This is a genomic window from Pseudoalteromonas amylolytica (genome assembly GCF_001854605.1).
Taxonomy (GTDB): domain Bacteria; phylum Pseudomonadota; class Gammaproteobacteria; order Enterobacterales; family Alteromonadaceae; genus Pseudoalteromonas; species Pseudoalteromonas amylolytica.
This window is the reverse complement of the sequence record NZ_MKJU01000006.1, coordinates 1-57,671: the sequence shown is the minus strand read 5'-3', so window position 1 is coordinate 57,671 and position 57,671 is coordinate 1. Positions and strand designations below refer to the sequence as shown.

Sequence of the window (57,671 nt, the reverse complement as noted above, 5' to 3'; positions counted from 1 at the left end):
TCTGGCTTATGGTACAACTGTAACCACTGCTCAATGATCATGTTCATGCTCCACGCATCAACAATCAACACATCAATATTGATACATAGGCGGAATGACTGTTCACTGTATTGAACGGCTTTGATATCAAATAGCGGCCACGTGGCACACGGTAACACCTGATGCGACATTTTTTCACGTAGCGCCATGGCCTGCGCCTCAGCAGACGACTCGTCACAGTTAGATACATCAATGATGTCAAACTTATACTCAGGCACAGCCGGTAGAATTTGCTGCTCACCACTGTCTAAGAAAATGGCTCTGAGCATTTCGTGCTGCTCAATCAATCGGTTCCATGAACGTTCAAACTTGGCTATTTCGCCCGCTTTGATTTCGACTTCTAGATAAATCGTGGTGGACACATCACCCAACTCAACTGCGCTGCTACGCCCAACCCAATATGCTTGCTGGATATCAGTTAGTGGGAACGGTTGGTAACGATTTTCAAAATCAGGCTCAACGACTGAGATCTTCAGGTTACTTGCTTTACTTGCTTCGTCCTCACCTGCATGCCCTTGTACAATCGCGATGAAATCCGCTAAGTCGGTTGATTCAAATAGTTCACTGAGGGTCACTTGCACATCTAGCTCTTGGCGCACACGAGACAACAACTGAGTTGCCAACAACGAATCGCCGCCAAGTTGGAAGAAGTTCTCGCTTAAATCCACCTTATCGATACCAAACGCGTCTTGCCAGATGCGGGCAACGATGGCATCAATACCTGCATCCAAACTTGGTTGTTGCTCAGTCCCAGCAGCGCTTGACTCAGTCACGGCAACTTCTTGTGTTGTTTGCGCGTCGTTACCAACCCAGTAGCTTTGCTTATCAAATTGATAGGTTGGTGCTGCAATACGGCGACGGAAAGAGCCTTGGTGTAATAAGCTCCAATCTACAGCGACGCCCGCTTGCCATAGTGCACCAAACGCGCGTAACCATGTGTCTACATCACAGCGCTGATCTTTTGCGTGACGTGCACTGGCGATACTGTTTTTAACTTGGAAGCTGCGTTTTGCCAGAGTTGATAGCACCTGACCTGGGCCCACTTCTAGCAGTACCGCTTTGCTATCTTGTAGAATCGTATTCAAACCATTAGCAAACTGCACGGTGCCACGTAAATGATTAACCCAATAGTTAGCTGATGTCGCCTGAGACACTTCAATCCAATCCCCCGTCACATTTGAAATAAACGGCTGAACTGGCGCGTTAAATGCAATGCCATCAAGCACTTGTTTAAACTCACCAAGAATTGGGTCAAGCATATGTGAGTGGAATGCATGTGAGGTGTGTAGAATACGACAATCCACATTTTGTCCTTGTAGCTGCGCCTGTAACGCGCTGATTGCGTCACTCTGGCCTGAAACCACCGAGATGGCTTCGCCATTGACGGCTGCAAGGCAAATTTGTTCGTTCAAGTAATCACGAACCTGCGCTTCACCTTGTTGGATCATTAACATTGAACCCGGTGCCACTTTATTCATCAGTGATGCACGCGCCGCAACGAGCTTAATGGCATCTTCAAGGCTAAATACCCCAGCTAAACAAGCTGCAACGTATTCGCCCAAGCTATGACCAATCATTGCTGTCGCCTCAATACCATTGGCTTGCCATAATTTAGCCATCGCATACTCGATGGTGAATAGTGCCGTTTGTGATAATAAGGTTGAAGTCAGATCTGCATCGTTATCCTGTGCAAATAGGTAGCTACGAATATCAAAGCCTAAGTGCTGTTCAAACAAAGTCGCACACTCATCCACGACTGATTTAAACTGCACTTCTTGTTGGTACAGTGACTTGGCCATGCCGACGTGTTGTGCGCCTTGACCTGGGAACATGAAGTAAACATTGGCATCTTCATTGTCATTGTGCGACGTGATGACTTGACTTGCGCCTTGCGAAATCGCCTCTGCAACTTGCTCTGCACTGCTGCCTACAACCACTGCGCGATGTTCGTATTCATTACGACCCACTTGCATGGTGTAAGCAAAGTCAGCCAGATTCACATCGACTGTATCAGTTAAGTACTGGGCAATCTTGTTGAGCTGCATATCCAGTGATTGAGGGGTTTTCGCAGAGGCAACAATCAACTGTTGTGGACGATTAGCCTCATCACTGACCAACTGAGGAGCCTCGCCTAAGATAAGGTGTGCGTTAGAGCCACCAATACCAAATGAACTGACCGCAGCAACAATCTCGGTGTCGCTTTGTAGTGATAGGTTGTCGGTGTTGACAAAGAACGGACTATTATCAAAGTCAATATTAGGGTTCGGTGCCGTAAAGTTGATATTCTTTGGCAAGGTTTTAGTGTGAATCGCCATTGATGACTTAATCACGCCAGCTACACCTGCCGCAATGTCTAGGTGCCCAACATTGGCTTTTACCGAGCCAATGGCACAGAATTGCTTGTTGTCTGTATAGTTGCTGTAAACTTCGCTCAGTGCCTTCACTTCGATTGGGTCACCTAAAATGGTGCCCGTACCGTGTGCTTCCACGAAACGCATACTGCTTGGGTCAATGTCGGCACGCGCTAAGGCTTCGCTTATTACATCCACCTGGCCTTCAACGCTTGATGCGGTATACCCCACCTTGAATGCGCCGTCATTATTTACCGCGGAACCTTTTACGACCGCATAAATGGTATCACCATCTTCGAGTGCATCTTCTAATCGTTTCAGTACCAGCAGCCCCGCACCATTGCCTTTCACTGTGCCCTTGGCATCTTCATCGAATGGCTTACAGCTGCCATCAGGAGAGATAATACTGCCTTCGGTGTAGTGCATACCGATTTTCTGCGGTGTATCCAAACACACGCCGCCGGCCAGTGCCATATCACATTCGTATGACAACAAGCTCTGACACGCTTGGTGAATCGCCACCAGCGAAGTAGAGCAAGCGGTATCAACGTTGATACTTGGGCCTCTGAGATTAAGCTTGTATGACACCATAGTCGCTGCAAAGCTTTTCTCATTACCAATAGACATTCGTAGCGTGCCTACCGAGTCCAGCAAGGTTCTATTTGGGAGTAAATTACGGATGTAGTAAGCCATCGGGCCTACGCCCGCATAGACGCCAACTAAACCATCGTATTTCTCATTACTGTAACCTGCATGTTCAAGCGCTTCGTAACTGCATTCAAGTAGCATACGTTGTTGCGGATCGGTTATCTGTGCATCTCGGGCCGTAAAGCCGAAGAAGTTCGCGTCAAACTTATCTACCGCATCGACGATATAAGACTTCTTCACAAAATTTGGATCCGCGATTAGCTCCTCTGGCACGCCCGAGTTACGTAACTCCTCGTCCGTTAACTCTGTTGATGACTGCTTACCAGCGACTAGGTTCTGCCAATATTCATCTACGCTCGTTGCAGAAGGGAATCGACCTGCCATGCCAACGATCGCGATTTGGTTCGGTGCTATATTGTTGTTATTTTCCACGTTGATTTCTCTGTCTCATGTTATTTCTGAAATGATTAATAGATGAACGGTTTACCTTGCGACCGCTCCGCTTCGTGTGTTGTTGGCTTGAGCCTTTTTCAGCTGAAATTCGCTCTGCCAACGCTGAAATGCTTGGGTACTTAAACAAATCAACAAGTTCTATCGTGACATCAAAGACGGCTTTGATTTGTTGCTGCATTTTGCCCAGCAACAGTGAGTGGCCGCCCAATTCAAAGAAGCTTTCTTTGGTGCTTACCTGCTCAAGGTTAAGTAGCGCTTTCCAGATCTCAGCCATCTTGAATTCGGTGTCATTTGCAACCGGCACCAGCTTCGCTGGCGACGCCTGTATTTGTGTTGGTAAGGCTTTAATATCTACCTTGCCATTTGGGGTATAAGGAAGTTGCTCAAGGACAAACAAGGCCGAAGGCATCATGTAATCAGGTAGACTGGCACCAAGTGCTGTCATTAACGCTTCACGACTAATCGTTTGACCCAGTTGCGGTAGTACATAAGCCAAGATTTTTGCTTCTTGACCTTCGGCGCGATGAACACGTACAAATGCCTGTGCAACATCAGCCTGATCGTTCAGTCGCTTAGTTATCTCATCCAATTCGATGCGATAGCCTCGTACTTTGACCTGATTATCCGCTCGACCAACAAAAGTCAGTGTGCCATTAGGGTTGCGGCGCACCACATCGCCCGTGCGATACAAGTCATGTTTGCCTGAGTCTGAGAATGGATTAAGAATAAACTGCTCTTTGGTAAGCTCTGGACGACACCAGTAGCCCTTAGTTACGCCATCACCGGCAATGTATAAGTCGCCAGCCACGCCAAATGGCACCGGCTTAAGCGCTTTATCCAACACATACATTTGGGTATTTGCGATAGGTAAGCCGATACTGACATCCTTACCCTGTACTTCACTGACCGCCGACCAGACCGTGGTTTCCGTTGGTCCATACATATTGAACAGCTTACCAGGGATGACTTGCTGGATTTGCTGAGCAAGATCGGCCGTCAACGCCTCCCCACCAACCAAGAAACCCTGAATGTTGGATAAACTGGCACGCGTCGACTCGGATTCAAGTAACAACTGCGCATACGAAGGCGTACACTGGATATGTGTCGCTTCGTCATTTGATAGCGCCACCGAATTATCACTGCTGTTACGAAGCATGCTCATCAAGCGTTTGATGTGTGTAAAGCTATCAATAACCTCATCTTCCTTTACACCAAAGTCGATAAGACAACCGATTTCGTCGACCCCGATATTACCCAGTTCGTTGAGCATCTCGATATTGGACTCTGGTGAACCAAATAAAGCGCTGTGTTTGGCATAACGCTGGAATCCTGCCTCTACCACGGCTTCTAAGTCTTCTTTGGTATCCAGTCCAGTTTTTTCCGCCACAGGAAGTAGCAGGTTCAGTGACGTTCTTAGATAGTTCTTAAACGGTGTTTCGATGGATTTCATAGCCGCATCATGATCGTCAGACAAGAAGGTATGTAACATCAGCGTCACCTTACCGGCTTTAGGGTCAAAACCATGCTCCTCACGTGCTTGACGATAAATGGCGATTTTTTCTGCTAACTCTTCGCGACTTTGCCCCAAAAAGTGGGTCAGCACGTTAGCACCGATTTCTCCGGCATAACGGAAAGTCTCTGGGTTTGCTGCCGCGGTGATCCACATAGGTAATGCCTTACGGATCGGCTTTGGATGAATTTTTATTTGAGATTCAGTGCCTTTACCATTAATTCGGGTGATCTCACCGCCTTGCCAAAGGTGCCTAACCGTTTCAATACCCTCTTTTAGTTTTTGATGGCGCTCGGCAAAATTATCTGGCTGGAGCACAAAATCATTGAAGTGCCAACCCGATGCCACCGCCATTGCAGCACGGCCATTAGAGAGGTTGTCAACCATAGACCATTCTTCTGCAACACGAATTGGATCGTGTAGAGGTAGCACACAGCTACCAGAGCGGATCTCAATATTGTTGGTGATCATACTGACTGCGGCCGCTGCAACCGAGGGGTTTGCAAACTGCCCACCAAACTCATGGAAGTGACGCTCTGGGATCCAGACCGCGCTCATACCACTGTTGTCAGCGAACTTGGCTCCTTCTGTTAACAGACGATACTTGCCTTGCTCTGTGGTTTGATCTGACGCGAAGTAGAACATGCTGAAATCAAGTGCTTTTGCCGCCTGATTGATTTGCGTCGTCTTACGCTTGGCCGTACTTTGCTGAGCTAACGAGGTAAAGTGGTCTTGCTCTATGATAACCTTGAAACCATTGGCTAATGTCCAAAACAGTTCCAGCACCGAAATATCAAACGAAATACTGGTCAAGGCACGAAAAACAGGTTGCCCTTCCACCTTATCAAAAGTCTTAGCAAGTGACTGATCTAAACCACAGAATAGATTAATAGCATTGGCATGGCTCACCATAACGCCTTTTGGTTTACCCGTTGAGCCCGAGGTATAAATCATGTAGGCCAAATCTTCACCGTCGACCTCTGGTCGCATCGCTTCAATGTTGCTCGGCAGTGCCTGCCAATCCACATCGCTCAATGCCAAGGTAGGACAAGACCAATAAACCTCAACTTCATCCTTTTGCGCGGTGATCACACAAGCCGGTTGAGCATCGTCGCAAATTTGCTGTTTACGAGTGGCTGGGAAGTTCACATCAATAGGGATATAAGCCGCGCCACAACGCATTACGGCAAGCATCGCAACCACCATAGAAACACTTCTATCAAGTGCGATACCGACAAACTGTCCTTTTTTAACGCCGTGAGACAACAAGCTTTGAGTCATCACAGATACGCGCTGCATCAGTTCGTTGTAACTTAAACTCTGCTGGTGGTCTTGTAGCGCCTGCGCGTCACCCATTTCTAGCGCTTTAGCGGTGATCACCTGCTCTATCGTGGTGTGGCGGTCAAACTCTAGATCTGGGCCATTAAAATCTGACAGTATGTGTTGCTGGACGTCCTCGCTTAATGGGCTTAAATCGGCATAACGCTGAGCATCGTTGTCTAGCAACTGTGACAATACTTGGCTGTATAGCTGTGCCAAGCGTTCAACCGTATCGTGCTTGAACAATGCCGTAGCATACTCAATACCACCGTATAACTTGTCGCCCTGACGCTTAACCGTTACTGTGAGGTCAAACTTAGAAACCTCTTGTGTTAACGCCTCAGCGTTGATGGCCAAGTCCGCTTCAGACGTGTTATCGCCCGCTTCCTCTTGCTCATAGTTAAACATCACTTGAAACAGCGGGTTGGTGCTCAGGCTTCTTTCTGGATGTAGCTTCTCTACAATTTTCTCAAATGGAAAGTCCTGGTGTTCAAACGCGTTAAGCACGCTATCGCGCACAGCTAGGGTAAGCTGTGCCAAGCTTTGCTCATTTTCAAGCTGACCTCTAAGCACAATTACGTTTGAGAAAAAGCCGATGACTGACTCCCAATCGGTCTTTTTACGGTTCGCAACAGAGGTGCCAATACAGATGTCTGTTTGCCCAGTATATTTACCAAGCAGCAAAAACAGCGATGAAAGGAGCGTAATAAACGCCGATGAACCATGGCGCTGATTAAAACGAGCCAACTTATCAGCAGTGTCAGCACTGAGTTCAAACGGCACCACTTTACCGCAATAATCCGGTGTTGCAGGGCGTGCAAAATCCAGTGGTAAGTCCAGCGATGTATTCGCGTCTTGTAGATACTGCAACCAAAATTGCTGCTGTTGCTCAAACTGAGGGCTTTGTAACCAATCCATTTGCCAAGCCACAAAGTCAGCGTAACTTGCTGCAACGGGGCTCTCAGCCAAACTATCGTCACCATGGTATAGCCGCCAGAAATCGCGCCAAAGCACACCATTCGACCAGCCATCGGTCACAATATGATGCATGTTAAGTAGCAAGATATGACTGGCAGGCCCTGTTTGTATCAAGGTCATAACAGCCAAAGGACCATTTGATAAATCAAACACATGATTTGTCGCCATCTGTTTAACTTGCTCAACTCTTGCTGCATCTTGGGTGCAATCTTCGACGATAAAGTGTACTTGTACGGCATCTTGAACCTGTGCTTTGTACTCACCTTCTTGTTTAACAAAAGCGGTACGTAGGGCTTCATGACGCTGCGTTAATTGCTGCCAAGCTTGCTTGAGTCGCGCAACATCAACTTGTCCTTCAAGGCGATAGGCACTTGGTAAGTTATAAGACGCTGAAGCACCTAGCATGTCATTCATGAACAACAATCGCTGCTGCGTGAACGAGAGTGCACTTTTATCAATAACTAACTCGTTGTTGCTCTTTGATGCTGCCGATTGTGCTTGTCTTGATAACAAGTTCATTAGCTCAGGTTTGAACGCGACCAGTTTCTCTTTAAGTGCATCATCAAGACCATCCGAAGGGCCCTTGAATCGCAGCTTGTCACCTTCAACCCACAGCTTGATACCGCGCTGCGTGAGCTCGTTTAATAGCTGATTAATACTCATATACTACCTTCCTGTTGTTCCACCTCGTCGTCTAAACATGCTTGTGAATGAACATCCATAGAGGCTTTGAGGAGTGCGATAAGATCGATTTGTGCTTGTAATGTTGGATGCTGAAAAACATCTTTTATGGTTAGTTGTACGGCAAATAGCTCTTCCACTCGGCTGACCAACTGCGCAGCAAGTAAAGAGTGACCGCCAAGTTCGAAAAAGTGGTCTGATAGATAGACATCATCGCTGCCTATCAACTCGGCCCACAGTGCCGCTAGCTGCACTCCAGACTCCGTGCTTGGACGTTCACCTGAGCTGTTGTTAACAATATCTATTGGTTGCTGGGCAAGCTGTCCGCGAGCAATCTTGCCATTGGGCAACATTGGCAATTCGCTTAAGGTTGCGATATGTGCAGGCTGCATGTAATCCGGTAAGCAAGCTGCCGTGTGCACTGCTATACGTTTACTAACCTGTGTTGCATCGGACACATCATCGTGCAGTGTTACAAAGGCAACCAACTGAGGTTGTTGTGCCTGTTGCTGATTCACCACCACCACACACTGTTTCACTGCATCGATACCGTGGATAACATGCTCGATTTCCGCCAGTTCAATCCTAAAACCGCGCAGTTTCACTTGGTGATCGATACGGCCTAAATAATCAAGTTCATAGCTATCTAGTAGGCGAACTTTGTCGCCCGTTTTGTACATCCGTGTCCCCGCTATCTCTAGATACGCAGCTTGTGTTTGTGCAGGGTTATTAAGATACCCTTGCGTTACCCCGTCACCTGCCAGATAAAGCTCGCCCGTTACCCCGATGGGTAAGCGATTGTGCTCACTATCCATCACATAAGCCTGTGTGCCTTTGATTGGGCGACCAATCGTTGGCTTAGCCTTTTGGTTTTTAGGTACTAATACATAGGTGCTGTAAGTAGTGTCTTCTGATGGCCCGTAGAGGTTGTATACACATTCCACATGCGCACGTTCATAAAGCGCATCTACCAGTTCTCGGGCCAAAGGTTCACCCGCCAAGTTAATGGTGCTCACCGATGTAGGTAGCTTGTTTAAGCTCAATAACGCGGTCATGGCCGAAGGCACGGTATTGATAAGCGTCAGGCCGCTGTAGTCTTGGCCATTAGCTAAAGCCAACGCATCGTCTACGATGTTCACGCAACCACCAACACACAGTGGAACAAACATCTCAAACACTGATAAGTCGAAACAAATTGAGGTCGCCGCAAGCACCTGGCTAAGCTGCTGTGCACTGAATTCTTGAGTCGCCCAGTCAATTAGCGCCGCCACATTGTGATGACTAATGGCTATCCCTTTTGGCTTACCCGTTGAACCTGAGGTGTAGATTGCGTATGCCGTGTCCGTCGGCGCTGGTAGTAAAGTACAAGGCGTAAAGTCAGCCACATACATCGCTTCGTCTATGTAGAGCATCTTCGCATCTACATCAGCTAAGCGCTGCGCTAAACCTTGTTGTGTCACTATCAAGGCAGGCTGTGCATCGGCCAAAATATCAGCCACACGCTGCGGCGGATAATTTGGATCCAGCGGCACATAGAAAGCCCCTGCTTGCTGGATGGCAAGTAACGTGATCAACAGGTCAATGCTTCTAGTTAAGTACACCGCGACCGGGCGATTACCTTCAACCCCAGTGGCTAGGATACGGTTAGCAACCACATTGACCTGCTGCGCTAAGTCCTCATAGGTCAAGTGCTCATCACCACTTTGTACAGCCACCTTATTTGGCGTTTTCTGGCATTGCTGTGCAAATAGCTCTGCGAGTATTGCAGGTGTCGCTGCTTGCTCGCTGACAACGCCATTAAGCTGTGCATATTGACTATCCAATTGTTGTGGATAATCCAATACGATGCTGCCTACGGTACTTTGCTGCGCACACGCCGATTCTAGCTGCTCTAGAATGCACACATAGTGACGCCACATTCTGGCAATAGTGCTGGCGCGATACAGGTCCGTGCTATATTCAATGTAGCCGCTGATAGCACCATTGTTGTGTGACAACATGAACGACAAGTCAAACTTTGACACCTGATGTGCGTACTGCTGCTTATCCGCTCGAAGTCCTGCAAACTCTAGTGCGCTTTGGTCATCGTGCGCCAAACTAAACATCACTTGGAACAATGGGCTGTAGCTTAAGCTTCTTTGTGGCTGTAACTTCTCTACCAAGTATTCAAATGGTAAATCTTGGTGAGCATAGGCTGATAACGTCGTTTTTCGTGTTGCTTCAAGTAACTGAGGCAACGTGTGTGTTGTATTGACTTGATTGCGCAGCACCAAAGTGTTTGCAAAGAAGCCAACCATTGATTCCAGCTCAGCCAGTGGGCGGTTCGCAATGGGGGTGCCTACAGCGATATCCTGCTCACCCGCATATTTAGCCAATAACAACTGGTATGCAGCCAACATCACCATATACATACTGCACCCGTGGCTGTGCGCTACACGCTCTAATGAGGCACTCACCTGCTCAGGTAGTGATACTTCTAAACAGGCACCTTGATAAGATTGCTCAGCTGGACGTGCATAGTCCGCTGGCAACTCGAGCCGTGGTGGCAAGTCAGCGAGTTGCGCTTGCCAATAAGCCAGTTGCTGTTGTGCCTTACCTTGCTCTAAGGTCGCTTGTTGCCATTGACTGTAGTCTAGGTATTGATAGGCCAGCTCGGCTTTATCTTGTTGATATAGCTCTGCTAACTCCTGACCAATCAACGCCATCGAGCTGCCGTCGGTGGCAATGTGATGAATACACAGCGCCAGATAAAGTGTGTCTTCAGACTCTTGTACAATTGCCGCTCTAATCGGCAAGCCATTGCTTAAATCGAACAGCGCACCATTAAACGTATGCATGAATTGCTCAATGCTGTGCTCAAGCTCTTGCGCCTGATATAGCGGGATATCTAGCTGCGCCAAAGCCGCTTCGACGGTCATTACTTCCTGTTTAGGTACCCCTTGCTGGGCGCGGTACGCAGTACGCAGCACCTCATGGCGGGCAACCAATTTATGTACCGCTTGACGTAAACGCGAGACATCCACCTTGTGCGTGTCGGTACTGAGTTTAATCGTCAGCGGTACATTGTATGCACCCGCCGCATTGTCGATGGAAGAGAGGAACCACAAGCGAGATTGCGCATAAGATAAACCGTGCGATTGCTTTCTATCGGCTTTAGTTAGTGGCGTTACACTGTCCAGTGGTTGTAACTTGCCAGCCATGCTTGAAAGTGTCGGATTATCAAAAATCTCGCGCACACTCAGTTGCATGTTCAATTCTTTATTACATTTGGCAACCAGTTTTGCAGCCAGGAGTGAATGTCCGCCTAAGGCAAAGAAATCACTGCTGCGGCCTATCGCTTGCTCCCCAAGCGGCAATAGCTGCGCCCACAATGCTGCAAGGGCTGATTCTTGTTCACTTACAGGCGCATCATCACTCATATCCTGAATAAATGTTTTGTAATCAGGCAATGCTCTGCGGTCTAACTTGCCGTTATGCGTCAGCGGCAGGCTATCAAGTGCAATGATAAAGGTTGGCACCATGTAGCTAGGTAGCACCTGCTGTAGCTGCTCACGCAATGCCTCGACACCTTGCTTAGCCACCACATAGCTCACCAGCATATCGTCCACCAGCACAGTGACACAGTTGTCAACACTCGCCAAAGCGGCCAAAACTGCGTCAATTTCTGCCAACTCAATACGGAAACCACGCAGCTTCACCTGCTCATCGGCACGGCCAATAAACTCAATGTCACCACTTGGTAAACGGCGCACTAAATCCCCCGAGCGATACAAGCGTTGTGGCTGTCCACCCAATGGCGCGCACTCAACAAATTGCGCCTCATTTAGTTGTGGCTGATTGATGTAGCCCGTCGCTAAACCCAAACCACCGATGTACAACTCGCCCGCAACATTGAACGGTACAGGACGCTGGTGCGCATCCAATACATACAGCTGAGTCCCGTTAATCGGCTTACCGATTGCAATGCTGCCGCGTGGACAAGCGATAGACTCGGCGTGAATGCGATGTGTTGCGGCAAAAGTGGTTGACTCGGTAGGGCCATAGCCATTAATGATTTGAATATTTGGATTACTGGCGTAGGCTTTGGCAACATGCTCTGCTGACACCACATCACCACCGACTAGCAATTGCTTAAGCGATGCCAAACAATGAGGATTTTCATCAACCAATTGATGGAAAAGCGACGCCGTGAGCCATGCGGTATTTACTTCATTCAGCGCTTGCAATGATTGACAAGACACTACGTCATCATTGTGCACCACTAAGCGTCCGCCGTTGAGCAATGCGCCCCAGATCTCAAATGTTGCAGCATCAAAAGACAACGAAGCAGCCTGCAGCATCACCGTATGCTCATTCAGCTCAACGTAGCTGGCATCTTTAACCAAACGAGTGATGCTGCCATGACGGATAGTGATCCCTTTTGGTGCGCCCGTTGATCCCGAGGTAAACATCAAATAGGCAAGGTCATCAGCGCAATTGCTAGATTTAAGTTCAACAGAAACTTGCGTTGAAACCTGATGCACGTTGATAACGTTGCGCTCAGAAAATGCCTGTTCGCTAGCGTCATCCACCAACACATGTGACATTGCGCTTTCGTTGACGATATGGTCCATGCGTTGAGCTGGTAGCTGGCTATCCAACGGCACATAATGTGCGCCCGCTTTTAGCACTGCCAGTAACGCCACAACAGCTTCGCAACTCGGCTTCAGGCTAACCCCTACTGCACCTGTGATATTTTTATCTATCAGTACATTGGCAATCTGATTGGCACGCTCTGCCAGTTGTTGATAGGTCATGCTGGAGTCACCACATGACACGGCGACTTTATTTGGATGACAAGCAACTTGCTGGTCAAATTGTTCGGTCACACTGCTAAATACCGCCGCAGGCCCCTCGCTCATCTGCGCTAAAAGCTCAAGCTCAGGCTGTTGCAGATAGTTCAGCTCTTTCAACGCCACCTTATCAAGGTCATAGCGGGTCGAAATCGCACCCAGCAAAGCAGTAAAGTGCTTAGCAAATTGCGCAATGGTGTGCTTGTCAAATAAGTCTGTATTGAACTCTAAATAACCCGATACACCCGCATTGTGCTGCTCTAGCATCATTGATAGGTCAAATTTAGCAACCTGATGCAATCGAGATACGCGCGCTACTTTTAACTGCTGACCAAATAAAGGCCCTACATCTTGCTGTTGCTCTAGGCTAAACATCACTTGGAATAATGGGCTGTAGCTGGAACTACGTGGTATTTGCAATGCTTCAATAAGCATATCCAGCGGTAAATCCTGATGCTCAAAGGCCGCCAACGTGGTTTCTTTTACTTGTGCCAGCAACTGTGCAAACGTTGCATTACTGTCAATCTCATTACGTAGCACCACGGTGTTAGCAAAGAACCCGAATACATCATCTAGTTGTGTATGACCACGACCCAATACTGGTGTACCAACAGCAATGTCTTGCTCTTTACTGTAGATTGATAGCAACAGTTTGTAAGCGCTCATTAACACCATGTACAAGCTAGCATTGTGCTCGGTGGCAATGCGCTGTAGCTTAGCAACTACTTCGTTATCAAAGTTCAGCGCTACACATTCACCCGCAGTCGTTTGCTGAGCTGGTCTTGGACGGTCCGTTGGTAGTGGCAATAAAGGCTTGAGACCTTGTAACTGCTTGGTCCAAAACGTTAGCTGTTGGGCTGTAAACGCTTCGTCTGATAAGCGCTTCGCTTGCCATTGGCAGTAATCTAAATACTGTAACTGTGGCGCTTCTAAGTCGCACTCTTGCTGCATGTAATATGCACTGATCTGCTGCAATAGTAGCGCTAACGAGACGCCATCGGCAGAAATATGGTGCAAACAAATACAAAGCGTGTAGCAATTCGCTTGCTCTTTGATAAGTGCGACTCTAATCGGTAATTCAGTGGCAAGGTCAAAGGCGCTTTGTGCATGTTGCGCCATAAACTGTGCTCTGGCGTCATCACGCTGCGCATCGTTCATGCTGCTCCAATCAAGCTGCTCAACGGCAAATTTGATATCTTGTACAACATATTGATAAGGCACATTGTCTTCACTTGCGTAACAAGTGCGAAGGATTTCGTGGCGCGCGACCACCTGCTCAATGCTACTCAGTAAAGCCTTTTCATCCAGCTGACCTGTTAACTGCAGCACAGTAGGAATATTGTATGCGCCCCCCAAATCTTGGAACTGGTTAAGGAACCAAAGACGTGACTGCGCAGGTGATAGCGCAAAGCGTTCGCTATCTCGCTCAATTTTTGTGATAGGTGCTTGTACGTCAGTCGCCTGAACGTCTAAGTATTGCGCTTGCTGTGCTAAAACTGGCGCGTCAAATACGTTGCGCATCGTTAGCTTAGCCAGTGTTGCAACCTTTGCAGCGGCTAATGAATGGCCACCTAAGTCAAAAAAGTTATGCGTACGGCTGATAGCGCTCACATCAAGGTTCAGTACTTGCGCCCAGATATTGGCCAGTTGCTGCTCATGTTCAGACTCAGGTGCAACATAGTCGCTTTCATTGAGTGTCAATTGAGGTGCAGGCAAGGCTTTGCGGTCTAATTTGCCATTCGCATTGATTGGCATGGTATCCATGACCGTGATGTAAGTTGGTACCATATACTGTGGCAGTGTTGCACCCAACATGGCTTTGATGTGGTCGCTATCAAGTTCACTATTTAGCACCACATAAGACGCTAGTTGTTTGTCCGAGCCTTCACCCACCACTATCGTGACCGCTTCCAGCACTTGGTCAATCGCCAGCAGATGCGCGTCAATATCGCCTAACTCGATTCTAAAACCACGCACTTTTACCTGTGAATCTGTACGTCCTACATATTCAATCACGCCGTTTTTCTCGTAACGAACGAGATCGCCAGTGCGATACATTTTGGCATCGGCTTGCGCAACAAAGGGATTATCAATAAAGGTGTTAGCTGTCAGCTCTGGCTGATTCACATAGCCATTGGCTAAGCCAATTCCGCCAATGTAAAGCTCCCCTAAACAACCTGCTGGTACGGGTTGTAACTCAGCGTCCAATACATAAAGCTGGATATTGTCGATAGCGCGACCGATTGGCACGAATGCACTTTGCGAGTGTGGATCACACTGCCAGTATGTCACGTCAATAGCCGCTTCAGTTGGGCCATAAAGATTGTGCAACCGACTGTGAGCAAAGCGAGTAAAGAAGCGGTTTTGCAAATCGACCGACAAGGCTTCACCACTACAAAAGACATCCCTAACACTTGCCAATTGGGTATTTGGATTACCCAGATACACCTCTAACATCGATGGTACAAAGTGTAATAAAGTGACACCTTGCTGTGCGATTAAATCACTCAAGTAATCACTGTCTTTGTGTCCTTGTGGCTTTGCCAATACCAAGGTTGCACCGCTGATCAGAGGTAGCAAGAATTCCCACACCGATACATCAAAGGTATAAGGGGTTTTTTGTAAGATCACATCGTCGTGTGTAACCTGATACTCGTCTTGCATCCACAGTACACGGTTGCGAATTGCGCCATGATTATTCATTACCCCTTTGGGAGTACCCGTGGACCCTGAAGTAAAGATGATATAAGCAAGGTCGCGCTCTGTAATTGTACGTACTGGCACTGCATCGGCATCCAATGAGTCAATCTGGGTAACGTCCAGCGTGATATTTTGCACATCACACGGCAGCTGTGGCTGATTGCTCAGCAGCAGTGCAATTTTTGCGGTATCAATGATTGTTGCTACACGTTCGTCAGGTTGAGTTGGATCGATAGGTACATAAGGACAACCCGCCTTTAAACAGGCCACAATCGCAACTACAAGCTCCAACGAACGCTCGGCATAAATACCCACTGGGTCCTGATGATTGGTTTTCTCAATCAGTAACTTAGCTAAGCCATTGGCCTTGGCCTCAAGCTCGCTGTAACGTAAAGACTCATTGCCAAAACGACAGGCTATTGCATCTGGATTTCGCTGTGCTTGCTTGGTGAACAGCTCATGCACATGGCCCTGCTGAGCAAAGTCCTTGGTCGTAAAGCTGGCTTGCAAGCATGCGTGGTCATGGGCTTGCGTTGGTTGTAAGGCAAGCTGCTCTGAGCGCAAGTTTGGCTGTTTAACCAAAGTGCCCATCACATGACTGAAAAACTCAGCAAACTTAGCAATATGTTGCTCGTTGAACAGCTCATTGTGATATTCAAATCTGAACTGTAACTGCTCGCCGTCATCGGCTGCTATCAGTGATAAATCGAACTGCGCCCCTAAAGAAGGCAAAGGAATATGTTGATAAGCTTCACAGCCACTAATAACACGAGGCTCCATAGCTGCATTAAACGGTGCAATGGCATGTGCTTGATGCGGATAGAAGGTAAACAAGGTTTGTAACGATTGCTCATGCTTGCTTTCCTGCGCCAACATGCTTTGTAACGAACTACCCGCATGTTCAACCATAGTAAAGAGCTGTTGTTGCGTCTGCGCAACCAACTCACAGAATGAAGCATTCAGACCAACATTGGCTAAAAACACTTGTGGCTCAACAAAGTACCCCGTGCAATCAAGGAACTCTGGCGCAATACGCCCCGTATTCAAAATACCTACTGCAAATTGGCGTTCGTGGCACAATTTAGTCAAGAACAACTGGTATGCACTAAAAATAAAGCTGTTTTGTGTACACCCCAACTGCTTACATGCTTGGCTCAACTCAGCCGAACTAAAGTCGCTTGCAAACTCAAATGACGTACCTTGTCCTGGAGTCATTTGTGGCTGGCTATTTCGCATTGGCCATTGCAATGCAGGTAAATCAGCGGCGAGCTTTTCTTGCCAGTAACGGGCAGCGTTTTGGCCCTTTTCTGATTCCCCTTGTTCACACTGCCATGCGATGAAGTCTTGGTAACTGGCGCTCGTGTTCAGTGGTGCTACACCCTGACCGCTAAGCTGTGCCAACAGAGCCTTGGTTAATCCCAGCATTGAGGTTAAATCAACCACCATGTGGTGGAAGGTCAATAATAGACACTGGCTACCATCTTCAAGCGGGAACAGCTCAAAGCGATAGCAAGGCTCATGTTCTAAATCAAAAGGTTGCTGTGCAGCTTCAGCAATTGTGCTTCGCGCCAGTTCAGCTGATGCTAACACTTCACTGTGCTCAATCAATGTCACTTCTGGCATAGGTAAAATGCGCTGCTGCCACTTGTTTTGTTGAGCATTAAACGAGATATGCGTACGCAAAATAGGGTTTGCGTCAAGCATATTTGTAAGCGCCAGCTCAAGTTGTACCTTGTCAAACTGGCCTTGTAAGCACATAGGCACATTGTACGCCGCACTATGAGGCGTTTTTTGGTGCAATAACCACATCTGCATTTGGTTAACGCTGAGGTCAAATGCATCGTGCTGCGAGTAATTGTGCTGCTTTAGCGCAAGCAACGGTGCGCTTTGACCATCTTGTCTTTGCTCAACGATGTTTTGTGCGATATCCAGTAGCGAACTCGATTGCAACAACTCACCAAGTGATAAGGTCACACCAAATACATTTTTAACCGTTGCCACTAGGCTGTTCAGAGTAATTGAGTCCAAGCCGGTGAGAATAATCGATTGTTCAATATCCAGTTGTGCAACGGGTAGTTTAGCCTTGTGTGCGATCAGTAGCGCTAAACCCAACACCACATCAGCAAGTTCAGAGCTGAGGCCGAATGACTTAATATCAAGCGTATGCGCTGATTCACTGTTTTTAGAAGCCGCTGTAAAGATAGTTTCTGATACCACCTTAAGTTCGCCGCTTGCAAAGTATTGCTTGGCACGAGCACGTTGTATTTTCCCTGAGGATGTTTTTGGTAGGGTCATCGGACGGATCATGACAAACGCGTGTAGCGACAAGCCATACTCACTGGCAATCAAAGCGCGCGCTTGCTGGGCTACGGCTTCTGGGTCTACCTTTTTCAGCCAAGTTCTTTCAACTTCTTGTACAATTACCAGCGCATCTTCACCTTCATGCTCAATCGTAAATGCCGCGCCACCATTGGGTTTTAAGCCATCGATATTGTTTTGTAATGTTTGTTCGATGTTTTGTGGGTAGAAGTTCGCACCACGAATAATGATAAGTTCTTTGATACGACCGCAAATGAATAGATGCTGCTGGTGGATAAAACCCAAATCACCGGTACGCATGTAATGAACATCGTCTTCGCCGCGGATTGTGGCTCTAAAGGTTTCAATGGTTTTCTCTTCATTCTGCCAATATCCAGATGCCACGTTCTCACCTCGAACCCACACCTCGCCGACTTGACCGTCTGCCAAACGGCTGTGATCTTCTGGATCAACAATGACTACATCGTTGTAAGGACTAGGGATACCTGAACTGACTAGTTCTCTGGTTGCGCCGCCGCTTGTCACTGGTTTGACTAAATCTCTGTGCTGATAATTAGAGACTGCAACCTCTAAAAACTGCGGTGCGCTCAGGCGCTGGGCACCCGATACAAACAGCGTCGCCTCAGCTAAACCATAGCCCGGGTACATCGTGTTCGCATGTAATCCACATGGTGCAAACTTATTAGCAAAAGCTTTAACTGTTTCAGGTTTTATGGGTTCGGCACCATTGAGTGCCATGGTCCAAGTCGATAGGTCAAGACGCTGTAGATCTTCCTCTGTGGCCTTGCTCACACACAAGTCATAGGCAAAGTTAGGGGCAAAAGAAGAGGTTGCTCGGTACTTTGAAATGGCATCTAACCAACGCATGGGCTTTTGTAGAAACGCTGCTGGCGTCATGGCAATCACTTTGCCACCAATACAAATCGGCTGTAGCACAGCACCAATCAAGCCCATATCATGAAACATGGGTAACCAAGAGGCGATGATCGTTTGCTCATCATGACCAAAACATGATTGCATCGATGCAATGTTGTTGATCAGATTGCCATGCGTGACCATCACACCTTTCGGTGCTGACGTTGAACCTGAGGTGTATTGTAAAAAGGCTAGGCTGTCTTGATTCAGAGCAGGTAATACATAACCTGAGGTATCTTCTTCACGCTCATCAACCGCTATTTTTGTTGCCTTGCCGAGCGTTTCAAACGCTTCTAAACGCGACTGCGCATTGTCGAAGTAATCACGGGTCCCCAGCACAAAACGTGCTTGGCAGTCCGTTGCTATCATCTCTAGTCGCTCTAAATACGCTTGGCGATTTTGAGGTGGGTAAACAGGTACGGCGCATATCCCAGCATATAAACAGCCAAAAAATCCTGTAATAAAGTCAATTCCATTTTGCAAAACAAGTAGAGCTCTATCTCCACACTGAGCTTCACTCAACAATTGCACCGCAATTTCTTTGGCTTTTTGATCTAATTCAAAATAGCTTACAGGGTGACACTCAACTTCACCGTCTTTAAGAAATTGAAACACCTCTCGATCTGGATGACGCTGCAAGTGCCACTGTACAATCTCTACCAGATTGCTAAATGGCACCTGTTCATTGTCCAATCTTAAGCTAAATGCTTCAGGCATATATTGCTTCCCTTATTATTGTTTTATTAGAACTTGTTCACTAACCATGTGTTTAGGTGTCGCTCTAAAGCACCGCTGCATCACATTTAATGCTGGTACCTAAGTCATAAAAGCCGCACACAATTAGCACTCTATTTACCGCCTCATTTTTCAAAAAAATGATGCCAACGAACCAAAGCGCTCCCCTTGCCTTCAGCGTTACTTACTTGCTTTAAAGATAAGGTTTGCAGTCATATTGAAACTCTCCCAACACTTACGTAAGTAAGTGCTCACACCTTTCTTTATCCTTATTCAATAAGTGAAGCCGTCTAAGTTGAGCTAGCTTCATAAAAGAAGGTGCAATGTATGGAGTGCATCAATACATGCTTGAACAAATTGTCTACGATGTGGTGATTGAGCAGTACTGGGATAAATACTAGGTAGGTGTTAAGGGTGAGATTTTGACGCCATATTGCCGCCGTATACGCCGTTGGCGCACACTAAGAACTATTGCGATTGTTTATGGTAATTATGCAGTGTTTAGGAAGTTAAAATAAATCGACTGACACTGCTTTATGACCCCAAAAAGCTAGTAATAATGGGCTTTGGGCAATAATTTAATGGCTGTGATTATGCAGCTTTTTGATGCGAGAATAGCGAAGAGTAAGCGCCCTTAAAAAGCGCTTTTTAGGTCCTCGAAAATGCGATATTTTCACCCTGCCTGTAGGAACTGTCAGGTAACAGGAAAAGCCGCTGTGTTTGCCCGTCCTGTATGAACTATCAGGTAGTAGGTAGAACTCAACTGTACTAGTCTTGGAGAGCCATCTTATCTCTACTTTGTACTGTTTTTGTGTCATAAGTTATTACATAATTCACATTACTAAATTGTTATATCTGTGTTAATGTTATTTCCATATGGTAGAGCATGAACCCTATTCACTACGGCGCTATTCTTACCATTACTACAACAACTCACTATTTATCAATATCGTGCCTATTACATGGAAAGTATATCAACGACTAAATGCTGCGTGGCTGTGATCTGCGCGGGTAGTTAGCGTGGCTGGTAATGGATAAACGTGAATTGAATGATTAACGTTATAAACAAATGTCTGCTATGACTATAAGGAATATTCTAATGATTAGACAAACCGATCACTACTTTGGCTTTATAGGCACTTTACTTGGTGGAGCGCTCATTCTTTTCTTCTTCATATTGGTGCAAGACAGTGTTTCTTCGCACTATGTAGATGCCGCAAAATTGGCTGCGGGAAACAAGACGAGTGATGCCTGGGTTGTATCCGTTGCCACTTTCGCCTCTTTTCTGGTCTGTTCGACCTTGATATTTGCGCTGGTCCGATTCGGAACAAAAGACTTCTTACAATATTTAGCTATCAAAGCCTCTTCCATGCCCGACTTGGTCAAATGGCTAGGTGTAACAGCATTGTTTCTGCTAGTTAGCCACTCAATCATGTATACCATGGGTAAACCCTTTGCGGATGACTATGCGGTATCGCTTTATACTTCAGCCGATGCGCTATGGTTGCTGTTAATCGCAGTGATCGTGATTGCGCCTCTATTTGAAGAGCTATTCTTTCGTGGTTATTTGTTCCATGGTTTTTCACGCTCATTTTTACGCCCCGCAGGTGCGGTGATCGTTACCTCTTTACTATGGGGTATGGTACATCCTCAGTACGAGTTATACCTGATTGCTATCATATTTTGTCAGGGGATCATGCTGTGTCTGGCAAGAATGCATACCAACTCAATTCTAACCTGTGTACTCATGCATGCGCTTATCAATATCACAGTGGTAGGCAAAACGATTTATTATGTAGAGTTTGTTGCTGTTTAAAAACGTCTAATCGTCATTCATGAACAACAATAATGAATAATTAGGTATGAATATATTTATACCCTTGCCGCTTAGAATATGATGCAAATGAAAAGGGCTTTCAATGAAGGCCTTTTTATTGTCTAGCTTTAATAAACATTTTTAAGCGATCGTTACAGCTTGATACTTGCGAGCATTTCTTCATCGGCTTCATCCATACCAATCTCAACAAACCCAAAACTTGCATAAAAGTCTTTTGCAACGGGGTTGTGTGGCATGTAACAAATTTCAATTTCTTTAAGGTCTTGGTATGTTCTTATCTCTCTTAAGGCAAGCTTTAAAGCCACGCGGCCAATGCCTTTTTGTTGATGGTTTTGATCTATCATAAAGCGCCAGATTGAGACTTTATGCAAAGACTCCTTAACCCACATTAAAAAGCCAACCGCTTCATTGTCTGCGTATATCGCTCTTGTGACATAACCATCGTTAAACATGGACTCAACAAGAGACCACATATTGCATGCAACCAACTCTTCCTGTTCTTTTTTAACATCGAGATCACAAACAGCTTCATAGTTATCTTTGGTTATTTCCTGAAGTGATATTTCCACCTTTATCCCTCTTTGTCAGCGCGTTAACTAAAACACAACTGATGACTATTTTGATAAGAGATATGGGTGCAGGAATGATTTTCAATATTAGGTACAGATTATTTTATTTGAGCATTAAAAAAGCCGCTTAATAGCGGCTTTCTAAGTAATTTTTCAACATTCTAAATTTTGTCTTGAATTAGAACGGAATATCATCATCAAAATCAATTGGCGGTTCCATTGGGTTAGACGCGCCACCTGATTGCGCAGGCTTAGGAGCAAAGCCACCTTGTTGCTGTGGTGCACTTTGTTGTGAAGGCTGCTGAGGTGCATAACCACCTCCTTGATGAGTATTACTCTGTTGCGAAGGTGCATAACCACTTTGTTGTGTGTGGCCTTGGCTTGGTTGCTGTTGGCTCTGAGCACCTTGTGAGTATTGTTGCTGCTGTGGCGCTTGGCTTGCGTACTGCTGCTGACCATAGTTGCTTTGCTGCTGTTGGCCACCTTGATATGGTGCGCCGCCTTGCTGCTCACCACGACCGCCTAACATTTGCATTTGACCGCCCATATCAACAACGATTTCTGTGGTATATTTTTCTTGGCCACTTTGGTCTGTCCATTTACGCGTCTGTAGACGACCTTCAATGTAGACTTGTGAACCCTTACGCAAGTATTCACCCGCAACTTCAGCTAGCTTGCCAAATAACACCACTCGGTGCCACTCGGTGCGTTCTTGCAACTGGCCTGTGTTTTTATCTTTCCAGCTGTCTGTAGTGGCAATACTGATATTCGCAACACCATTGCCGTTAGGCATATAGCGTACTTCTGGATCTTGTCCTAGATTACCAACCAAAATAACTTTGTTTACACCGCGTGCCATGGCACCCTCTCCTCACACTATTAATGCAAGCCAAGTACTTGCTTAGCTTGGTTTAAATCAAATTTTTTATCATCTATCTTCAGATAGCTGCGATTTTCTTCGCTCACGACTATCGCCTCGATCACACCTGGTAATGCGACTAGCTTATCGGCCAACACTTCCGCCTGTTGAGGCTCAGATAGGTCGGTCATTAAGCTGATTATTTTACTCTTGGGCGGGATCTGCATTCGCCATGCAATAAGTAGCCATATTACCCCAACACAGGCCACTGCCGCAAACACTCCATTGGCTTCTCCGTGCTGGGCGATGTAACCACCTAAAATTCCGCCTAAAAATGCCCCAAAAAATTGACCCGACGAAAAAATCCCCATCGCGGATCCCTTCTGAGAAGCGGGAGCAATTCGCGATACCAGTGCTGGCATCGTCGCTTCTAAAAAGTTAAATGCTACAAAATACAAAAGCATACAAACAGCAATGCCAATGACCGAATCAGCAACCAAGGTCAGGCTAAATGTGCTCAGTATGATCAATACAATCGCCGCTAAAAATGTTTCACGTTCTTTTTGCTTACGAATGGCGATTATCATCAGTGGTGCCATTAATACAAACGCTAACAGTAAAACCGGAATATATAACTGCCAATGTGCATCTGCGTTAAGGCCATCAGCTATCAACTGCCCTGGCAGTACCACAAACATCGTTGTGAGTGATAAATGCAGTAGCATAACGCCCAAGTCTAGGCGTAACAATTGTGGATGGCGACTCAGTTTGCGAATATCCACCAGTGTTGCCACAGTATCGCCTTTTGGTGCTTTGTTAATAGCACTGGGCACCACAAATAGGATGATGACAATACCACATAATGCCAGCACTGCGGTGAGCCAAAACACACCAGAAATACCAAACGCAGCTGCAACCATAGGACCTAGTAACATCGCAAAGGCAAAACTTAAACCAATACACATGCCTATGACCGCCATCACCTTTGGGCGCTGTTCGTCACGACTTAAATCGGCGGCCAAAGCAAGTAATGCGCTAGCAATCGCGCCCATGCCTTGCAAGGCTCGCCCCACGGTCACCCAATAAATCGAGTCAGCCAGCGCGGCGATAACTGAGCCTAAAGCAAATATCATCAGACCAAATATAATCACAGGCTTGCGGCCGAACTTATCAGACAACCACCCCATGGGTATTTGCAACAAAGCTTGCGTTAAACCGTATGCACCGATAGCGAGCCCAATCCACATTGGCGATACATGCTCAAGTGATTGACCATAAATAGCCAACACGGGCATCAGCATAAACAGCCCAAGCATGCGAAATGCAAACACACTGGCCAGTGACAGCGCCGCGCGTTTTTCCAGAAGATTTAAAGATTGATTAGACATAGTACTCGTTTAGTTCTGCTCAGTTTAGCGCGCCACAGTCTATCAAAAAAACTCAGTCTAACTTATATTTTTTTAAAATTTGCGCTAACTTTCCAGAACTACGCAATCGCTCAAACGCTGCTTTTAGCTGCTCTATTTGCGCTTTCGTTACGCTCTCTTTACTCACGGCAATATAAACGGGTTCGGAGTTAACCACCAACGGGGCAATTTCAATCTCAATAAAATCAGGATTATGGTCAACCTGATACATGATGTTGTACTTTTCCTCTAAAAAGCCTGAGATGCGTCCATTGCGTAGTAAATGGAGCTTGCGCTGATTATCTGGCACATAGATAAACTTATCTTCTGAATCAGCTTCTTGTGTCATCCTCTTTTCAAATGCTTCGCCATAATAGGCTCCACGCTGGATGGCCACAGGCATGCTCAGTGAAAACAGCTCTTCAAGTGACTGCACATATAACGGCCTTTTCCCATTGGTAGCAAAGACAATATTTTCCATTCGCTGAGGGCCTATAAAATAGGCAAAGCGCATCCGCTGAGCGGTTTTTGACACACTCAGCATTAAGTCAATCTCGCCGACTTCAAGCATTTTTAACGCGCGACCCCAAGGAACGCTGACAAACCGATGGCTGCAACCCATTTCTTCGAGCAAACTTTTGGCAAAGTCTACATCCAAGCCATGCCAACGTAATTGTGCATCTTGTTGCGATTGCGCAGAGTAGTTTTCAAAACGCACGATGAATTCACAATGCGAAGTGCTGGCATTGAGTACACAAGAAAGTAATAACAGTGAGAGGCCGATACATGGCCCTATCAGACGCACAAAACTAATCGCTCTAATGTTGATCCCTCCCCCCAGTGTAGAACGTTTAGCAAAGATAAGTTAATTTTTGGCAAAGTATGCGATACTGTTGCGCTAACAATCGTTGCCACTCAACTCTGTAATTAGGTCAAAATGGATAAAATAGAAGTCAGAGGCGCTCGAACGCACAATTTAAAAGATATTTCGCTCACCATTCCACGCGATAAACTCATCGTTATCACTGGATTATCGGGCTCGGGGAAATCTTCACTGGCATTTGATACGCTTTATGCTGAAGGCCAAAGACGTTATGTTGAATCGCTTTCGGCTTACGCACGCCAGTTCTTATCACTGATGGAAAAACCCGATGTGGATCACATTGAGGGTCTATCACCTGCAATTTCTATTGAGCAAAAATCGACCTCTCATAACCCACGTTCAACGGTGGGCACCATTACTGAGATCTACGACTATTTGCGCCTTCTTTTTGCCAGAGTGGGTGAGCCACGATGCCCAACCCACGATTTACCGTTGGCGGCACAAACCATCAGTCAAATGGTCGACTCTGTATTGGAACAGCCTCCGGGCAGCAAACTGATGCTATTGGCTCCTGTTGTTAAAAACCGCAAAGGTGAACATGTAAAGTTACTTGAGCAACTGGCCAGTCAAGGTTACATCCGAGCACGTATTGATGGTGAAGTATGTGACCTATCAGATCCGCCAACCTTGGAGCTACATAAAAAGCACACGATAGAAGTGGTGGTTGATCGCTTTAAAGTGAAAGATGGTCTGCAGCAACGTTTAGCTGAATCATTTGAGACTGCACTAGAGCTGTCTTCGGGTATTGCGGTGGTTGCCAATATGGACGAGCCAAATGCTGAAGAAATGATTTTTTCAGCCAATTTTGCCTGTCCTACCTGTGGCTATGCCATGACCGAGTTAGAGCCGAGACTGTTTTCATTTAACAACCCCGCTGGTGCTTGCCAAAGCTGTGATGGTTTAGGAGTACGTCAGTATTTCGATCCACAACGTGTGGTACAAAACCCTGAGTTAAGCCTGAGCGGTGGCGCGATTAAAGGTTGGGACAAACGCAGTTTTTATTACTTTCAAATGTTACAAGCGGTGGCTGAGCATTACGGCTTTGACTTAGAAGTGCCCTTTCAAGCTTTACCGAGCGATGCGCAAAAAGTTATTTTAGAAGGCTCAGGTAAAACAAAAATCGCGTTCAACTACCGTAACGATCGTGGCGACTTGATCACCCGCAATCATGAGTTTGAAGGTGTACTCAATAATATGAATCGTCGATACAGAGAAACGGAATCAAGCTCTGTGCGAGAAGAATTGAGTAAGTATCAAACCAGTCAGGCCTGTCCAAGCTGTCATGGTTCTCGTTTGCGCGAAGAAGCCCGTAATGTGTTCATTGGACAAACCACATTGCCTCAAGTGACCACCATGAGCATTGGCGCGGCGATGGAGTTTTTTGAGTCACTGACCTTACAGGGGCAAAAAGCGCAAATTGCTGAGAAGATCCTCAAAGAAATCCGTGATCGTCTGTCATTTTTAATCAATGTCGGGCTCAATTACCTGTCATTGGAGCGCAGCGCCGACACGCTTTCGGGTGGTGAAGCCCAGCGGATCCGCCTAGCCAGTCAAATTGGAGCTGGTTTAGTTGGGGTCATGTATGTCCTAGATGAGCCTTCAATAGGCCTACACCAAAGAGATAATGACCGCCTACTGAGCACACTAACGCATCTGCGCGATTTAGGTAACACTGTGATTGTGGTAGAGCATGATGAAGATGCGATTCGTGCGGCGGACCACATCATCGATATAGGCCCCGGAGCGGGTGTTCATGGCGGGCATGTGGTGGCACAAGGCTCTCGTGACGATATTATCAACAACCCCAAATCTCTGACAGGTCAATACCTCAGCGGCGCTAAATCGATTGCCGTTCCCGCACAACGTCACCAATGCAATGACAAGTGGCTGGAACTCATTGGTGCAACGGGCAACAATCTAAAAAGCGTCGACTTGCGCATTCCTTTTGGGTTGATGACGTGTATCACAGGTGTATCAGGTTCAGGTAAATCCACGCTTATCAACGACACCCTGTTTAAACTTGCACACAGCGAACTCAATGGCGCAACGACAGCCGAGGCGGCACCATACAAAGCAATTACGGGCCTAGATCACTTCGATAAGGTGATCGACATTGATCAAAGCCCAATTGGTCGTACCCCCCGCTCTAATCCAGCCACTTACACCGGTATTTTCACCGCAATTCGAGAGTTGTTTGCTGGCACACAAGAAGCGCGTTCTCGGGGTTACAAAGTGGGCCGCTTTAGTTTCAACGTAAAAGGCGGGCGCTGTGAGGCATGCCAAGGTGATGGCGTTATCAAAGTAGAGATGCACTTCTTACCGGATGTTTATGTACCTTGTGATATTTGTGCGGGCAAGCGCTACAACCGAGAAACTTTGGAAGTGTTGTACAAGGGTAAGAATATCCATGAAGTACTTGAAATGACTGTAGAAGATGCCCAGCAGTTTTTCGATAAAATTCCTGCAATAAACCGTAAGCTCACCACTTTGATGGATGTGGGCTTGTCATATATTCGTCTTGGTCAGGCTGCAACAACCTTATCCGGTGGTGAAGCCCAGCGCGTAAAACTTGCCAGAGAGCTATCAAAACGAGATACGGGTAAAACCCTGTATATTCTTGATGAGCCAACCACAGGTTTACACTTCCACGACATTCAACAGTTACTGGTGGTACTGCACCGACTGCGCGATCATGGCAACACCGTGGTGGTGATTGAGCACAATCTAGATGTGATCAAAACTGCAGACTGGATTGTTGACTTAGGCCCTGAAGGGGGGGCTGGCGGTGGTCAAATCTTGATTGCTGGCACACCAGAGCAAGTTGCTGAATGTGCACAATCTCATACAGGAAAATACCTAAAACCTTTACTTTAATAGCCAAAGGAATGTAGTTTAACTACATTCCTTCACTACCCAACCACGACAATGCAACAGTTACCCTACTTCATGCCTATCAAGGATAGATTGCGACACTATCAAGCACGCCTGTCGGGCTTTTGGACTTCCTTAAACTTAGCTCAGCGCTGTTACTTGCTCGCGATTATCGTCAGTTTTGTCTACCTCTGGGACGATGCACAAAGCCACGGCTTAATGGTAGGGATCACTGCATTGGTGTTAGTGGCCATGTTGAGTGAATTTTGGCCTAAATTTATTCAGATTTGGGATAGTTTACCGGGCAAAGCGGTAATCTTGTTATTTTATGGTTTTGTCGCCAACTATGCGTTGGTGCAAGCGTCCGGTTTAGTCAACGATATCACTGGAGTAAGTGCTGATCACCTGCCCTACACCCATAACTTTGCAGTGTTATTGTCGGTTCCCATTTGGTTTGTGATCACCAGCCTTGTGGTGCTGCTGCTAATCCAATTTTCGATACCTGTCTATATTCTGCTGCTGATGTTGTTGCGGCCCTTTGGCCTACACAGTATTTGGCACCCACCGGGTTATCGCTTTGGGATCATCACCGGCTTTATACGTTTTGGTGCTGGGCTATTTTTGTTGATACAACTTACGCTACTAACCACCTATACCGGTGTTCTGTATGGCGTTAGCCAAACTGTGACCAACATAGTGGGCGACATAGAAACAGACTTAACCATAAACGTCATCAAGTCTTCAGACGAGGAAATCGCTGCGGCCATTAAAGAAAAGCCTGAGCTCGAAAGTACCCTTTCCGAGCTAGATGAAGCCAAAGCTATCATTGATCAGCAGGCTAGTAGCTACGAGAAAAAGGTAAAACGGATCTTAGCCAACTTTATCTTCGACAATGAAGCCGATGCTCGCTCTCGCTGTGAGCACAGCGAACATAGCCGGGTGATAGAGTTAAATGACTATGAAATTTTAGAAATTGAAAAGATCACCACGGCTGATAAAACAAGTTACCGCTATCAGGTTAAACCATGTATTTCAGCCGCGATAGGTCATCAATTTAAAGTCAATGCTATCAAACCATAAACGTCGTTAGCTGATCACGCTCTTGCTGTGACAACGATTGAGCGCATTTAGCTGAAAAATCATACCGAACCATGACAGTTTTACCCTCGGCGCAACACTCACCGTGTTGCCACGCCTGCTGTACAATTACAAAAGAGCTATTACCAATATGCTCTATGGCCGTTTTAATCTCCACCTGTTGGCCATAAAACAACTCCCCTTTAAATACCACCTCAACCTTAGCTACAATCAACTTCCATTGATGTGGATTAAGATCTGGGGTGAATATTTTAAAAATAGGCACTCTGGCGGCTTCAAACCACACAGGGAGTACGGTATTGTTTATATGACCAAGCACGTCGGTTTCGCTAAATCGCGGCATCAGCTTTTCAGACAACATAATAATTCCAATAACTGTAGGTAAAATAATGACAGATTTTATAGGCGTTTATGACAACGCGCTAAGCGGTGAGTTTTGTGATCAGTTTATTAATCTTTTTGAACAAAGCCCACACTTAAAACAAGGCACTACATCGGGTGGTATCGACCTTAGCAAAAAAGTGAGTCAAGATCTGTATTTGAATTCTCACCCAGAATACGCTCAGCATCTACAGCACATACAACAAGTCACCGCACAACATGTCTTTAAATATATTGAAGAGCATTTATTTATGATAATCGGTGCGTTTGGTCTGAAAGTTTATCACCCAAAAACGGGAGAACCCGTTGATGTGACGTTCGACAACTTTGCAGAAGTGGGCAAACCCCAACTACCCGTTTTAGTGCAGCAGCTGTTTCGTCTTGGTAATATCCAAGCCCAAAAATATGAAGTCAACAAGGGCGGCTACCCGTATTGGCATAGCGAAGTGTACCCTCAACAAGGTCACAACGAAGCCCTCCACCGCGTATTGCTATTTATGTTCTATCTAAATGACGTCACCGAAGGCGGAGAAACCGAGTTTTATTACCAACAGAAAAAAATAGCACCGAAAAAAGGCACTATGGTGATCGCTCCCGGTTACTTCACGCATACCCACAGAGGTAACAAACCGCTATCGAACGACAAATATATTCTTACTTCTTGGGTGTTGTTTAATCGTGCTGAGCAAATATACGGCACACCTAAGTGATACGTCTATGGGCATGGTATCTAAGCGCGGTGAATAAACTGATTCCATGCCTCTAATAACGCAATAAAGTCTTCATAGCCACAACCACTCAGTAGGCCGTGTTCATCAAGTTCCAGTGCATCATCAGCATAATGACTTAAATCGTCAGCTTGGTGAAACAAAGCGTGTGCTTCAAATAGTGCTTCATCGGCAGACAAAGTAAAACGTATTTCCTTTCCTTCTTTGACAATCACGGGGCTATCTTTGTGCATAGCTTTAGCGTCAGCAACAAGCTGCATTACCTCATCATAGGGTAACTCTTCACTTAACCAACGACCCACCAGCATATGCTCATCGCTGATTTTCACTCTAAACCCGGTGATCGGATCGCGAATAAACTGGTACTCCAAAATTCACTCTCAACTCTTACTCGATAATCTGTGCGCTATTATACTCAGTAGGCCTTGTGGCGCACCATGCAAACCGAGATAATAGCGCCCTATTTTATTTTCGGACTGGCTATGAGCGCATTTGTAATTCTTTTCCCAATCATTTTTGTCGTCCTAGTGGGTTATAGCTGCGCAAAGTTCAAGGTTTTTAGTACGGCCACACTTGATGGCTTGAGATTGTTTATCTTCAACTTGATCATCCCTGTTTTTCTGTTCTTAAACATGTATCAAGCAGATCTCAGTCAGGCGTTATCATTACGTGTGATAGCCAGCTTCTATCTGCCAGTACTGCTCGTCTATTTATTAAGTTGCGGAATATTTAAATATGTCATGCTGATAGAGCGCGGTGATAGCGCGACGTTATCATTAGCGTGTACTTACTCAAATACCGTGTTGGTTGGTCTACCTATTATTATTGCCAGTTTGGGTGCTGAGTATGGCGCGATGGTCTTTATGATCATTACCTTCCATAGTGCTTTATTGTTCAGCTGTACTTTTGCCTTTGCTGCTAACCTGCACGGGCGTGTACGCGATGCACTCAACCCCTTACTGCTCAACCCCATCGTGATTAGCATCAGTTTAGGGCTACTATGTAATTTGGTTGGCTTAGTCATTCCAAGTGTGGTGCAAGAAGGGCTCTCGCTACTTTGCGAGCCAGCCATTGCCGGTGCCTTATTTGCGCTTGGCGCAAGTTTAAACAATTACTCTATTCGGGGCGCGTGGCAAAAAGCACTGCTGGTAAGCCTCATAAAGCTGATCGTTTTACCTTTCGTAGTGTATATCACCGCTCGGTGGGGAATGGCGCTCCCCCACAAACAGGTTGCCGTGCTCACACTTATGAGTGCTTCACCATTGGGTGTTAATGCCTATCTGGTTGCACGCCAACTGCAACGCCAGCAAAGCGTACTTGCTAGTAGCGTGGTCTTATCAACGATGTTAAGCGTGCTAACGCTTGGAGCTTGGCTAACGGCGCTCATACCCTGAGTAGTTGGTATATTTAGCAGCATCTATAATAGCCCATAAGTGCACGACTGCGCCGATCACTGGTGGAACAACTAAGAACCATAGTGCATAGCCGCCAAACACCACGATTGCAAAAATCAGCGCCGCGATAATACGCCCTTGTACCAGCTGGCCTAATCCTGGGAAAAATATATTACAAATTGCTGCGATCACATTACCGCCTGAACCTTGTGCTGCCATGGCATCCTCTCTGTTAATTACTAAATGTATAAATTATATTTCTAACTATAGAATACACGTATCATGCCAAGTAGAATAATCTAATAGAATCAATAGGTAAAAGCATTACACTGTTTAGTCTATATCATAAACTTAGCCTAAAAGACTAACTTTTAGCATAAATGTTAGCTATCATTGAGCAAAAAATAATATCAGGATGATCTATGCTCTACCGTGTTACACGTCCCATTAGCAACCTTGTAGAACGTTATTTACCCGATCCTTTTGTGTTTGTTCTTATGCTCACCCTTATCGTACTTGCTTTAGCAAGTATCGTCACGCCCTTCTCACCAACTCAAGTTGTTGAAGCGTGGGGACAAGGGTTCTGGCGTTTGCTTACTTTTGCTATGCAAATGCTGCTTATCTTAATTTGCGGTTACATGCTGGCAAGCACACCTGTGTGTATCAATGCACTAAACAGACTGGCAACCTTGGCTAAAACCCCTGTAGTTGCAATTTTGATGGTCACGCTAGTCGCCATGTTAGCCAGTTGGATCAATTGGGGTTTTGGGTTAGTCATTGGTGCACTATTTGCCAAAGCGCTCGCTCGTCAAGTTAAGGTCGACTATCGAATTTTAGTGGCGAGTGCGTATTCGGGGTTTATTGTCTGGCACGGAGGGTTATCGGGCTCCGTGCCACTAACCATCGCCAGCGAGGGGCACTTTTCACAAACCAATATCGGTGTAATAAGCACATCGAGCACATTGTTTTCATCTTTTAACCTAGCAATTCTCGGTGCGTTGCTTATTTTGCTGCCTATTCTTAACGCATTGCTACTGCCTCCCAAAGAGCAACAGGTACTAATAGATCAAAGCAAACTAATGGATTCTTCAGCGCCTCAATCAAGTCAATCAGAAGACTTAACGCCTGCTCAAAAGCTTGAGCACAATAAGCTGCTTGGCACACTAATTGGTGCGCTTGGCTGCACTTATTTGCTCTATTACTTCGCCGTTCAAGGGGGGACGCTCAACTTAAACAGTGTGATTGCTATCTTTTTATTTTTAGCCATTCTATTACATCAAACACCTGAGCGACTGTTAACGAGTTTGAACAGTGCAATTTCTGGCGGCGCAGGTATTGTTATTCAGTTTCCATTTTATGCGGGAATTATGGCTGTGATGGTTGAGTCTGGGTTAGCTCAGCAGATATCATCTGCATTTGTGTCTATCAGCAGTGCTGAGAGTTTGCCGTTTTGGAGCTTTCTAAGTGCCGGCATTGTGAATATCTTTGTGCCCTCTGGCGGTGGTCAGTGGGCCGTACAGGCTCCAATCGTCCTACCTGCAGCACAAATGCTGGAAGCTGATGTTGCGAGAGTCGCGATGGCTGTTGCTTGGGGAGACGCTTGGACCAACCTTATCCAACCGTTTTGGGCGCTACCCGTACTTGCAATCGCAGGACTTAAAGCAAGAGACATTATGGGGTTTTGTTTGATCCAGCTGATTTTCAGTGGGGTGATCATCGCTGCTATGCTGACCTGGGCATAGCAGCAACCATGGTTATTTAGCTCGATAGCACTTTCATTGGCAGGCTGAGAATAGCACTTTCTGAGTCTGCAAAATGCATCATCACAGCAACATGACCTGCAACCACCAGCACATACATCACCGCCGAAAATATCTGCCCATATCTATCTAGTGGTAATAAATGAGAAGCGTGACGAGCGCGCCATTCAAACAGAATTTCGAGACTGCCGATAAGAAGAAAGAACACCAGTAACATCAGACCAAATACGTAGCTAATCCATAGCCCAAATGCAACACCTCCCATGCAAGCCAACAAACCTATCCACGACCGCATCGAGAAGCTGATACTTTTTAAAACATGTCCCCCATCAAGTGGAAGAATTGGCAACAAGTTGAATAAGTTCAGCAAAGCACTAAGCACAGCGACACCAGCAAAAATCTCCATCTCCGTCACATAATACAGTACCACCCCTAACACCGAAGTGAGCAGCCCAAATGCGGGCCCCATCAATGAGATCACGACATCTTGCCAACGCGTTGTGATTTTATCATCGCTGACCGCCAATCCACCAACAAAGGGGATCAGGTAAATACCTTTTGTTTTTATTTTAAAATATTGCATCGCCCTAACATGGCCATATTCATGCACGACCAAACATGCCACCAGCATCAACGCAAATTGCCAAGAAAACAACCAAGCATAGCCCGCTACCGAGGCCCCAGCCAACGCAGCCTTCACGACCTTTGCACTTTTAAACACTTTAAATCCAAGTGCGGCTAAGCCTACCAAGCTTCTCTTGTTATCACTAACTGCCTCTGGTAGTGCGAGCCATTGCCAGCTTGAACCATCCAGCGAAATTCCCAGTTGCTGTTCCGACAATTTGGCAATATCAAACTGCACAACACCATGCTCATAGGCGCACTGCATAACATCTTCAGCTTGCGGTTCGACAACCAAAGCCTGTTGCCCACAAAATACTTGAAGTAGCTCCTTGCCCCTAATAAGCACCGAAAATATCTGTCCTGATGCGGTAAATTCAATTCTCGTCATAATTTATTAGTTTGCTGTTTTTTGACATTATCCCAGCTCCCCGCTTCAGTGACAAACAATACATTTACTTATCTGATATCTACATTTTTTTACAGCCTGTACTAAACTCAGAAGATAGTGCGGGTAAAATAAAGGATCTGTAGTATGAGTACGACAGCAAGTCAGGTAATGGTTGTTGATGACTCTCAAGCCATTCTTATGGTGATGAAAGCCATGTTAACTGAATTGGGAATTCAGGAGATAACCACTTGTATTAGTGCTAGCCAGGCCCTTGAAAAAATAGCTCAAGCCCCCCGTCGCTACGATGCTGTTTTTACCGATTTAAACATGCCAGAAATGGATGGTATGGAGCTTATTCGCCAACTCGGAGAAATAAAGTACCCAGGTGGGGTGGTCATCATTTCAGATATGGACCCAAAAATCATTGATCTTGCCTCCAACTTGGCGCGGCAATCCAACGCTCATTTGATAGGCAACATCGCAAAGCCGGTCCAATTGAAAGAAGTTGATAGGCTGCTTAAAAAGCTTGAGTCCTTTATCGCCCCCGAAAAACGCCACATTGAACCCATCTCACAATCAGAATTACTTCACGCAATCAGTCATCGGGAAATTACACCGTTTTATCAACCAAAGGTTAACCGTGCCAACAAGTCGATTGATAGTGTTGAAGTGCTAGCAAGAATTGTCACGCCGAACCGTACACATACGATTTTACCAGAGCAATTTATTACGCTGGCTGAAGATTTAGATCTCATCAATTTGATTACTTTCCAGCTATTTGAAAAGGCAACAGAAGAATTTCGAGAGATAAGAGCTGAGCTACCTCACAAAGTGTCATTGGCTTTCAATCTATCGCCTGTACAACTGGACGATTTAAACTGCCCCAACAAGCTCGCACTGATATTAGAATTAAGCCGTCTTAAACCCGAGGATGTTATTCTAGAAATTACCGAGCATGCTCCTTTGAACAGCAGTGTGCAGTTAGAAACACTCAACCGCTTAAGAATGCGCGGGTTTGCAATTTCTCTAGATGACTTTGGCACAGGTTTCACCAATATACATCAGCTCAAAACGCTACCTTTTACAGAGATAAAAATAGATCGTTCGCTTATCACACACATAGATTCGGATCGCTTCTCACAGGTTATTGTCGATAGCTTGATAGATATCGCACAAAACGAACAAATCGGGATTGTTGCAGAGGGAATCGAGCGTATTGAGGAGCTACAATATTTGGACAGATACAAACATAACCTGCTGATGCAGGGGTTTCTAATTAGTCGCCCCAAAGCCAAAGCTGAGTTTGTTCGCTGGATCCACTCTTGGTTGCGAATGATGAACTCTAACTCTTAACGTTCTTCCACATCTGTTTCGATCAAATGGCTGTGGGCATCAACACGCTCCCGCCATTTTTTCTTCGCTGCTTGCTGCATGTTGGTTGATTGCTCTCGTTCGTCAATGATGTCCATTCCCATCAATGATTCCAGCATATCTTCCAACGTCACAATACCTTGCACATCACCATATTCATCAATGACCAAAGCGATATGAATACGCTTTTCTAATAGAGTTTGAAATAATGAGGGGGCGTTCAGAGTTTCTGGTACCGTATACAGCGGCTTAACCAACTTACCTATTTTATAATCTTCTCCAAGCCTATGATAGGCAAGCATAATATCATTTTTGTGCACGAAACCGATGATATCGTCACCGTTTTTATCAAATATCAGGATCCGTGAGAATGGTACAGAGCCATGTTCAGACAAGTATTCATTCACGGTAATATCTTTGTGAACCTTAAATAACACGGTACGAGGCGTCATAACATGCTCTATTTTGGCATGCCTGAAACGTAACAAACTGCGAATTGTTTCTGTTTCCTCTTGCTGTAGTGCCCCTGCTTCTGAACCAATCTCTGCCATAGCTTCAATTTCTTGTCTTATATAGTGCGCTTCACTTTCTTTTTTGCCAATAGTACGGGTCAAAATATCCGACAACCACACGAATGGCTTAAGTACTTTAACTAACCAGACTAAAGATTGCGTTACAATAGGCGTTAAGCCGCGCCAATAGGTGGCTCCCAAGGTTTTAGGAATGATTTCAGACAAGACCAACACCAATAAAGTCATCACAGCTGAAGCGATACCTACTGCAGCATCAGAAAAAACAACTGCAGCCTGTGCACCAACACCGGCAGCACCCGCCGTGTGAGCAACCGTATTTAGCGTTAAAATCGCAGCTAATGGTTTATCAATGTTATCTTTTAGTTGTTGGACTTTATTGGCCAGCACAGGTTTGTCTTTCTTTAAGATCGCAATATAGCTTGGCGTAATGCTCAACAAAACTGCCTCCATTACCGAACATAAAAACGAAATGGAAATCGCTAACAACATGTAAGTGATCAATAAAAACAACCTAAACTCCTTAATTTGCCAATAGCTTTTTGCTAATCGCAACTTTGCTGGCGTAACTGATATATATGCTATATTGGGGCAAATTCTTTACCTACAATAGGCGCATATATGATTTTACGAACAGCGGCCACTTTACTCTTTTCCTCGATTGCTTTGCAACTGAGTGCTGCTCAGTTGGATGAAGAGAAAATTCAGTTCTTAGGCCCCCTTACTACTTACAATAGCATAAAGCCAAATAACACAGCCCACCAAAGTAAAATTATTCAAACCTTGTTGCCCAGCTTGCAATCCCGCTCGACTTCTTTATCTGTATTTGGCACTCAGCTCAAATGGCAAAAAATGAGTGATATCAAAGCACTGACTATGGAAGGTATACAAGCTTTAAAATTCCAGTTTAGTACAAAGCGCTTTACACAAGGCAAACTTGTTCTAACCGGTATCAAAACCGCTCATGTTTATTTAAACGCAGAACTACAAACAGGTAAAAATGAATACGACATACAGGTGCCAACGGGTGATCACCAAGTTATCATAATTGCCGAGCAAGTGGACAACTGGAATGAAGTAAAAATTGACTACACTCCAAAAGCCGAACACGATCAAATCGTTCTAACAAATAAAGAACAGCACGCACTCTCTGCTAAGCAGCTTTTTGATGCACCAACTATCACGGCAATTTCTCAGTCTCCCAATGGTCAATACTATCTCACTACCTCGCGCCACTATGCTGATAATACGGGGAATACTCCACAAACAGAAACACTTCTCAAAAATGAAGAGAGTAAAATTCTATATAGATTCAACGGAGTAAATGCAAGTAGCGTTGCATGGCGAGCTGACTCTCAACAGTTGGCCTTTGTACAAGACCAAAAAGTAATGCTCTTGAATATGAAGGACTTTAGCACTCAGGTCATTGCACAGAACTTGGATGGCGCCAGTGGCTTTGATTATTTTGATGATAATACCTTGATATTTTCTTGGTCTAAGAGTGAAGAAAGCGCACATAAGCTAGTTAAACATTATCGTGGCTTAGAAGATAGATGGTCTTATGCTCGTGCCAATAGTCAGATCTTTCTATTGGACTTGAATTCAGGCCTTATCAACGCACTGACAGAAGGTAAATTGAGTCACCAGCTTGAAGACTATAACGCACAACGAAACACCATTCTAGTTAGCCGTAACCCGCAAGACTACAACGCACCTCCACATATGCTCACAGAATTACTAGAAGTTCATTTAAGTGATTCAAAGCAAACCTTGTTAGGAAAATACCGTACATTCCGCACAGCTAAATACGCAAAAGATGGTATCTACTTAGTCGCTGGGCCAGATTTTTCTCAAGGTTTAGGACGTACCATCCCAAAAGATATGCTTGCCAATAACTATGATGGCCAGCTATATAAGATGGACTTTAATGGTAAGAATCACGAAGCATTTAGCAAGCAATTTAATCCATCGATTAGCGCTATTGATGTGTTAAAAAACAACGATGTTGTCCTTAAAGTCATTGACGAAGACAAGCAGCAACTATATTTGTTTGATGAAAGTAAATCCCGCTTCAGCAACATTGAATCAGGCTTGGACGTCGTGGAAAACTTTACCACTACTAGCCACTCAAAACATCATGAAATACTTGTGACAGGTACTCAGGCTAGCACCCCTCAACAACTCAAGCGCATCACGCTTAAAAATAACCGTGCTGAGTTACTTTGGGACTCTAAAGACATCGCCTATCAATATAGCGATGTTGCTACGTTAGACGAATTCAACTTCACCAATCAATCAGGTGTACAAATCAAAGGGCGCGTGTATTTACCACACGATCTAGATAAATCCAAAAAGTATCCAGCGCTGGTTTATTACTACGGTGGTACATCTCCTGTGTCTAGAGCTTTTACAGGGCGCTACCCATTCAACCTTTGGGCGGCACATGGATATGTTGTCTACGTATTGCAACCAACTGGCGCGACTGGGTTTGGACAAACATTTTCAGCTGAGCATGTGAACGCTTGGGGTGAACATACTGCACAAGACATCATTGATGGAACTAAAGCATTTACACAGGCTTACCCATTTGTCGACCCAGCTCGAATTGGTAACCTTGGTGCATCGTATGGTGGCTTTATGACCATGCTACTCGCTACGAAAACAGATATGTTCAGTGCTTCCATTGCACACGCAGGAATCTCAAACATTACTTCATATTGGGGTCAAGGTTGGTGGGGGTATTTGTATTCTGGAGAAGCCTCTAAAAACAGCTTCCCTTGGAATAATCCAACTTTGTACTCTCAACACAGCCCCGTATTTCACGCAGATAAAGTTACGACACCTATACTACTGCTGCATGGGGACGCTGACACCAACGTACCACCGGGTGAGAGCCATAATATGTATACCGCGCTAAAGCTATTAGGTAAAGATGTAGAGCTAATCGAGTATAAAGGTGCTGACCATCAAATTTTTGCCAGAGATCGAAGATTTCATTGGTGGAATACTATGCTTGCTTATTTCGACATGCATTTGAAAGATGAACCTCAGTGGTGGCAATTTATTTACCAAAAATAATTTAACCGCAGGAAGTGGTACTAATCACTTCCTGCGTCAAACACTACATTCCTAAAATAATTCCATATTATTCGTATACCTAAGCACTGAATATCATTTTGAAAGTTTTACAATTACACCCTTGCGTGATTTTGATACTTTTTATTGCAAAAAAGTCACCTTAGTCTTCTCACCTATGATTTCACAGTGCTAATATAAACGTAATCATTGAATAGATAACGACATTATGACCATTCACGTATTACTGGTAGAAGACGACGAACTATTAGCAAAACGGATTTTGAGCCATTTCGCACAGACCGAGTTTGACATAAAAGTTGATAATACAGGAGCAAATGCGCTCGAGCATATTCAGCTTGCAGGCAATACTGATGCACCCATATCGTTAGCCATCGTAGATATTGTTTTGCCCGCAACTGACGGACTAGAGCTTGCCAAAGAGTTGAACACCTTAACGGATATTGGTGTAATCATGCTATCTAGTAGAGATTCTCAAGCTGATCGTATTGCAGGGCTTGCCCAAGGCGCTGATGACTACGTGTGTAAACCCGTCGACTTATTAGAGTTAGAACTCAGAATGCGCGCACTTTACAAACGGATCTCACAAAACGGTGACAGCGATGAATCTGAAGAGTTTATCGAATACGCAGATTTTAAGCTACACCCCGACAACCGCACCTTGATTAACCAACATGGTGAGGAGTCCCGTTTAACCGAAGCCGAGCATAAAGTGTTAATATGCTTAATTGCCAACGCTGGCAAGGCCACATCTCGTGAAAAAATATCGGAAGATATCGGCCAACCAGATTGGAGTCCCAACGATAGAACTGTTGATGTGCTAGTCGGTAGGCTGCGTAAGAAGCTAGGCGATGAAAAGGATCAAAAACGCATCGTCACTGTTCGCGGCAAAGGCTACATGCTCTCGGCTTAATACCTTGTGAGTTGGCTTATCAAGCGCTCCAATGCTCGATAACTTAAGGCTTCTTTTAAGGCAAGCATTGATATGTCTGGGTATCCGTCTAAATCAGATATAGTTCTGGCAACTTTCAAAATGCGATGATAAGAGCGTGGAGAAAGTTGCAATTTATCGACGGCTTTAGCCAGAAACAGTTTTTCCCCCTCCGCCAGTTTACAGTACAAAGCCAGTTCTCGATTACTAAGCATACCGTTTACCTTACCTTGACGTTGAAGTGCAATTTCATAAGCCCTATCAACTCGCTCCTTTATTATTTCACTCGTCTCTGGTACATGTTCACTTTGTAGTTGCATTGTAGATAAACGTGGTAACTCTATTTGTAAATCAATACGATCAAGAAAAGGCCCTGATATTTTCGATAGATATCTAAGTACCTGCTCCGAAGTAGCTCTTTTATCATCATAATGACCTGTCGGACTTGGATTAAGCGCTGCGACGAGCTGGAACCTCGCAGGAAAGTCAACTTGCTGTGCTGCACGTGAGATGGTAACCATACCCGTTTCCATTGGCTCTCTTAGTGAGTCTAAGACCTTTCTTTCAAACTCTGGTAGCTCATCAAGAAAAAGTACACCGTTATGTGCTAAGGAAATCTCTCCTGGTTTAGGTTTTGACAATTACATCGATAAACGCGAATATACATCACTAATGTAAAATTACATTGATATAGTGTTTTGCCATGTACTTTTGCACATGTACTTTTGCACATGTACATTTCCACTTTGAAATTAGTAAGAAAGTGAACCTACTTCTCGTATCATCTCTCGCTCTATAAAGTCAGATGAAGTATACAAATCTTAACTTAAACTGTCAGTTTTGATTGATAGAGCTTAATCAATAGATATTGGAATACTAAAGCAGTCTTGCTGACGATATTCCTCACATATATTCAAAGTTTCATCTATTCGCTCTACGCTCTTCTTATAATCATAATAGCTATATTTTGCTTCCATTTTAAACTAATGCTCCATACTTTATGAAATACTAATGGTATAGGAATTAAAAGAGTTATTTGATTTTTTTGTGAATTTCAGCTTCCCGCCTTTACTAGTAGGCCAAGCGTGGTATAGCATTTCATCTACTTCTATTGTATTTCTTCCACTCGAAGACTTTGTTGCTCGAAATACACACTCACCAAAAGCTATCGGCTTTTTATTACCTTCAAGCCCAGTTAATGTGATAAGTGCCTTTCCTAGTGCCATACCAACGCCTATATCAATTTGTGGCAATCCGTACTTATCGTATAAAACTTTATTTAAAACCCCTCTGGCTTGTTCGATACATACTTTAGCTGCTTTGTGCGATTGCCTAACAACTTCTTCTTTATTTCCTTCGATTCTAAAGAAGGCAAGTACACCATCACCAAGAAATTCAGTCACTTTCCCACCATAAGCTTCTACTACATAGGCTAAAGCCGGCAATAATGCAGAAGTTTCGTAAAAAACTCTTTGTAGCTGAGATACATCTGACGTTCTTGCACTTATAGCCTCTCTTAGATGTTTAGTGCTATCTCGCATATCAGCTACAAAAGCTATAAACTCACTAATTACGGTTTCTTCTTCTTGCACATATTCATGGCCAGGTATATCTGATTTACTTTTGTTAAATACTCTCGCATCTTCAGTGCTGACGCTCTCTAGCATTGGTTGGAGTTCGCTACCTCCGTTTTCCCAATGTTTTTCTGCTCTAGTTAAGCTTTTATCTATGATGTTCTTTAGTTCATCTATTTGAGTAGGATTGAGCACTTATATGCCTCCAACTTTTAGAGTCACGAAAATAATTGTTAACACCGATATGAAACCACAAACTAAAACACTGTAAATACATGCAGTTGTACGTTTTGCTTTTACATCTCGAATATATGCAAGTTTATGTATTTCAAATACTAGCTCCTTGTGAATAGCATCATCACTTTGAGGCAACAATTTAATAAAGTTATCCATGTCGTTATTTGTCTTAATTGGGAAGTTCCAAAAATAATCTATTCCTTCAAAAGTGTATAACCCTCCAGCATAAAAGGTGCCTTTGGGAACATCCCCTTTTATGGATTCCTTAGGATTATGAATAGGGCGCACTCCTAAAAAGAGAAAGTATAAAGCGAAGAACCACGATACGAACGAGGCAAAAAGCAAAACTCTATAGGGGCTTTTATCAATTAGCACTTGTAGCTGAGGTACTAAGTCTTTAAGGCCTACTAAAGGTAAGAAAATAACCATAAACAAGAAACCAAGTTTGACATCAAAGGCTCGTATAGTATTTTGTATGTCTGTGACGGATTGGTAGAGGTATGAAGTTATGCTCTCTTTCAATGTATTTTCCTTGTAAATATCAATCACTTGCAATTGGTTCTTCTGGCAAAGATTTTTAAACGACTACTATTCACTCATTATGTCCAAGTCGTTATGTTGGTTTAATTCTCACACACTATACCATCACCATCAGAATCCCTCATAAATTGATAAGCCGGGTGTTGACTAAGCACTGGCGTAATTTTGTGCTTTTTGGCCTCAGAACAGCTTATGCGACCATTATTATTGTCATCATACATTTCTAAGGGGCTTCTTTGTTTATCATCTTCTTGGTCTGAATTGCCTAGCTCTGAGTGAGGGTAGAATATCATTTCAAATGAACTACATGCGGATAAAGTCCTCTCTAAAACTTCAGCTTCATTTCTATCAACACTTAGCCTGTACTTGGTTTTAATTTGAAGCACTCTATTGGAAAACCAACACTGATTTTTTTCTGGCATCCACTCACCAGCATCATAGCCACATTTTCCACCAACATTGCATCGATTCACTACCGGTGCCGCCAATGTTAGATTGAGCAAGTCTGTAGCAAACTGCACGCGCATTTCATCTGACGCGGCACATAAGCCACTATCATGCCCTTCACTCGCTGCGACTATATGCTCTATGTCCGTATCAGTATCCGACTCAAAATAGGAACCTGTATATGGCCCATAGACAACTCCACCCATACTAGCAACAATTTCATCCTCGACACTTTGAGGATAAGGGTATTGGGCTTTTTTGTTATAAGGTGAGCACCTATTTTCCTGCTCAACAACTAATCCGCGCCAAGTTTCTTCTGCAATAGAGTAGTAGCTAACGGTCAATAACACCCATGATATCAGTGAATTTTTAATCATCCTGTTATTCTCTGCTTTTAGTTGAATTCATAAATACCTAACTTATTGCCCACACCAACTAACTTCGCCAATTGGTCGAAATCAGGCGTATCCATGAGGCCAACATTTGATGAGTAAAGAAACCACGCTGTATTATGTTTATTGTCAATAAAAACCTTAAAACCGCACTTTTCGTAGAATCTGTGTACCTTATAGTCATCTGTTTGAGTATGCCCAAATATACTGTCAATGCGCTTTTCTTTAGCATATTCAAATGCATGTTCGATTAAAATTGAACCGAATCCATTACCTCTAAAGTCTTCTGGTTCTTCATCAATCCAAAGGTCACGAATCTCTAGTTGGCCACCTTTTTCATACATCTGCAAATAACCTATGTGCCTTCTAGGAGAGAGCCTTTCAATTTCAAAGCGGTCAGATTCAGAGCAAATCAGCAGCCTAAAGTTTTGTTCTTTATACTCTTTTACTTGCATGTGTTCCTCGTTAATTTACTTTGAAAATTGGTCAACTGCTTGTTGACCAATTTCCAATTTAGTGAACCCCTTGAAAGTTTGAACTCAATAACTATTTTATCGTTACGTTCGAAGTGTCAAAGTTGATATATCCAATCTCTTGGCGTGGTTCCACACTCTTGATGTTAATTCGCCCGACATCCATCACCTTCTGCGATTTGTATTTCATTTACCGCTGCCCTGATAGCTCATGACATATTTGAAGATAGTTCTAAAAGGGATTTTTCATTAGTAACTAATTCAGCAACGCACTGCTGCAAGCTAATGTAATTCGCGATGAGAATGAAGTTTACGTCATATGAATCGCTTACTTGTAGTAGGTAGGGGTATTTATGGTTGAAGCTACTTTTAAAAAACTCAATTGAAAAATTTGCCATTTCAACTTTTTGATAGTTGTCCACTGTATAACCAGCTTCGTTGATTGCTTCAATATGGTCGTCATTGAAATTTGATGTGCCCAGAATTTCATCGATATTCTTTGTAATTGCTTGCCAACCATCTGCAACATCAAAAATGTAATCCGTATTTCGGCTCATGTACTTTCCTTACTATTATCTTAAATTGTCTATTCTTCTGTTAACTACTTCGCAATATATGGCCTGTTTATGACTTCACCAACATCTGGTCCTTTATAATATGGTTCAATAAAAGTTAATCGGCGAAGCTTGTTATTTTTACCATAACGCTGGTTTCTCCAGTGCCCCCTAACCAAAAACCTTAGGGATAAAGTCATTTGGTCTTTGGAAGAAGAACCAGTCCAGTTCTTTCCTTTGATAATCCTAATTGGCTCCATATTAGCACCAACAAGAGAGCCATTTAGACCTGATATACGCTTAATAGCTGACAGTTTCTTTTTTTGTTTAGCTGTTGATTTAACATCCTTAAATTGTTTCATAAGCTCTTTTTGCGGTGAAAAGCTCGCTTGTATATCAGGATCATTAGAAGCTAGGTATAACACCGCATTCATTACGATTCTGTAAAAGGCTCGTCCTTGATGAAAAAAACGAGATTCGTCGTCATCGTCAGGAGTCAAGAGCTGAGAAAGCGACAAATGATCTTGGTCAGCCCAATCTGGGTATGCATCGTAAATCTGATCCCAGTCAGTTCGAATAGCGTTGTCGATTTTCCAATCTGGGTGTATCAGTAGTTCTCTTTTTATCGCACAGTAGTTTTTCTCATAACCACAGTGGGTCGCCCATAAAAATAACTTTGAATACCCCTTATATGGTAATTCGCTTATATATACTGATATCGAATCCGAATATGTGGGTACTGAGTTATTCGTAATCGCATAGTATGCATCAAGTACAGTTTTACCCGTAAATACAAACATACAAGATTTAAAGGGCAGCTTTAAAAATTCGGCGGGAGCATCTAATTCAGTAATAGCAATTCGTTCGACGAGGTTTTCGGAAAAATAAAATGTCTTTTTGCCAAATGACTCGAAATTTATAGCATTAAGGTATTCACCTGTAGCTGAATACAACATTTTTGGGTATTCCGAGCTCGACTCTAACATCAATGAAAATTCATCATAGCTATCTACCACCTGTGAGCCATATTGAAAAAATGCATCAATTTTATACTCTTCCCAGTACTCTTCGAAAGCAACTGTAAAATCATCAATTGAGCTAAAAGGAGGTACTAAGTTTTTAAACTTGATATTTTCTAAATCTTTTCTCAAATATGAATCGACAAACGATTGCCGAAATTTATAAATATCATAGTGCGTCGGGGGAAAGTGGTCTGTATTTTTCATAATTGGTCCAATTACTAGCATACTTACTAAAGCAGTTAAGAAATAACTTTCAAATGAACACCCCAATACCACTTCCCTCTCAAGGGCATAGGAACCACAAAGGCATTATCAATTCGTTTCATCAACATCTTAGACCTACTACCCCAAACAAAATCAAGTCTTTTTCACTAGCAAATAAAAATAAACTAGCAATTAATGTAGAATTACATCAATATGGTGTTCCAGTTCAGTTTACAATTTTTTAATTTGGTGTAAATAAGGATGTTGTGATTTCTGGATTTAATATTCAATCCCTCACAAACTTCGACAACCAATACTGGCGTATAGATTGGTTTGGTTATCTAAGTTATGAAGATGCTTCTGGGCAACGCAGAAGCGAGCCACTTGTTGATATCTATTTATCTCCATTTCGGGAGCGGCCTGCCCCTGACTGTTTAAATTACAAGTACTCAACAGATTTAAAGCAAACAAACGTCGTTAAAGTGCCTGTTAGCTACCTCAGAGTTCTTAGGTTGGGTGATGTTTGGTATCAAGGAAGGCGAATACCTCTAACACATTCAGATAGAATGCGAGAAAAACTCAACGTTACTATAAACTCAGAGTCCGCCTATACAGCCACGGCGGGAGCTAAAGGGAAGTTAGATGATTTCTTACTCCCATTTACGCATCACCCTTATCATGGTAAAGCAACAAAAGTTCACTGTGAGTTTGTAAAACTAGATGATGAGAAACTCTTAATTTTTCCTCATTACACTCTTTTACAGGCTTACTTTTCTAGGTCTCAGTACGTATTTCAGCAGTTATTTAAATTTGGATTGCAGTTTGACTCAATATACGATCCATCCCAGTCGTATATTACAGACGAGGGGGATGCGTTCATTCTACTTAAGAAGTGGACCCATGATGTAGCTGCACCAGAAGTTGCGCGACTGGCTTTTGATGAAGTTGCAGCTAAGGCAGTGAGAGGACTCAGTGAAAACCTATCACTTCAAAGCGTGAACGACCGCCCAATTAGCCCGAAGATAAAGTTTCCTTTTGAAGGTGAAACTACATTGGAGGTCTTTGGAAAGTGGTGCCCTCTAACTTCAGGAAGAAAGGTCTTTATTGTCTATGACATTTTAAGCTGTAATGCCGCGTACCCTTTTAGTTCACTTGATTACTTCCGCGATAACCATGGTGGCAAAGAGCCTCTGGCTGGAACCTCTAAAGGTAACAAAAAAGAAGAAGCACAAAAGAAGGGGAAATCAAAACCTGTATCGACAGAAGATGACTGTATTGACATGCAACCCGAGAATGAGCCAAGACGCGATACTGAAGAACTACTCGTTGAAGGTAGGGCTGGAACCATATTCAATGACCTAACAGGCAAGCGCATTGACAAAAAAAGACTAAAAGCGCATTTGGAAGCACAAGAAGGGGCAACTTATCAACCTTATGTAGATAGTCTAGTAGGTGGAAATACGGGTGACGGAGACAGACATGGCATTACTACACCTGTTGATTTTCAACTACCTCATAGCGAATTTGAGGGTAAGTTTATTTTCAAAGACCCTATATGTCGACTGGATTTGTTTCAGAAAGTTATAGATGAATTAAAACATATCCCATATATAACAAGTGCTGAATATATGTCCATTTTTCCAGAGCTGGGCTACCAAAAAAGCTGCGCTTCTTTTTTTCCAACTACATACACTGACACGGGAAGAAAATCGACGTGGCAATATATTAATTATTTTAAAGGCTTTACCAAATCAGGGAAGGAAAAGTACCACCGCAGAAGAGCCTTAATTGCCAAACTTGGCATGTCATCGGGTCTCGACATCTTTCTGATAGAAGCCGAAAGGCGCAAACATAAAATACAAAATGGCTGGGTGGAACTAGATGATACATCTATTTTTCTTTCCATTACTCATAGTGCTGCCACATATACAAACTATGAACTGGCAACTTGCTTAACAAAAAGCACTGAAGAGAGAGGTAAATGGCAAGCATTCCCTCAGGAAAGAAGCATAAAATGCACCCCCATCAAACACCCTCATCACACCACAATCTCATCTGGTGATTATGTACGTAGACAAGTGGCAATAATCGAGCGACACATTAACGCACAAACATCAGGAAAAACGAACAGTTCCGAGGGCAATAATGGAAGGTGATAAACCACGAAGCAATCGTATTCTAGATTTTTTAGGACTCACGCACAAAGCTACACTTGATACTGTTGAGAATGAACTTAACAATGCAAAGACTAGCTTAAAAACAGCTAAAGTAAACCTCATTAAAAAAGCTGATGAACTCGCACTATTACAAAAAAAAGCTCATGAACAGTTAAAACACGAACAAGCAAAACACGACGAAATATTGACAAGAGCCCACCTTAATTCGCAGGCAAAGTTAAAAAAAGAGCGTACTAGAAGACAGAAAATTAAACGCCAAAATTCAAACAGGTTTGTCAAACTAAAGCAATATTTATGGGAAACCTATGGGATGCTGGAATTTGCGCCAGCAAAACATAGGCAAGCAATTCATGAAGCCATCGTGCCTTCTGTTTTTAAAGCTGACAAAATGACTTCTGTCAAAAGTGATTTTATGAAAAAAGTCGCTCAGATCAATGAAGCAGAACGCTCAAAGCCGAAATCAGAACAACGTTTAATTTATATCAGCGCGGAACAGGAAAGGATGCTCTTTAGCTCCAATACTGCAACAAATATTATTGCTGGCGCTGGTAGCGGTAAATCTACAACTCTTATTCTACGTATCATTATGATGAATAAGATAATGGACATCGGCCTTGATAAGATAACTGTTTGTACTTTCACGCGAGAATCAAGAAAAGATTTTATAGAAAATTTGAGATTCAGGTTTAAACAATTTGGAAAAACTTTAACGCATAAGGAAGCCAAAAACATAGTGAGGACTTTTCACTCACTAGCATATGAAATTCATACAAGATTAGGAGATGGCTCTAAAAGCATACTTTTTGATTATGATTCTCAAAAGCCCAAAGAAGATGACCCTTATGGAGAGGGTGTAGAAAACCAAATGCAGCCTTCTGAGAGGCAACTTGATGAGCCCTCGGTGAAACTTGAGATGATGATGGAGGTATATAAAAACGCTTATTCTGATAAGGATCCTGCTTTTAGAAAAATAACGAACGCGTTATTCGAAGAATCCCTTAGGCAAGAAAAAATGAAAGTTTCAAAGCCATATAGTTGGATTAAAGATTTCACTGACGAGCTGTCAGATTTATGCTTATCCGATTGGCTCGGAAAACACCCAGGTCTTTTAAACACTATAGAGCCATACCTTGTAAAAGGCGCTCGCGAAACTGTAAATCAGCTCCCAATTAAATATAACCTGTACCTTAAGAACTCCGACATAAAGGTTTTTCTCAGCATAAAAAATGCTGAACTTAAAGATCGAAAAGTGTTTTTCTTTAATGAACAAAAACATGAACTTCAAGCAGCAAGTTTTGTTGAGTATTACAGAAGGTATGCTTTATTGAAGCATGAAAAAACAAATTGCCTGATAGTCTATCGCGTAGAAGAACTGCTCCAACTGATCGCTATGGAAGAGTTCGATTTATCAAAGAAGCCTGAAACCTTACCAGTACCTGACTTTACATACCTTTGCGCAGGAGACAAGTTTTCATCAAACAACGATCAAATCAAAGAAGGCTTTTTGGTAACTCAGTTTGAAAAAATTATTGATTATTCATATGCTATCAATGTACCTCTTTATTGTCTTACAGATAAGCAAATGGCTCTCTTTGGAAAGAGCAGTACCGAGATATCTGATGGTGATCGTTTATTTATCAATCTAGCTAGGCTTTTCCATATAGCTTGGATTAAGCACCTTAAGGAAAAAAGAAAAGTTACTTTTGACGACGTTTTTTATACGTATAGCTCCTCTAATAATCCTCATTACGCAGATTTTGATTTCCAAGAGTTAGGTAAACTTCAACACCTCATGATTGATGAATTTCAGGATATATCACCTGTTATATCTAGGTTTATTAACCAATTAAAGAAACAACTCAACAAACAGCAAACAATCAAGGATGGTTCAATAATGAGCGTTGGTGATGATTGTCAATCCATCTATGGATGGAGAGGTAGTTCACCGAATTTTATTCTTAACTATAAAAGCTGCTTTGATCTGTTTCATGATGAATCGGAGTACCCTTTAGAAAACAACTACCGGTGCGCAAAGCTCATTACTGATTTGGGAGACAAGATCATAGACAGAATTCCTAAGTTAAGTCGCAAAGAGAAAAAAATCTTTGCGGCAGGTCCAAATGCTGAAGCAAAAGATGCGTTGGTACGTTTAAACGGCCCAATAGATACAGAGGATGGAGAGTTTGTCGACTTTGAATTAGCTCATGTAAAACTTGAAGAAGAAGCTATGAGAGATAATATTTCTCCGCAAAACCCTATTTATTTACTTTGCACAAAAAAATCACTGTACTCAATGAAGTCAAAAACAAAAGTTGATAAAGCAAAAGCGAAATGGTGTGCAACAATACATAAACTAAAAAAGAAAAAGCTCTTAAAAGTATTCACTGTCCACTCTGCTAAGGGGCTCGAAGCACATACAGTCTTCTTTATTGGAGATGCAACTAAACCAGACAAACACCCTATAAGAGCTACACTCTGTAGATTTTCTGATATTCGTAGCGACTATTACCAAGCTCAAAAAGAGGAACAACTCCGCTTGGCTTATGTTGCAGTAACTAGGGCCAAGAACAGGCTATACTGGTTTGCGGAATCCTTAGACTCGAATAAAAACCTTCTAAGCGATTTATTCAAATAAGAATGTCTTTGCAAAGCGGCTGTGCCCCAATTTATGCTCAGCCCACTTTTTCCGAAAGCTCAGTACATGCTTATACGCTTCAGGCTGAGCTGTTTCCATATCAGCTAGCGCGCCCATATCTATGTAGTTCAAATCAGAAGTAACCTGCACAAACTGAATAAACATATCAAGCCACTCAAGTATGTCACTACTTTCCCAATCATGGTCTATTCCTAGTGACTCAATATAATCTTGTGGCACTTTCTCCTTCCACTCTCTCAATTTCGCGTCAAGGCGACAGTTTTGATCGTAAGTATCTAAAACGTAGTCTTCTAATACATTTTTCTCTGACGTTTCAATATGAGATTTTATACTTTCTCTTACCATGCGGTCCATCAAGTCTAAATCAAAACCTTCATTGTTCGAATTCATATAAGTTCCTCATCTTATTTTCGAAATTGCCCAACTAAATCTTTATAGAATTTTTTTACTAGACCAGAATCTCGATAGCCCAAAAGTTTGTTAACCTGCAATAAACTCATACGGAGTTTTTTGTCACTCATGTATTGCATGGCTGATTGCACGCATTCTTTTGTCGGCCCGTAGTTCGGCCTATACATTTCTGGACGAATAGCCACATCGAACCAATAAGGGATTGCAGGCTTGCTTTTAGACATGTTAGTGAAGTGGAAATACCTGATACCAGACTGTTCGCACAACTCCACCAATCGACTTGGCCAATTTTTAAAGAAGCCTTTTGCTCTTTTCATTGCATAGTATCTAGATGCAAGGGGCATAGTGTCGGGGTTAATACTATGATTATATTTAGGCTTTAAAAGATAAATTAAATGCCTGAGCACGCAGAAAAAGGAGAAGGAATAGACCCAACTACGTGTCGCATCAAGTCGACAATAACCAGTTTTGAGCGTGCTTCTATAAAAGTGTGTGTCATCAATTAAATCAGCGTCAGCCTGAGCCACCAATGCCTCAGATAATCTAAAGCCACAGTTATAACACTGTGTAATATCTCCTAGATATGGCATTTTGTGTGGCTGCCCAACATCATTTAGCAACGGCTTTACCGGCTTGTGGCACTGTGGGCATCTATCGTGCAATTTACACTTATGTTTAGTGCATACTGTCACGAATGATATCCGCCACTCTTTCCTGTAATAAGGCTCTCTTTCCGCTAAGCAGCTAGGGCAATATTGCAAACAAAAACGTTTATTCGAGTACCTTGTGATCCCTGTTTGTAATATGCAAGCTTTGCGCTTAGCTTTAGGCGTCACCCTTGAGAAAAGTAGACCTGCGTAACTATCTAGAGTAGTCGTCCAAGCATTTAAAAATGGCGTTCTGAGAAAGTGTGATAGCTTTTGGATGGCTGCTTCATTCACCGAGTTATCTATGTCGTAATAACGCCCATTTAACTCTGGTAAAAGTAAATGACAAAATGAAAAAACGTTTTGCCCATTAGCTTTGGCAGCGCGATAAACCCATGATGAGAACAACTCATCAGGCATAGGCTGTGGGTGCACTGGCAAAGTATTATCCATCAAGCATTTCCTTTTTTGCGTTCCCTTGGTGATTCATAATCAATCTCGTTGAGCAACTCCAGAGTGATGCTTTCAGTTCCATTTCTTATTGCTAATATGGCAGCCTGAGTGAGTATGTCCGACACTTCACCAAGAAGGCCCTCACTCATAAAATGAATTTTCTGGGCTATATCTTTGCGCTTTAGATGTGATGCTTTAGCTAAAGGTAACATCAACTCAAAACTTGCTAATAAGCGGCGAAAATCAGTATCAAACTCCCACCTTGGTAACAGAGAAGGTTTAAAGCGATTATCCAATTGAGGATCTGTTTTTATCGCTCTTAAAGCATCTCTGGTCCCTAGCCCAACAATGGGTATTTTTAATTCATTACTTAAGTTACGGATTACGCTAAGAAAGACTCGCTGTTTATCCAAAGGACCTGCTAATAAAGAATGTATTTCATCGATGATAAGCATTTTCACATTGCAAGCTGCCATGATTGTTTTCACTTGATGATACTTTTTCTCGGCAGAATCTGATGGTCTAAAAGGCGCAAATAACTTGGATAAGATATTGCTATACAGTCTAGATTCGCTTGGTGTAGGTGGCGACTGAATGAACAATGCGGGTATAACAATACCTTCATTATCTTCACGCTCATACGCAGGGTGTAAATCAATAAATCGCTCAGCTATCATCGTCTTACCGCTATTGCTATCACCCACAAGCAACATACATGGCATACGGTGTTTTTTAGGATAGAGCAGCAAATCTTCAAGCTTGCTTAATATATCTTTGGCTTTGGAATAACCAATCCACCTTGACGATAAGATATATTCAATGCGTTCTGCGTTACTTTTGGTGAGCTGCCGCTGTACTTCTTCATTTAAATGTGGGTAAGAATTATTGGATGTATGCTCAATCACGGCGCACCTCTAACATCTCATCAAAAGGCTGAATATCGTCGTCATCATCCTCATCTGCGAACTGTACATTTGGCACCACTTCTAAAGGCTGGATATCGTCGCCATCCTCATCTACAAACTGCGCATTAGGCATCATCTCCAAAGGTTCAGGTGATGACACCGCATTTTTCTCAGCATGCTTCCTACGTTGCACTGCCTTTCGACTTTTTTTGGTTTTGATAACGGCTTCCTGCTCTATCTCCCTCATGGTCTCTAGTGCACTAAATATTGAATCTTCATTGACATGCATGACGCCATCATCTTTAAGCTTCTTCTGCACTTTCCTAAGCTCCCATATCGTCATAGATGGATGAGCCGTATTTCTATATGGAATAGGGAAGTAACACTTTAGCTGCGGGTCAAAGAACCATATTGTGCTAATGTCTCGAGGGTCTCGACGGCATATAAATTTTTTCTTCAACTTACTGCGACCTTCCACAGTCGCATTAACCCAAACTCTCAATACATCACTGTAGTAGCAGATATCATCAATTCGAATTCCATAATCCTGCACAGTCCTCTCGACGTAGGGGAGAAGGTTGATTTTGAGTGTTTCCTCATCCTCCACTTTCCTTGGCATCCCAACACCTTTCGTATTTTGGGTGCCTAAAATCCCTTCTTCAAACCTTTGATATGGCGTAGTGTTAATGCCCGAGTGGAACTTATGGTGATAGGATTTAGTAATTAGAACTGTCAACCAATGCTCAAACTCCTTTAAAGTTAACGCTGATTGCTTGTCAGAATCGTAGCCTCTTCGCTGCTGAATATTTGAGAATGTCGTTCCCGGTAATGTATGTATTTCTTTAGCAAAAGTGCCAAGTAAACGTTCGATATGCCCCCCAAAATGAGGCCTAGAAACTGGACGCCACTCTATTGTAAAGGAGTACTCTTGGCATGCCTTTTGAAGCATATTGCCACGAAACTCTTTCGCGTTATCTGCATGAACTGTTCTCGGGATGCCCCAGCATGGCCAAGAAGCATCAATGTCATACTCAGCTAAAAACTTCTCCTTTGGTAAAATGACATTAGCGAGACACATACCAACCGACAATGCACTAGGTTTCTCAAAAGAAATATAAAAGCCAACGACCATTCGGCTATAGACATCAATGGCCATTGTTATCCAGGGACGCTCAAGGGGGAGTCTGTATACATCATCAACCATAATGATATCTAACGGTGTATGGTCTATTTGAATCACCGCATAGGGATAATCAGCGTGTGGAAATTCACCTTGATTCATGTGTAAAGCATCATGGATTTGATCTTTACTGAAACGTTTACGTATTTTTAAGTCATCAGATAAACTTTTGATCCGATTCCTAACTGTATTGACGTGTGGCGCTTTCAGTCCTTCTTTTCTGCATTCCAATTGAACCAAACGGTGTACAGCTGCAACAGACTTTCTTTGCTTATTTAGATATTCATTTTCAACACACTCATCTATGATTTTTTCAACCTCACTAGAGAGCTTAGTCGAGCCTGAGTCACTTCTAGATTTTGGTGCCAATATCATCACCGAGGGATCTGCCTCGTAGAGCCTTAACCATTTATAAACAGTATTAAAATGAAGGCCATGCTCTGTAGCAACCACCTTCACATCGTCAACCGTTCTGCCGTGTTTATGAACCAACGGCTGGATTATTTCCAATCTTTGCTGAGCTATGTTCCAATCATCATCTTCAATTGCATCAATGACGCTCAAACGTTGCTCTTCTGGAGAGGGAAGTGATAAAGATAACTCTGATATTCTTAGTTTTTCAATTTTCTTTGTAGTGAAGCATTCAGCTAAGACATAATCCAAATTGATTATCTGCAAAATGATGTAATGTGTGCCATTGCGATAGGCTGAACTGCCTTGTTGTAATGTGAATTCCTTCCGCTTTTTTCTTGGCATTGCTATCTCTCCAACCAAATTCGTGATGACATGGTGATGGGTAGGTTCAAGTCTAGCGATATCCTTTTAGCTGCAATTAACCACCAAACAGAAGGAAGCAATTCTGCTTGAGCCCATTTGTCGTGAAAAAGTGATTTGATCAGTTGCTCGACTGTACACTCCCTCATAGCGAGTAATGCATTAAGAATTAGATGCTCGTGAGATTCATCAAGCTTTTCACGTAAGTAAGGCTGCAAAAAACGGGCATTTTCCATATAGACGGTTCGTATTTCATGCTCAGTAAATAGTTTAAAATGCCAACCCTGTTCCTTCGCGTACCGAATAGCGGCTTTGAATTTGGGCTTGAGCTCTTCCCAGTTCTTTTGAATATCACTACGATATTTAATTTCGCACAGTATAATGTCACTATTCGGGAAGCCTGAATGCTTAGGCCTATAATTGACTAATACATCAGGTGTGTATTGTCTTTCTCGCCCATTAGCATCTAGCCAAGAAATACATACAGGTTGAACATCATAACTCTCCACACCACTGTCAAACTCAATCATGGTTAAAAAATCACGTTCAAGTGACGATTCAAAGAATGCACCTTTGGCTTTTTGAGAGTTTGCCAACCCTGTTAGACTGCGATAATTTTTTGGTATAGCACGTACAGGCATAAAATAACCATCACTCATTAAAGATGTAGATTCCAAGCTAAAACAGTGTATCGTTGTAGATATTATCTTCTAGCTATGTAAAATTTAAGCGATATCTTAAATTATTACTCTATAGCGATGTAATTGTCAGGTTTTGATGAGCCCCCCACTAATGCAACCGCCGAGCAAGTATGATGAGGGTTTCTAAAAGGCCGTTTCCGCCAGCTTTGAGCATCAATATGCTGTCCTGTTAAAGAGTACACCGAAGCCGTTTCCAAAGCTTCTTTTGGAGGTAAGGTGGGCATTATCGTTGGCATTCGTTGCGCAAGCATCGACTTGCCAGTACCTGGCGGGCCCAGAAATAACACATTATGCCCTCCAGCGGCTGCTATCTCCAACACACGTTTAGCGCCTTCCTGCCCCTTTACATCACTCATATCCACATCGTCAATTGACCTGTTTTCATCATGTGGGTGAATAATGTTTATCGGTAAACTCTGTTGGCCTTGCATATCAAGCCATACGGATTCTAGAGACGTCACCGCTTTCCTCTGAGCATGCGATGCTAAACTTGCTAATGGATCATTCTGAAGCGGCAAATAACAGCAACGATTAGCTTTCGCAGCAGCCAATACACTCGGTAGAATAGCACTCACCGCTAGCACCTCTCCACTCAATGCCAACTCTCCATAAAACTCAAAATCTGCTAACTGCTGAACAGCTACCTGGCCGGAAGCTGCAAGAATGCCCACAGCGATGGCTAAATCATAACGTCCCCCTTCTTTAGGGAGATCTGCCGGCGCTAAGTTGACGGTGATTCTTTGTTCTGGAAATAAAAATTTAGAGTTGGTTATCGCTGAGCGGACTCTTTCTTTCGCTTCTTTAACCGAGGTTTCTGGCAAGCCAACAATATGAAATGCAGGTAAGCCATTACTTAAATGTACTTCAACACACACTTGAGGTGCACTGACTCCTACCTGAGCCCTGGTATAAATTTTTGCAAGTGACATATCCCTGTCCTTGGTTTTAGTTAGTCTGGATACTTAAATATATGTAGTACTATGTTGTAACGCATAGCTAATAGCCTAAGCAATAAGGTTGCACTCATCGCACTCAGCATGGCTATCTCCAGTGGCATTGAAAAGTTTATCAACTGGGTGTAAATAACCCCACCTACAATACACGTGATCGCATACAACTCCCCTTTTAGTAGTAAGGGGATTTCTCGTGCCAATACATCCCGTATTACCCCTCCAAAACATCCTGTCAGTACTCCCATAATAATAGCGGTGGTATCAGGCATCCCAATATTCAATGCCTTCTGTACGCCCATTACAGCAAAAAAGGCTAGGCCAAACGCATCCGCAACTTGGAGCATTTGTTTTGGTATCTGCTTTTGCCTGTTTAAGAATAGAATACTGATAAAAATAGCACCAAATATCGCAATAAAATAGCTTGTATCATGCAGCCAAAAAACAGGAACATCTAAGATAATATCGCGCAACGTGCCTCCACCTATGCCAGTGACGGTCGCTAACACCACAACGCCAAAACCATCCATATGCTTACTATGCGCTATGAGCGTGCCCGATATAGCAAATACCATAACTCCAAGTAAATCAAACCAATGGATCAATTCGGTCATATCATTCCCCACTATATATTTGAATTAAGCATATTAGCTTATTAAGATGCTAAGGCGCAAAATCACAAACGAATGCGTGACCAAAGTGCAAGTGTTGAATGACAGAGCGCGAAGCTAGGGTGCAAAAGGTTAGCGATATGAGCGAAGCGAAACGCTCTTTTTGCGCAAGGTGAAGTGAGCGGTTTTATGGAATGCTGAGGGTTATAGAATGCCGAGGGACTCTCTAAACGTCGGATGGCGCTACGCTTATCACGACCTACAGACCCAAAAACGCAAAAAGCCCATCACAATGGATGGGCTTTTTACTTAAATAGGACCTGGCGATGTTCTACTTTCACATGGCAGCTGCCACACTATCATCGACGCTACAGTGCAAAATTACGGACGAAGTCCGTAGCTTTTGCGCAAGGTGAAATGAGCTGCTTTAACCGCTGCTAAGGGACTATCTTTTAAAACCCCAAAAAGCAAAAAGCCCGACTCTTTCGAATCGGGCTTTCTATAATTAGGACCTGGCGATGTTCTACTTTCACATGGCAGCTGCCACACTATCATC

35 protein-coding genes and 2 pseudogenes (1 of these 37 running past the window's edge) are annotated in these 57,671 nt (G+C 43.7%); 11 read left to right on the top strand and 26 right to left on the bottom strand.

What is annotated here, in order from left to right:
• The 3 genes in view from BET10_RS01900 to BET10_RS01890 are tightly spaced (each overlapping or abutting the next) and all read right to left on the bottom strand, a layout consistent with a single transcriptional unit that may run on beyond the window.
• Window positions 1-3,470, bottom strand: partial view of a hybrid non-ribosomal peptide synthetase/type I polyketide synthase gene (locus tag BET10_RS01900; RefSeq protein WP_070983135.1) — the 5' portion only. The gene continues 2,761 nt to the left of window position 1, outside the view; the window shows 3,470 of its 6,231 coding nt (coding positions 1-3,470); the start codon lies at window positions 3,468-3,470; its stop codon lies off the left edge, out of view.
• The gene (locus tag BET10_RS01895) at window positions 3,460-7,962 is read right to left on the bottom strand and encodes a MupA/Atu3671 family FMN-dependent luciferase-like monooxygenase (RefSeq protein ID WP_070983134.1); all 4,503 of its coding nucleotides are present in this window, start codon (window positions 7,960-7,962) and stop codon (window positions 3,460-3,462) included. Before BET10_RS01895 ends, BET10_RS01900 begins: the two co-directional genes overlap by 11 nt.
• A complete protein-coding gene (locus tag BET10_RS01890; protein WP_070983133.1) occupies window positions 7,959-19,463 on the bottom strand; it encodes a non-ribosomal peptide synthetase in 11,505 nt (3,834 codons plus the stop codon). The genes BET10_RS01895 and BET10_RS01890 overlap by 4 nt, the downstream gene beginning before the upstream one ends.
• Window positions 19,464-20,580: 1,117 nt before the next feature.
• Between BET10_RS01890 and BET10_RS01885 the strand changes: the two genes are divergently transcribed.
• Window positions 20,581-21,297 (top strand): CPBP family intramembrane glutamic endopeptidase, encoded by a 717-nt coding sequence (locus tag BET10_RS01885; RefSeq protein WP_070983132.1) that lies wholly within the window; start codon window positions 20,581-20,583, stop codon window positions 21,295-21,297.
• Window positions 21,298-21,449: 152 nt separating this feature from the next.
• On the opposite strand, the gene BET10_RS01880 is transcribed toward BET10_RS01885, so the two are convergent.
• The 4 genes from BET10_RS01880 to BET10_RS01865 form a co-directional block, all read right to left on the bottom strand.
• Window positions 21,450-21,887 carry a GNAT family N-acetyltransferase gene (locus tag BET10_RS01880; RefSeq protein ID WP_070983131.1) on the bottom strand — a complete coding sequence of 146 codons (438 nt, stop codon included), beginning with the start codon at window positions 21,885-21,887 and terminating at the stop codon, window positions 21,450-21,452.
• Between the two features lie 178 nt (window positions 21,888-22,065).
• A complete protein-coding gene (ssb, locus tag BET10_RS01875; protein ID WP_070983130.1) occupies window positions 22,066-22,746 on the bottom strand; it encodes a single-stranded DNA-binding protein in 681 nt (226 codons plus the stop codon).
• 20 nt (window positions 22,747-22,766) lie between these two features.
• Window positions 22,767-24,134 carry an MFS transporter gene (locus BET10_RS01870; protein WP_070983129.1) on the bottom strand — a complete coding sequence of 456 codons (1,368 nt, stop codon included), beginning with the start codon at window positions 24,132-24,134 and terminating at the stop codon, window positions 22,767-22,769.
• Window positions 24,135-24,186: 52 nt separating this feature from the next.
• Window positions 24,187-24,957, bottom strand: coding sequence for a substrate-binding periplasmic protein (locus tag BET10_RS01865; protein WP_240503622.1), 771 nt, complete (start codon window positions 24,955-24,957; stop codon window positions 24,187-24,189).
• A 132-nt stretch (window positions 24,958-25,089) separates the two neighbouring features.
• Between BET10_RS01865 and uvrA the strand changes: the two genes are divergently transcribed.
• Both uvrA and BET10_RS01855 read left to right on the top strand, forming a co-directional pair.
• On the top strand, window positions 25,090-27,909 hold the full coding sequence (uvrA, locus tag BET10_RS01860) for an excinuclease ABC subunit UvrA (RefSeq protein WP_070983128.1): 2,820 nt from the start codon (window positions 25,090-25,092) through the stop codon (window positions 27,907-27,909).
• A gap of 51 nt (window positions 27,910-27,960) precedes the next feature.
• A complete protein-coding gene (locus BET10_RS01855) occupies window positions 27,961-28,986 on the top strand; it encodes a hypothetical protein (RefSeq protein ID WP_070983127.1) in 1,026 nt (341 codons plus the stop codon).
• Here BET10_RS01855 and BET10_RS01850 read toward each other — a convergent pair.
• Window positions 28,976-29,365 carry an acyl-CoA thioesterase gene (locus tag BET10_RS01850; protein WP_070983126.1) on the bottom strand — a complete coding sequence of 130 codons (390 nt, stop codon included), beginning with the start codon at window positions 29,363-29,365 and terminating at the stop codon, window positions 28,976-28,978. The two genes, BET10_RS01855 and BET10_RS01850, sit on opposite strands and share 11 nt — an antisense overlap.
• Before the next feature lie 28 nt (window positions 29,366-29,393).
• Here BET10_RS01850 and BET10_RS01845 point away from each other — a divergent pair, with 28 nt between their 5' ends.
• Complete coding sequence (locus BET10_RS01845; RefSeq protein WP_070983125.1) at window positions 29,394-30,095, top strand: 2OG-Fe(II) oxygenase; 702 nt, start codon at window positions 29,394-29,396, stop codon at window positions 30,093-30,095.
• A gap of 20 nt (window positions 30,096-30,115) precedes the next feature.
• Here the strand turns inward: BET10_RS01845 and BET10_RS01840 are convergent, their stop codons facing one another.
• A complete protein-coding gene (locus BET10_RS01840; RefSeq protein WP_070983124.1) occupies window positions 30,116-30,484 on the bottom strand; it encodes a YacL family protein in 369 nt (122 codons plus the stop codon).
• 111 nt (window positions 30,485-30,595) lie between these two features.
• Between BET10_RS01840 and BET10_RS01835 the strand changes: the two genes are divergently transcribed.
• Window positions 30,596-31,507 (top strand): AEC family transporter, encoded by a 912-nt coding sequence (locus tag BET10_RS01835; protein WP_070983416.1) that lies wholly within the window; start codon window positions 30,596-30,598, stop codon window positions 31,505-31,507.
• On the opposite strand, the gene BET10_RS01830 is transcribed toward BET10_RS01835, so the two are convergent.
• The gene (locus tag BET10_RS01830; RefSeq protein WP_070983123.1) at window positions 31,487-31,726 is read right to left on the bottom strand and encodes a hypothetical protein; all 240 of its coding nucleotides are present in this window, start codon (window positions 31,724-31,726) and stop codon (window positions 31,487-31,489) included. The genes BET10_RS01835 and BET10_RS01830 overlap by 21 nt on opposite strands.
• 203 nt (window positions 31,727-31,929) lie before the next feature.
• Here BET10_RS01830 and BET10_RS01825 point away from each other — a divergent pair, with 203 nt between their 5' ends.
• Window positions 31,930-33,249: a short-chain fatty acid transporter gene (locus tag BET10_RS01825; protein ID WP_070983122.1), complete on the top strand. Its 1,320-nt coding sequence runs from the start codon at window positions 31,930-31,932 to the stop codon at window positions 33,247-33,249.
• 16 nt (window positions 33,250-33,265) lie between these two features.
• Here BET10_RS01825 and BET10_RS01820 read toward each other — a convergent pair whose 3' ends face one another.
• The gene (locus BET10_RS01820) at window positions 33,266-34,279 is read right to left on the bottom strand and encodes a site-2 protease family protein (protein WP_070983121.1); all 1,014 of its coding nucleotides are present in this window, start codon (window positions 34,277-34,279) and stop codon (window positions 33,266-33,268) included.
• A 144-nt stretch (window positions 34,280-34,423) separates the two neighbouring features.
• On the opposite strand from BET10_RS01820, the gene BET10_RS01815 reads away from it, so the two are divergent.
• Window positions 34,424-35,632 (top strand): EAL domain-containing response regulator, encoded by a 1,209-nt coding sequence (locus tag BET10_RS01815; protein ID WP_070983120.1) that lies wholly within the window; start codon window positions 34,424-34,426, stop codon window positions 35,630-35,632.
• Here BET10_RS01815 and BET10_RS01810 read toward each other — a convergent pair.
• Window positions 35,629-36,693: a CNNM domain-containing protein gene (locus BET10_RS01810; protein ID WP_070983119.1), complete on the bottom strand. Its 1,065-nt coding sequence runs from the start codon at window positions 36,691-36,693 to the stop codon at window positions 35,629-35,631. The two genes, BET10_RS01815 and BET10_RS01810, sit on opposite strands and share 4 nt — an antisense overlap.
• Before the next feature lie 108 nt (window positions 36,694-36,801).
• On the opposite strand from BET10_RS01810, the gene BET10_RS01805 reads away from it, so the two are divergent.
• A complete protein-coding gene (locus BET10_RS01805) occupies window positions 36,802-39,258 on the top strand; it encodes an alpha/beta hydrolase family protein (RefSeq protein WP_070983118.1) in 2,457 nt (818 codons plus the stop codon).
• A gap of 226 nt (window positions 39,259-39,484) precedes the next feature.
• Window positions 39,485-40,189: a response regulator transcription factor gene (locus BET10_RS01800; RefSeq protein WP_070983117.1), complete on the top strand. Its 705-nt coding sequence runs from the start codon at window positions 39,485-39,487 to the stop codon at window positions 40,187-40,189.
• On the opposite strand, the pseudogene BET10_RS01795 reads toward BET10_RS01800, so the two are convergent.
• From BET10_RS01795 to BET10_RS01765, 7 genes and pseudogenes are all read right to left on the bottom strand, one after another.
• A pseudogene (locus BET10_RS01795) lies at window positions 40,186-40,845 on the bottom strand (ATP-binding protein); the annotation flags it as partial. The gene BET10_RS01800 and the pseudogene BET10_RS01795 overlap by 4 nt on opposite strands.
• 360 nt (window positions 40,846-41,205) lie before the next feature.
• Window positions 41,206-41,976, bottom strand: a complete 771-nt coding sequence (locus BET10_RS01790; protein ID WP_070983116.1) for a hypothetical protein — start codon at window positions 41,974-41,976, stop codon at window positions 41,206-41,208.
• Window positions 41,977-42,540, bottom strand: a complete 564-nt coding sequence (locus tag BET10_RS01785) for a Pycsar system effector family protein (protein ID WP_070983115.1) — start codon at window positions 42,538-42,540, stop codon at window positions 41,977-41,979.
• 101 nt (window positions 42,541-42,641) lie between these two features.
• The gene (locus tag BET10_RS01780) at window positions 42,642-43,382 is read right to left on the bottom strand and encodes an excalibur calcium-binding domain-containing protein (protein ID WP_070983114.1); all 741 of its coding nucleotides are present in this window, start codon (window positions 43,380-43,382) and stop codon (window positions 42,642-42,644) included.
• 17 nt (window positions 43,383-43,399) lie between these two features.
• Window positions 43,400-43,852 (bottom strand): GNAT family N-acetyltransferase, encoded by a 453-nt coding sequence (locus BET10_RS01775; protein WP_070983113.1) that lies wholly within the window; start codon window positions 43,850-43,852, stop codon window positions 43,400-43,402.
• 227 nt (window positions 43,853-44,079) lie between these two features.
• Entirely contained in the window at window positions 44,080-44,427 is a 348-nt protein-coding gene (locus BET10_RS01770; RefSeq protein WP_070983112.1) for a hypothetical protein, read from the bottom strand.
• A 44-nt stretch (window positions 44,428-44,471) separates the two neighbouring features.
• Window positions 44,472-45,650 (bottom strand): AcrVA2 family anti-CRISPR protein, encoded by a 1,179-nt coding sequence (locus tag BET10_RS01765; RefSeq protein WP_070983111.1) that lies wholly within the window; start codon window positions 45,648-45,650, stop codon window positions 44,472-44,474.
• Window positions 45,651-45,916: 266 nt separating this feature from the next.
• On the opposite strand from BET10_RS01765, the gene BET10_RS01760 reads away from it, so the two are divergent.
• Both BET10_RS01760 and BET10_RS01755 read left to right on the top strand, forming a co-directional pair.
• The gene (locus BET10_RS01760) at window positions 45,917-47,806 is read left to right on the top strand and encodes a hypothetical protein (RefSeq protein ID WP_070983110.1); all 1,890 of its coding nucleotides are present in this window, start codon (window positions 45,917-45,919) and stop codon (window positions 47,804-47,806) included.
• A complete protein-coding gene (locus BET10_RS01755) occupies window positions 47,796-50,462 on the top strand; it encodes a UvrD-helicase domain-containing protein (protein ID WP_070983109.1) in 2,667 nt (888 codons plus the stop codon). Before BET10_RS01760 ends, BET10_RS01755 begins: the two co-directional genes overlap by 11 nt.
• On the opposite strand, the gene BET10_RS01750 is transcribed toward BET10_RS01755, so the two are convergent.
• The 7 genes and pseudogenes from BET10_RS01750 to BET10_RS01720 all read right to left on the bottom strand — a co-directional run bounded on the left by BET10_RS01750 (window position 50,451) and on the right by BET10_RS01720 (window position 57,118).
• Window positions 50,451-50,873: a hypothetical protein gene (locus BET10_RS01750; protein WP_070983108.1), complete on the bottom strand. Its 423-nt coding sequence runs from the start codon at window positions 50,871-50,873 to the stop codon at window positions 50,451-50,453. The two genes, BET10_RS01755 and BET10_RS01750, sit on opposite strands and share 12 nt — an antisense overlap.
• 14 nt (window positions 50,874-50,887) lie before the next feature.
• Complete coding sequence (locus BET10_RS01745) at window positions 50,888-51,994, bottom strand: TniQ family protein (RefSeq protein ID WP_070983107.1); 1,107 nt, start codon at window positions 51,992-51,994, stop codon at window positions 50,888-50,890.
• Window positions 51,994-52,899, bottom strand: a complete 906-nt coding sequence (locus BET10_RS01740) for a TniB family NTP-binding protein (RefSeq protein ID WP_240503621.1) — start codon at window positions 52,897-52,899, stop codon at window positions 51,994-51,996. The genes BET10_RS01745 and BET10_RS01740 overlap by 1 nt, the downstream gene beginning before the upstream one ends.
• Window positions 52,892-54,835 carry a Mu transposase C-terminal domain-containing protein gene (locus tag BET10_RS01735; protein WP_070983106.1) on the bottom strand — a complete coding sequence of 648 codons (1,944 nt, stop codon included), beginning with the start codon at window positions 54,833-54,835 and terminating at the stop codon, window positions 52,892-52,894. The genes BET10_RS01740 and BET10_RS01735 overlap by 8 nt, the downstream gene beginning before the upstream one ends.
• A gap of 2 nt (window positions 54,836-54,837) precedes the next feature.
• Entirely contained in the window at window positions 54,838-55,512 is a 675-nt protein-coding gene (locus BET10_RS01730) for a TnsA endonuclease N-terminal domain-containing protein (RefSeq protein WP_205987517.1), read from the bottom strand.
• 110 nt (window positions 55,513-55,622) lie between these two features.
• Window positions 55,623-56,483, bottom strand: a pseudogene (locus tag BET10_RS01725) (YifB family Mg chelatase-like AAA ATPase); the annotation flags it as partial.
• A gap of 20 nt (window positions 56,484-56,503) precedes the next feature.
• Window positions 56,504-57,118, bottom strand: coding sequence for a trimeric intracellular cation channel family protein (locus BET10_RS01720; RefSeq protein WP_070983105.1), 615 nt, complete (start codon window positions 57,116-57,118; stop codon window positions 56,504-56,506).
• Window positions 57,119-57,671: the final 553 nt, after the last annotated feature.

Excerpts from the sequence above, each read along its gene's own strand:
- ssb (WP_070983130.1), bottom strand. The coding sequence starts at position 22,746 with ATGGCACGCGGTGTAAACAAAGTTATTTTGGTTGGTAATCTAGGACAA.
- BET10_RS01885 (WP_070983132.1), top strand. The coding sequence starts at position 20,581 with ATGATTAGACAAACCGATCACTACTTTGGCTTTATAGGCACTTTACTT.
- BET10_RS01730 (WP_205987517.1), bottom strand. The coding sequence starts at position 55,512 with ATGAGTGATGGTTATTTTATGCCTGTACGTGCTATACCAAAAAATTAT.
- BET10_RS01830 (WP_070983123.1), bottom strand. The coding sequence starts at position 31,726 with ATGGCAGCACAAGGTTCAGGCGGTAATGTGATCGCAGCAATTTGTAAT.
- BET10_RS01720 (WP_070983105.1), bottom strand. The coding sequence starts at position 57,118 with ATGACCGAATTGATCCATTGGTTTGATTTACTTGGAGTTATGGTATTT.
- BET10_RS01845 (WP_070983125.1), top strand. The coding sequence starts at position 29,394 with ATGACAGATTTTATAGGCGTTTATGACAACGCGCTAAGCGGTGAGTTT.
- uvrA (WP_070983128.1), top strand. The coding sequence starts at position 25,090 with ATGGATAAAATAGAAGTCAGAGGCGCTCGAACGCACAATTTAAAAGAT.
- BET10_RS01800 (WP_070983117.1), top strand. The coding sequence starts at position 39,485 with ATGACCATTCACGTATTACTGGTAGAAGACGACGAACTATTAGCAAAA.
- BET10_RS01895 (WP_070983134.1), bottom strand. The coding sequence starts at position 7,962 with ATGAGTATTAATCAGCTATTAAACGAGCTCACGCAGCGCGGTATCAAG.
- BET10_RS01890 (WP_070983133.1), bottom strand. The coding sequence starts at position 19,463 with ATGCCTGAAGCATTTAGCTTAAGATTGGACAATGAACAGGTGCCATTT.
- BET10_RS01750 (WP_070983108.1), bottom strand. The coding sequence starts at position 50,873 with ATGAATTCGAACAATGAAGGTTTTGATTTAGACTTGATGGACCGCATG.
- BET10_RS01745 (WP_070983107.1), bottom strand. The coding sequence starts at position 51,994 with ATGGATAATACTTTGCCAGTGCACCCACAGCCTATGCCTGATGAGTTG.
- BET10_RS01835 (WP_070983416.1), top strand. The coding sequence starts at position 30,596 with ATGAGCGCATTTGTAATTCTTTTCCCAATCATTTTTGTCGTCCTAGTG.
- BET10_RS01780 (WP_070983114.1), bottom strand. The coding sequence starts at position 43,382 with ATGATTAAAAATTCACTGATATCATGGGTGTTATTGACCGTTAGCTAC.
- BET10_RS01825 (WP_070983122.1), top strand. The coding sequence starts at position 31,930 with ATGCTCTACCGTGTTACACGTCCCATTAGCAACCTTGTAGAACGTTAT.
- BET10_RS01775 (WP_070983113.1), bottom strand. The coding sequence starts at position 43,852 with ATGCAAGTAAAAGAGTATAAAGAACAAAACTTTAGGCTGCTGATTTGC.
- BET10_RS01770 (WP_070983112.1), bottom strand. The coding sequence starts at position 44,427 with ATGAGCCGAAATACGGATTACATTTTTGATGTTGCAGATGGTTGGCAA.
- BET10_RS01815 (WP_070983120.1), top strand. The coding sequence starts at position 34,424 with ATGAGTACGACAGCAAGTCAGGTAATGGTTGTTGATGACTCTCAAGCC.
- BET10_RS01755 (WP_070983109.1), top strand. The coding sequence starts at position 47,796 with ATGGAAGGTGATAAACCACGAAGCAATCGTATTCTAGATTTTTTAGGA.
- BET10_RS01820 (WP_070983121.1), bottom strand. The coding sequence starts at position 34,279 with ATGACGAGAATTGAATTTACCGCATCAGGACAGATATTTTCGGTGCTT.
- BET10_RS01870 (WP_070983129.1), bottom strand. The coding sequence starts at position 24,134 with ATGTCTAATCAATCTTTAAATCTTCTGGAAAAACGCGCGGCGCTGTCA.
- BET10_RS01805 (WP_070983118.1), top strand. The coding sequence starts at position 36,802 with ATGATTTTACGAACAGCGGCCACTTTACTCTTTTCCTCGATTGCTTTG.
- BET10_RS01855 (WP_070983127.1), top strand. The coding sequence starts at position 27,961 with ATGCAACAGTTACCCTACTTCATGCCTATCAAGGATAGATTGCGACAC.
- BET10_RS01850 (WP_070983126.1), bottom strand. The coding sequence starts at position 29,365 with ATGTTGTCTGAAAAGCTGATGCCGCGATTTAGCGAAACCGACGTGCTT.
- BET10_RS01765 (WP_070983111.1), bottom strand. The coding sequence starts at position 45,650 with ATGAAAAATACAGACCACTTTCCCCCGACGCACTATGATATTTATAAA.
- BET10_RS01735 (WP_070983106.1), bottom strand. The coding sequence starts at position 54,835 with ATGCCAAGAAAAAAGCGGAAGGAATTCACATTACAACAAGGCAGTTCA.